At 49.4% G+C, this 57,458-nt stretch carries 56 protein-coding genes, 3 tRNA genes and 1 pseudogene (1 of these 60 cut by a window edge); 26 read left to right on the forward strand and 34 right to left on the reverse strand.

Translation table 11 applies throughout. The features are described from left to right. The 6 genes and pseudogenes from hfq to nnr form a co-directional block, all read right to left on the reverse strand. Positions 1 to 203, reverse strand: the 5' portion of a protein-coding gene (hfq, locus tag DSM2777_RS23140; protein WP_025798759.1) for an RNA chaperone Hfq. 103 nt of this gene lie to the left of the window's left edge; the window shows 203 of its 306 coding nt (coding positions 1-203); the start codon lies at positions 201 to 203; the stop codon falls past the left edge of the window. Positions 204 to 514: 311 nt separating this feature from the next. Beyond that, on the reverse strand, positions 515 to 1,462 hold the full coding sequence (gene miaA, locus DSM2777_RS23145) for a tRNA (adenosine(37)-N6)-dimethylallyltransferase MiaA (protein ID WP_061555246.1): 948 nt from the start codon (positions 1,460 to 1,462) through the stop codon (positions 515 to 517). 23 nt (positions 1,463 to 1,485) lie between these two features. Continuing rightward, complete coding sequence (gene mutL, locus DSM2777_RS23150) at positions 1,486 to 3,405, reverse strand: DNA mismatch repair endonuclease MutL (protein WP_061555247.1); 1,920 nt, start codon at positions 3,403 to 3,405, stop codon at positions 1,486 to 1,488. Between the two features lie 50 nt (positions 3,406 to 3,455). Beyond that, positions 3,456 to 5,237, reverse strand: a complete 1,782-nt coding sequence (amiB, locus tag DSM2777_RS23155) for an N-acetylmuramoyl-L-alanine amidase AmiB (RefSeq protein WP_061555248.1) — start codon at positions 5,235 to 5,237, stop codon at positions 3,456 to 3,458. A 3-nt stretch (positions 5,238 to 5,240) separates the two neighbouring features. Further along, on the reverse strand, positions 5,241 to 5,711 hold the full coding sequence (tsaE, locus tag DSM2777_RS23160) for a tRNA (adenosine(37)-N6)-threonylcarbamoyltransferase complex ATPase subunit type 1 TsaE (RefSeq protein ID WP_025798750.1): 471 nt from the start codon (positions 5,709 to 5,711) through the stop codon (positions 5,241 to 5,243). Between the two features lie 89 nt (positions 5,712 to 5,800). Then, positions 5,801 to 7,308 (reverse strand): annotated as a pseudogene (gene nnr, locus DSM2777_RS23165) (bifunctional ADP-dependent NAD(P)H-hydrate dehydratase/NAD(P)H-hydrate epimerase). On the opposite strand from nnr, the gene queG reads away from it, so the two are divergent. Next, positions 7,307 to 8,452 carry a tRNA epoxyqueuosine(34) reductase QueG gene (queG, locus tag DSM2777_RS23170; protein WP_061555249.1) on the forward strand — a complete coding sequence of 382 codons (1,146 nt, stop codon included), beginning with the start codon at positions 7,307 to 7,309 and terminating at the stop codon, positions 8,450 to 8,452. The pseudogene nnr and the gene queG sit on opposite strands and share 2 nt — an antisense overlap. 311 nt (positions 8,453 to 8,763) lie before the next feature. Here the strand turns inward: queG and DSM2777_RS23175 are convergent. From DSM2777_RS23175 to orn, 4 genes are all read right to left on the reverse strand, one after another. After that, positions 8,764 to 8,839, reverse strand: a tRNA-Gly gene (locus DSM2777_RS23175). Positions 8,840 to 8,897: 58 nt separating this feature from the next. Beyond that, positions 8,898 to 8,973 (reverse strand) — tRNA-Gly (locus tag DSM2777_RS23180). A 56-nt stretch (positions 8,974 to 9,029) separates the two neighbouring features. Next, positions 9,030 to 9,105: transfer RNA gene (locus DSM2777_RS23185), tRNA-Gly, on the reverse strand. A gap of 314 nt (positions 9,106 to 9,419) precedes the next feature. Then, positions 9,420 to 9,965 carry an oligoribonuclease gene (gene orn / locus DSM2777_RS23190; protein WP_040046327.1) on the reverse strand — a complete coding sequence of 182 codons (546 nt, stop codon included), beginning with the start codon at positions 9,963 to 9,965 and terminating at the stop codon, positions 9,420 to 9,422. Positions 9,966 to 10,136: 171 nt separating this feature from the next. Here orn and rsgA point away from each other — a divergent pair, with 171 nt between their 5' ends. From rsgA to mscM, 3 genes are all read left to right on the forward strand, one after another. Continuing rightward, the gene (gene rsgA, locus DSM2777_RS23195; protein WP_061555250.1) at positions 10,137 to 11,174 is read left to right on the forward strand and encodes a small ribosomal subunit biogenesis GTPase RsgA; all 1,038 of its coding nucleotides are present in this window, start codon (positions 10,137 to 10,139) and stop codon (positions 11,172 to 11,174) included. Positions 11,175 to 11,483: 309 nt separating this feature from the next. Further along, positions 11,484 to 12,419 (forward strand): archaetidylserine decarboxylase, encoded by a 936-nt coding sequence (asd, locus tag DSM2777_RS23200; RefSeq protein ID WP_061555468.1) that lies wholly within the window; start codon positions 11,484 to 11,486, stop codon positions 12,417 to 12,419. A 235-nt stretch (positions 12,420 to 12,654) separates the two neighbouring features. Then, the gene (gene mscM, locus DSM2777_RS23205; protein ID WP_046458197.1) at positions 12,655 to 15,972 is read left to right on the forward strand and encodes a miniconductance mechanosensitive channel MscM; all 3,318 of its coding nucleotides are present in this window, start codon (positions 12,655 to 12,657) and stop codon (positions 15,970 to 15,972) included. A gap of 573 nt (positions 15,973 to 16,545) precedes the next feature. On the opposite strand, the gene epmA is transcribed toward mscM, so the two are convergent. After that, complete coding sequence (epmA, locus tag DSM2777_RS23210) at positions 16,546 to 17,523, reverse strand: elongation factor P--(R)-beta-lysine ligase (RefSeq protein ID WP_025798737.1); 978 nt, start codon at positions 17,521 to 17,523, stop codon at positions 16,546 to 16,548. Positions 17,524 to 17,939: 416 nt separating this feature from the next. On the opposite strand from epmA, the gene frdA reads away from it, so the two are divergent. The 5 genes from frdA (at position 17,940) to blc (ending at position 21,908) form a co-directional block, all read left to right on the forward strand. Continuing rightward, positions 17,940 to 19,739 carry a fumarate reductase (quinol) flavoprotein subunit gene (gene frdA, locus DSM2777_RS23215; RefSeq protein ID WP_046458199.1) on the forward strand — a complete coding sequence of 600 codons (1,800 nt, stop codon included), beginning with the start codon at positions 17,940 to 17,942 and terminating at the stop codon, positions 19,737 to 19,739. Continuing rightward, complete coding sequence (locus tag DSM2777_RS23220) at positions 19,732 to 20,466, forward strand: succinate dehydrogenase/fumarate reductase iron-sulfur subunit (RefSeq protein WP_025798733.1); 735 nt, start codon at positions 19,732 to 19,734, stop codon at positions 20,464 to 20,466. The genes frdA and DSM2777_RS23220 overlap by 8 nt, the downstream gene beginning before the upstream one ends. A 14-nt stretch (positions 20,467 to 20,480) precedes the next feature. Beyond that, positions 20,481 to 20,879 carry a fumarate reductase subunit FrdC gene (gene frdC, locus DSM2777_RS23225; RefSeq protein WP_040046331.1) on the forward strand — a complete coding sequence of 133 codons (399 nt, stop codon included), beginning with the start codon at positions 20,481 to 20,483 and terminating at the stop codon, positions 20,877 to 20,879. Between the two features lie 17 nt (positions 20,880 to 20,896). Beyond that, entirely contained in the window at positions 20,897 to 21,253 is a 357-nt protein-coding gene (frdD, locus tag DSM2777_RS23230; RefSeq protein ID WP_046458201.1) for a fumarate reductase subunit FrdD, read from the forward strand. 106 nt (positions 21,254 to 21,359) lie between these two features. Next, positions 21,360 to 21,908 carry an outer membrane lipoprotein Blc gene (blc, locus tag DSM2777_RS23235; protein WP_061555251.1) on the forward strand — a complete coding sequence of 183 codons (549 nt, stop codon included), beginning with the start codon at positions 21,360 to 21,362 and terminating at the stop codon, positions 21,906 to 21,908. 30 nt (positions 21,909 to 21,938) lie between these two features. On the opposite strand, the gene sugE is transcribed toward blc, so the two are convergent. The 4 genes from sugE to efp form a co-directional block, all read right to left on the reverse strand. Continuing rightward, positions 21,939 to 22,256, reverse strand: a complete 318-nt coding sequence (gene sugE, locus DSM2777_RS23240; protein WP_025798724.1) for a quaternary ammonium compound efflux SMR transporter SugE — start codon at positions 22,254 to 22,256, stop codon at positions 21,939 to 21,941. A 179-nt stretch (positions 22,257 to 22,435) separates the two neighbouring features. Next, positions 22,436 to 22,567, reverse strand: a complete 132-nt coding sequence (locus tag DSM2777_RS23245) for an entericidin A/B family lipoprotein (protein ID WP_008814834.1) — start codon at positions 22,565 to 22,567, stop codon at positions 22,436 to 22,438. 95 nt (positions 22,568 to 22,662) lie between these two features. Continuing rightward, positions 22,663 to 22,764 carry an entericidin A/B family lipoprotein gene (locus DSM2777_RS23250; protein ID WP_372338158.1) on the reverse strand — a complete coding sequence of 34 codons (102 nt, stop codon included), beginning with the start codon at positions 22,762 to 22,764 and terminating at the stop codon, positions 22,663 to 22,665. A gap of 120 nt (positions 22,765 to 22,884) precedes the next feature. Next, positions 22,885 to 23,451, reverse strand: coding sequence for an elongation factor P (gene efp / locus DSM2777_RS23255; RefSeq protein ID WP_025798719.1), 567 nt, complete (start codon positions 23,449 to 23,451; stop codon positions 22,885 to 22,887). 44 nt (positions 23,452 to 23,495) lie between these two features. Between efp and epmB the strand changes: the two genes are divergently transcribed. The 3 genes from epmB to DSM2777_RS23270 all read left to right on the forward strand — a co-directional run bounded on the left by epmB (position 23,496) and on the right by DSM2777_RS23270 (position 26,157). Beyond that, positions 23,496 to 24,530: an EF-P beta-lysylation protein EpmB gene (epmB, locus tag DSM2777_RS23260; RefSeq protein ID WP_046458205.1), complete on the forward strand. Its 1,035-nt coding sequence runs from the start codon at positions 23,496 to 23,498 to the stop codon at positions 24,528 to 24,530. Positions 24,531 to 25,012: 482 nt separating this feature from the next. Further along, complete coding sequence (locus DSM2777_RS23265; protein ID WP_211271125.1) at positions 25,013 to 25,642, forward strand: fimbria/pilus periplasmic chaperone; 630 nt, start codon at positions 25,013 to 25,015, stop codon at positions 25,640 to 25,642. Positions 25,643 to 25,644: 2 nt separating this feature from the next. Further along, positions 25,645 to 26,157 carry a CS1 type fimbrial major subunit gene (locus tag DSM2777_RS23270; RefSeq protein WP_061555253.1) on the forward strand — a complete coding sequence of 171 codons (513 nt, stop codon included), beginning with the start codon at positions 25,645 to 25,647 and terminating at the stop codon, positions 26,155 to 26,157. Positions 26,158 to 26,216: 59 nt separating this feature from the next. On the opposite strand, the gene hemW is transcribed toward DSM2777_RS23270, so the two are convergent. The 5 genes from hemW to DSM2777_RS23295 all read right to left on the reverse strand — a co-directional run bounded on the left by hemW (position 26,217) and on the right by DSM2777_RS23295 (position 29,636). After that, positions 26,217 to 27,347, reverse strand: a complete 1,131-nt coding sequence (gene hemW, locus DSM2777_RS23275; protein ID WP_061555254.1) for a radical SAM family heme chaperone HemW — start codon at positions 27,345 to 27,347, stop codon at positions 26,217 to 26,219. Then, complete coding sequence (gene rdgB, locus DSM2777_RS23280) at positions 27,340 to 27,933, reverse strand: RdgB/HAM1 family non-canonical purine NTP pyrophosphatase (protein ID WP_061555255.1); 594 nt, start codon at positions 27,931 to 27,933, stop codon at positions 27,340 to 27,342. The genes hemW and rdgB overlap by 8 nt, the downstream gene beginning before the upstream one ends. Before the next feature lie 53 nt (positions 27,934 to 27,986). Beyond that, on the reverse strand, positions 27,987 to 28,289 hold the full coding sequence (gene yggU / locus DSM2777_RS23285) for a DUF167 family protein YggU (protein WP_046458209.1): 303 nt from the start codon (positions 28,287 to 28,289) through the stop codon (positions 27,987 to 27,989). A gap of 5 nt (positions 28,290 to 28,294) precedes the next feature. After that, positions 28,295 to 28,849: a YggT family protein gene (locus DSM2777_RS23290; protein ID WP_025798710.1), complete on the reverse strand. Its 555-nt coding sequence runs from the start codon at positions 28,847 to 28,849 to the stop codon at positions 28,295 to 28,297. A 73-nt stretch (positions 28,850 to 28,922) separates the two neighbouring features. Continuing rightward, entirely contained in the window at positions 28,923 to 29,636 is a 714-nt protein-coding gene (locus tag DSM2777_RS23295) for a YggS family pyridoxal phosphate-dependent enzyme (protein WP_061555256.1), read from the reverse strand. Positions 29,637 to 29,658: 22 nt separating this feature from the next. Here DSM2777_RS23295 and DSM2777_RS23300 point away from each other — a divergent pair, with 22 nt between their 5' ends. From DSM2777_RS23300 to DSM2777_RS23310, 3 genes are all read left to right on the forward strand, one after another. Then, positions 29,659 to 30,675, forward strand: coding sequence for a type IV pilus twitching motility protein PilT (locus tag DSM2777_RS23300; protein WP_061555257.1), 1,017 nt, complete (start codon positions 29,659 to 29,661; stop codon positions 30,673 to 30,675). Positions 30,676 to 30,739: 64 nt separating this feature from the next. Then, entirely contained in the window at positions 30,740 to 30,991 is a 252-nt protein-coding gene (locus tag DSM2777_RS23305) for a type II toxin-antitoxin system Phd/YefM family antitoxin (RefSeq protein ID WP_061555258.1), read from the forward strand. Continuing rightward, positions 30,984 to 31,238, forward strand: coding sequence for a Txe/YoeB family addiction module toxin (locus DSM2777_RS23310; protein ID WP_046458213.1), 255 nt, complete (start codon positions 30,984 to 30,986; stop codon positions 31,236 to 31,238). Before DSM2777_RS23305 ends, DSM2777_RS23310 begins: the two co-directional genes overlap by 8 nt. Positions 31,239 to 31,243: 5 nt before the next feature. Here DSM2777_RS23310 and ruvX read toward each other — a convergent pair whose 3' ends face one another. From ruvX to DSM2777_RS23340, 6 genes are all read right to left on the reverse strand, one after another. After that, complete coding sequence (gene ruvX / locus DSM2777_RS23315; RefSeq protein ID WP_046458214.1) at positions 31,244 to 31,666, reverse strand: Holliday junction resolvase RuvX; 423 nt, start codon at positions 31,664 to 31,666, stop codon at positions 31,244 to 31,246. Continuing rightward, positions 31,666 to 32,229, reverse strand: coding sequence for a YqgE/AlgH family protein (locus DSM2777_RS23320; protein WP_061555259.1), 564 nt, complete (start codon positions 32,227 to 32,229; stop codon positions 31,666 to 31,668). Before DSM2777_RS23320 ends, ruvX begins: the two co-directional genes overlap by 1 nt. A 205-nt stretch (positions 32,230 to 32,434) precedes the next feature. Continuing rightward, a complete protein-coding gene (gshB, locus tag DSM2777_RS23325) occupies positions 32,435 to 33,388 on the reverse strand; it encodes a glutathione synthase (protein ID WP_061555260.1) in 954 nt (317 codons plus the stop codon). A gap of 9 nt (positions 33,389 to 33,397) precedes the next feature. Beyond that, positions 33,398 to 34,129: a 16S rRNA (uracil(1498)-N(3))-methyltransferase gene (rsmE, locus tag DSM2777_RS23330; protein WP_061555261.1), complete on the reverse strand. Its 732-nt coding sequence runs from the start codon at positions 34,127 to 34,129 to the stop codon at positions 33,398 to 33,400. 108 nt (positions 34,130 to 34,237) lie between these two features. After that, positions 34,238 to 34,948 (reverse strand): deoxyribonuclease I, encoded by a 711-nt coding sequence (endA, locus tag DSM2777_RS23335; protein WP_061555262.1) that lies wholly within the window; start codon positions 34,946 to 34,948, stop codon positions 34,238 to 34,240. 129 nt (positions 34,949 to 35,077) lie between these two features. Further along, positions 35,078 to 35,611, reverse strand: coding sequence for a SprT family zinc-dependent metalloprotease (locus DSM2777_RS23340; RefSeq protein WP_061555263.1), 534 nt, complete (start codon positions 35,609 to 35,611; stop codon positions 35,078 to 35,080). A gap of 492 nt (positions 35,612 to 36,103) precedes the next feature. Between DSM2777_RS23340 and cadB the strand changes: the two genes are divergently transcribed. Together cadB and cadA are read left to right on the forward strand one after the other, a co-directional pair. Continuing rightward, positions 36,104 to 37,432, forward strand: coding sequence for a cadaverine/lysine antiporter (gene cadB, locus DSM2777_RS23345; RefSeq protein ID WP_061555264.1), 1,329 nt, complete (start codon positions 36,104 to 36,106; stop codon positions 37,430 to 37,432). Between the two features lie 105 nt (positions 37,433 to 37,537). Next, on the forward strand, positions 37,538 to 39,757 hold the full coding sequence (gene cadA, locus DSM2777_RS23350; RefSeq protein WP_025798687.1) for a lysine decarboxylase: 2,220 nt from the start codon (positions 37,538 to 37,540) through the stop codon (positions 39,755 to 39,757). Between the two features lie 160 nt (positions 39,758 to 39,917). Here cadA and DSM2777_RS24000 read toward each other — a convergent pair whose 3' ends face one another. The 3 genes from DSM2777_RS24000 to DSM2777_RS23360 all read right to left on the reverse strand — a co-directional run bounded on the left by DSM2777_RS24000 (position 39,918) and on the right by DSM2777_RS23360 (position 42,190). Next, entirely contained in the window at positions 39,918 to 40,076 is a 159-nt protein-coding gene (locus DSM2777_RS24000) for a Hok/Gef family protein (RefSeq protein WP_025798685.1), read from the reverse strand. Between the two features lie 267 nt (positions 40,077 to 40,343). Beyond that, positions 40,344 to 41,504, reverse strand: a complete 1,161-nt coding sequence (locus DSM2777_RS23355) for a glutathionylspermidine synthase family protein (protein ID WP_061555265.1) — start codon at positions 41,502 to 41,504, stop codon at positions 40,344 to 40,346. A gap of 2 nt (positions 41,505 to 41,506) precedes the next feature. Further along, positions 41,507 to 42,190 (reverse strand): DUF1190 family protein, encoded by a 684-nt coding sequence (locus DSM2777_RS23360; RefSeq protein WP_043490623.1) that lies wholly within the window; start codon positions 42,188 to 42,190, stop codon positions 41,507 to 41,509. Between the two features lie 505 nt (positions 42,191 to 42,695). Between DSM2777_RS23360 and DSM2777_RS23365 the strand changes: the two genes are divergently transcribed. The 4 genes from DSM2777_RS23365 (at position 42,696) to dhaM (ending at position 47,091) form a co-directional block, all read left to right on the forward strand. Next, positions 42,696 to 43,796 (forward strand): glycerol dehydrogenase, encoded by a 1,101-nt coding sequence (locus tag DSM2777_RS23365; protein WP_061555266.1) that lies wholly within the window; start codon positions 42,696 to 42,698, stop codon positions 43,794 to 43,796. A gap of 99 nt (positions 43,797 to 43,895) precedes the next feature. After that, entirely contained in the window at positions 43,896 to 44,966 is a 1,071-nt protein-coding gene (gene dhaK, locus DSM2777_RS23370) for a dihydroxyacetone kinase subunit DhaK (protein WP_061555267.1), read from the forward strand. A 1-nt stretch (position 44,967) separates the two neighbouring features. Then, positions 44,968 to 45,597 (forward strand): dihydroxyacetone kinase subunit DhaL, encoded by a 630-nt coding sequence (gene dhaL, locus DSM2777_RS23375; RefSeq protein WP_046458223.1) that lies wholly within the window; start codon positions 44,968 to 44,970, stop codon positions 45,595 to 45,597. A 33-nt stretch (positions 45,598 to 45,630) separates the two neighbouring features. Next, positions 45,631 to 47,091: a dihydroxyacetone kinase phosphoryl donor subunit DhaM gene (gene dhaM, locus DSM2777_RS23380; protein WP_061555268.1), complete on the forward strand. Its 1,461-nt coding sequence runs from the start codon at positions 45,631 to 45,633 to the stop codon at positions 47,089 to 47,091. A 69-nt stretch (positions 47,092 to 47,160) separates the two neighbouring features. On the opposite strand, the gene DSM2777_RS23385 is transcribed toward dhaM, so the two are convergent. The 4 genes from DSM2777_RS23385 to DSM2777_RS23400 all read right to left on the reverse strand — a co-directional run bounded on the left by DSM2777_RS23385 (position 47,161) and on the right by DSM2777_RS23400 (position 50,430). Beyond that, a complete protein-coding gene (locus tag DSM2777_RS23385) occupies positions 47,161 to 47,508 on the reverse strand; it encodes a DUF4156 domain-containing protein (protein ID WP_025798672.1) in 348 nt (115 codons plus the stop codon). 184 nt (positions 47,509 to 47,692) lie between these two features. Next, a complete protein-coding gene (gene groL, locus DSM2777_RS23390) occupies positions 47,693 to 49,336 on the reverse strand; it encodes a chaperonin GroEL (protein WP_025798670.1) in 1,644 nt (547 codons plus the stop codon). Between the two features lie 60 nt (positions 49,337 to 49,396). Beyond that, the gene (locus DSM2777_RS23395) at positions 49,397 to 49,690 is read right to left on the reverse strand and encodes a co-chaperone GroES (protein WP_008814807.1); all 294 of its coding nucleotides are present in this window, start codon (positions 49,688 to 49,690) and stop codon (positions 49,397 to 49,399) included. A gap of 233 nt (positions 49,691 to 49,923) precedes the next feature. Further along, entirely contained in the window at positions 49,924 to 50,430 is a 507-nt protein-coding gene (locus tag DSM2777_RS23400) for an FxsA family protein (protein WP_174521892.1), read from the reverse strand. 366 nt (positions 50,431 to 50,796) lie between these two features. Between DSM2777_RS23400 and aspA the strand changes: the two genes are divergently transcribed. The 5 genes from aspA (at position 50,797) to dicD (ending at position 56,566) form a co-directional block, all read left to right on the forward strand. Beyond that, complete coding sequence (aspA, locus tag DSM2777_RS23405; RefSeq protein ID WP_061555270.1) at positions 50,797 to 52,233, forward strand: aspartate ammonia-lyase; 1,437 nt, start codon at positions 50,797 to 50,799, stop codon at positions 52,231 to 52,233. Between the two features lie 234 nt (positions 52,234 to 52,467). Further along, entirely contained in the window at positions 52,468 to 53,769 is a 1,302-nt protein-coding gene (locus DSM2777_RS23410; protein ID WP_061555271.1) for an anaerobic C4-dicarboxylate transporter, read from the forward strand. 141 nt (positions 53,770 to 53,910) lie between these two features. After that, positions 53,911 to 54,261 carry a divalent cation tolerance protein CutA gene (cutA, locus tag DSM2777_RS23415; RefSeq protein ID WP_046458227.1) on the forward strand — a complete coding sequence of 117 codons (351 nt, stop codon included), beginning with the start codon at positions 53,911 to 53,913 and terminating at the stop codon, positions 54,259 to 54,261. Next, entirely contained in the window at positions 54,237 to 55,931 is a 1,695-nt protein-coding gene (locus DSM2777_RS23420) for a protein-disulfide reductase DsbD (RefSeq protein WP_061555272.1), read from the forward strand. The genes cutA and DSM2777_RS23420 overlap by 25 nt, the downstream gene beginning before the upstream one ends. A gap of 59 nt (positions 55,932 to 55,990) precedes the next feature. Further along, complete coding sequence (dicD, locus tag DSM2777_RS23425; RefSeq protein WP_046458229.1) at positions 55,991 to 56,566, forward strand: division control transcriptional repressor DicD; 576 nt, start codon at positions 55,991 to 55,993, stop codon at positions 56,564 to 56,566. A 96-nt stretch (positions 56,567 to 56,662) separates the two neighbouring features. Here the strand turns inward: dicD and DSM2777_RS23430 are convergent, their stop codons facing one another. Further along, a complete protein-coding gene (locus DSM2777_RS23430; RefSeq protein WP_061555273.1) occupies positions 56,663 to 57,307 on the reverse strand; it encodes a YfdX family protein in 645 nt (214 codons plus the stop codon). Positions 57,308 to 57,458: the final 151 nt, after the last annotated feature.

Raw genomic sequence — 57,458 nt, forward strand, 5'->3', positions numbered from 1 at the left:
ACCGGACGAGACGGAACAACGGTAGAAATTGCGTGCTTATAAACCATCTGGCTAACTGTGTTTTTCAACAGAATGACAAACTGATCGAAAGACTCAATCTGGCCTTGCAGCTTAATACCATTCACCAAATAGATCGAAACTGGGACTCGTTCGCGACGCAGTGCGTTCAGGAACGGGTCTTGTAAAGATTGCCCCTTAGCCATTCTATCTTTTCCTTATTTGCTAGTTGTTTGTTGTATGTTACTAAGAGTCCAACGACTCCAATCAAAATAAACTGCGTAAAAATTTGCGCACTGAGTACTTTACTCAAAACAATCCCAGAGACAGACCGTATATTTGTGAGTTCCCAGAAGCATAGATAATCCTGTTATACACAGGTCACTATGTGATTACGGCGAACAGACACAGACAACGCGTCTGCAACGTGAAACATAATGAGTATATGGTGCATGAATCTCCCTGATTCAAGTACCCATCGGCCTAATTACGGCCCAATCACCTCAATTGTACACAATCAATCAAGCGATGCACGAACAACCTGTGCCACACTTTCCAGAGCCTGCAACGGTTCATCACTATCTAACCAATGCACAGACTCCCAACCGCGCAACCAAGTCATCTGACGTTTTGCCAACTGACGTGTTGCACAAATTCCACGGTAAACCATTTCATCGTAGCCTATTTCGCCCTCCAGATATGACCACATCTGGCGGTAGCCCACGCAGCGCACAGAAGGTAAGTCTGTGTGCAAATCACCACGTTCGAACAAGGCTCTGGCTTCGGCTTCAAAGCCAGCGGCCATCATCTGCTCAAAACGCAGGGCAATTCGCTGGTGTAACTGTTCGCGTGTTGCAGGTGCAATCGCAAACTGTTGCACATTGTAGGGTAGCGTCTCGCCTGAAATTTTAGTCAGCTCAGTTAAAGTTTTACCCGAAATAAGAAAAACTTCCAGTGCGCGGCTCAGTCTCTGCGGATCATTTGGATGAATCCTAGCAGCAGAAACAGGATCAACCTGCTGTAACTGACGGTGTAACGCCTCCCAACCCAGCTCTTGTGCCTGTTTTTCTATCTGGGCTCTGACGTCTGGATCCGCAGGTGGCAAAGGCGAAAGACCTTCCAGCAATGCTTTAAAGTAAAGCATGGTTCCACCCACTAAGAGGGGAATTTTCCCTTCAGCGGTGATGGCCGCCATTTCACGCAGTGCATCGGCACGAAAATCTGCCGCCGAGTAACTTTCAGCAGGATCACGGATATCGATGAGACGATGTGGAGCCTGAGCAAGCTCTTCAGCCGTTGGCTTTGCGGTGCCAATATCCATTCCATGGTAGATTAGAGCAGAATCAACGCTAATAAGTTCAACGGGAAAGCGCTGACGCAACGACATAGCAAGAGCCGTTTTCCCAGACGCCGTCGGCCCCATAATAAAAATGGCAGGAGGAAGAGAATTATTGGCGTTAATCATAAAATATTTTATTCAGCTCTTTATCAATGGGACTGTAACGAAACCAGCGCTGGCGTTAAATCTACGGGCTGCAGTAGCGCAGCAGGCGGCGACTTTACCAGCACAGGGCAAAGCCGTTCAACCTCAGCTAACAATTGGATAGCTTGGGAAACGCTCCACTGCTCACGCTCGGTCACTAACTGACTGGCTAACCATTTGCTTATCACCGTTGATTCCGCCTCTGGCGCCGCTGCTAAGAAGGCAAGAAACGCAGGAATAAGCTGCGGTAGGTTCTGATGGCGTAACGGCAGCGGTACGGCCCGTAACGTGGCTCGCTGACGCTCCAAAATAAGATCAATACCTAGATTTTTTAACGTTTCCGCCCCGCTTTGTGCACCTTTGATTTCTTCTGCGCTTAGCGTGAGCTTAACCGGAATCAAAAGCGGCTGCGGGCGTAAGCCCTCGGCTCTTGGTAATAACTGCACCTGACGCAGTTCGATTTCAGCGACGTCTAAATTTAATAAGGCCACGCCGTGCTGGCGTTCTAGCAACGCATAATGGCGCTCACAGATTGTCAGAACGCGTCCAAAGCTACTCTCGCCGTGTTGCAACGGCGCTGAAGCAGGCTGCGGGAACATCTCTGGTTTACGGCTATTTTCCGCGGAAAGAGCATCTTGATGTTGCACCACCTGCGGCTGAGGCATCCGTTTTTCCGGCACCTGCATCAAACGCTGGTATAGCTGCCCTTCCTGTTTCTGATAGCCATCACCTGCGGAAAAATGACGATTTTCACTCGGCGCCCGCTTCTCGGAAGCAGAACCGTGCGAGGTTGGTTTTCCATATGCCGGTGAGGGTTCACGCATCGGGGTTTTACTGAACTGGTTAACACCTGCCGCGACGCGGTTTTCCGGCTCCCAACGCGGCGCTTCTTCTGTTTCAGCCACCACCTCGGGCAACGAAGGCTGTTCAGCCTGTTGCAGGACCGAGATCACCGCCTGATAGATAAAATCATGCACTAAACGCGCCTGATGAAAACGCACCTCATGCTTGGCTGGATGCACGTTGACGTCAACCTGATGCGGATCAACGGTCAAATAGAGAACATAGGCTGGCTGCTGGTCATCTTTCAGCTGATCTTGATAGGCTTGGCGGATAGCATGAGTAATCAATTTGTCACGCATCATACGGCCATTAACATAGCTGTACTGCATTTCGGTCAGCTGACGCGAACCCACCGGATCGGCAACCCAGCCATGAATAGCTAAATCACCGTGTTCCCATTTTATTTCCAGCGCATGCTGAATAAATGCGGTACCGCAGATCGATCCTAGACGGCGCTCTTTTTGTCCATCTTCTTTGACCGCACGGTATTGGCGCATCATTTTACCGTTGTGATGCAGTTGAATCGTCACGTCAAATCGAGCCAAAGCAATGCGGCGCACCACTTCGTCAATATGGCCAAACTCCGTCTTCTCGGTACGCATGAATTTGCGCCGTGCTGGTGTGTTGTAGAATAAATCCAAGACTTCAACGGTTGTGCCGATCGGATGAGCGGCGGGTTTCACCGTTACCGCCATATCACGCCCTTCCGCGTAGGCCTGCCATGCTTCGCTTTGCTCGGCGGTACGCGACGTCATGGTTAAACGCGAGACTGAACTGACGCTCGCCAGCGCTTCTCCACGAAACCCGAGACTCATGATGGCCTCGAGATCGTCAAGTGAGGTAATTTTACTCGTGGCATGGCGCGCTAACGCCAAGGCTAATTCGTCTTTGTTAATCCCGCAGCCGTTATCACGAATTCGGATCAGCTTGGCGCCGCCGCGTTCGATCTCAATATCGATCCGCGTGGCTCCTGCATCTAAACTGTTCTCCACCAGCTCTTTAACCACCGATGCAGGGCGTTCCACCACTTCGCCCGCGGCGATTTGGTTGGCAAGCTGCGGAGGTAAAACCTGAATCGGCATATGTTTTCCTTGGTTAGAGAACCTTAAATAACAAAGAGTGGAATCAACGCTTAAGCCTGTGGGATCACCAGCGTTTGTCCAATCTGGACTTCACCTGATTTCATCTTATTAGCCTGCTGGATTTTGCTCATGCTCACACCATAGCTGGCGGCGATTTTTGTCAACGTATCACCACGTTTTACTGTATGAGTCACACGCTTGGCCTTGGTGCTTGCCGTTTTGCTCACCTCGGTCTTGTTCGACGACGGGGATACTGCTGTAGCGGCTACGCGATTCCCCGCGGGGACTTTCAACTTTTGCCCAACCCAAACGCCTTCTTTCTTCAGACTATTTTGCTGCATCAGCTTGGTCATGGTCGTGCCGTAGCGATTGGCTATGCCTAGCAAGGTTTCACCACGCTTCACAACGTGAATCTGCGTTGCCCCAGAACTCACGCTGCTCGCTGAGAAACTGTTCTCACTCGCGCCACGACTTGCTGTTGGTGTTTTGCTAGAGCTACCGGCCGACACTAAGCTCTGCGGCCGGTTTTCGACCTTTGGGCCATTTTGCAACGGATGCGAAAGGAAATAACTCCGTACCCCCTTATAAATGGCCTGCGCGATTTTCTCTTGATAGGCAGCGCTGCCCAGCAAGCGTTCTTCGCCAGCATTACTAATAAAGCCCGTTTCTACCAGCAGAGACGGAATATCCGGCGAGCGTAGAACGCCTAGACTGGCGTGTTCTGGGCGACGTTTATGCAGATTGCCAATGGACTGCATTTGGCGAATCACCTGCACCGCAACGTCATAACCAACGCGCTGGGAATGGCCAAACTGCAAATCGAGAACCGCTTGGCTAAGGTATTTATCGTCGCCGCTATTGGCTAACACATCACCTGCACCACCCAGCAATTCTGACTGTTTCTCGTGTTGTTCCAGCCATCCCGCCATCTCACTGTTAGCACGACGGTTTGACAACACCCATACAGACGATCCAGTCGCACTGCGATTGGGCGCCGCATCCGCGTGAATTGAAATCAACAGGTTGGCCTGTTGCTTACGCGCCACATCGGAACGCCCCATGACAGAAATAAAGTAATCACCGGTGCGGGTTAATACCGGCTTAAACATCGGGTCGTCATCCATCAAATTCTGTAAACGCTTGGCAATCGCTAACGTTACGTTCTTCTCGCGCAGGCCATTGCCGCCTATCGCGCCGGGATCTTGCCCACCGTGTCCGGCATCGATCGCCACCACCACCTGCGAACCATCAGATCGCGAGCTACGGCGCGAAACAGGAACGGCTGGCGTTTCTGTCGTAGTAACCACCGTTGGCTTGGTCGGATTAAAGGGGTTTCCGCCATTTGATGGCGCAGTGGCTGGCGCTACGCTGCGCGACGAACCATGAGAAGTCGTACTGCGCGGCTGATTAAACACCGGTTTTGGTGCCGCCACAGGGGCATCATATTTCAGCGTAAAAACAACCATCTGCCCTTGATTAGAGGCACTCACCTTGGCTTTACGCGTCACATCAAAAATCAGTTGGACGTTATTATCGCCCGCAATATTACCCGCTCGGATTCGGCTCAGCATATTCTCACCGCTGAACGTCATGGGCAGGCCGCTGGTGATTTTTTTAGTTTCAGAAATATTAACCAGCACCCGATTTGAACTGGGCTGGGAAGAAAAAGTATAGTTGGGTGTTCCGTTAAAGCTCAGCGTCACACGCGCTTCGTTTTTACCGTTTGAAACCTGAATATTGGTCAGCTGCGCAGCGCTAATCGCGCCAGAAAACAGCAGCCCTAACAATCCTAACCACGTTACCGTACAGATTCGCTTCCACATGCGCATCATCGACTACCCTTGTTGCCCGTTCAATCGTGCCAAAATCGACTGGCCATGTGGCGTGTGAGCGTCAATCGACGCTTCTCGGCCCTCGCCCTGATAAGCCATATGCAGGCTCAGGTCTGGATTTGGTAAAAAGCCTTCGCCCTGCTGCGGCCACTCCACCAAACAGATGGCATTCTCATCAAAATAGTCGCGGATCCCCATAAACTCGAGCTCTTCAGGATCGGCCAAGCGGTATAAATCGAAGTGATAGACGTTCATCGGCGTTAACGCATAGGGTTCAACCAAGGTATAGGTTGGGCTCTTCACGTTGCCCTTATGGCCCAACGCCTGTAAAAAACCACGGCTAAAGGTGGTTTTGCCCGCACCTAAATCACCATATAAGTAAATAACGGTCGCACTATCACAGGCGTTCGCCAGTGAAGTACCCAATGCGATGGTTGCCGTTTCATCCGGCAAAGAAAGTACGATGTTTTTCATAATAGTTATTTCTTACTGGTTCTTTATTAAGGTTTTTCTTTAGGATCAGCGTGTTCGATAACAGTTTGCTATGGCAATACGTCAGACTCTTAAGCCATCTTAGGGTTCACATAATGACGAATAACGGCAAAAAGATCTGTCGCTAACATGCCGCGCTCACCAAACTCTTCCGCAATTTCATCAGCAGCCGCACCGTGTACCACGCATCCTGAACAGGCAGCATCATACAGCGGAAGCTTTTGTGCCAGCAAACCGCCGATAATACCAGACAAAACGTCCCCCATCCCGCCGGTTCCCATTCCGGGATTCCCCACGTCCGCAACGGACACTTTTTTTCGCTGGCGATCAGCGTTCCGGCACCCTTTAGCACCGCCACGCCGCCATATTTTTGCTGAAGTTTTTTTACCGCCTTTATTCTATCTAGTTCAATCTCAGCCACACTGCAATTTAGTAGCCTTGCCGCCTCGCCAGGATGCGGTGTCAAAATGCGGTGCTGATTCACGCTTGGTGACTGCGCTAATAAATTCAGCGCATCGGCATCCCACAGCATGGGTTTGTCGAAACGCTGAAGTTGCTGCACGGCTTGGCGCGCCCACTCCGTTTGACCTAAGCCGGGGCCAATCACAATCACGTCAGCCCAATCAAGCGCGGCTTCAAGCGAGGCTTTGGTTAACGCCTGCACCATCATCTCAGGACAAGACGTCAACAATGGCGAAATATGCTCGATGTGAGTAAGTACTCGCACCATCCCAGCACCGCTACGCAGAGCAGCCTCACCCGCCATTCGGATAGCGCCAGCCATACCGTAATCGCCACCAATAAGCACGAGACGACCATTATCGCCTTTATGCGAACAAGGGCGTCGAGGATGCAGCCACGTATTCAGCAGGCTGGCATCAAGTCGCGCAATCGGCGCATTCTGCTTTTTGAGCCAGTGAGATAGCCCCAACTCGTCACAATGTAATGTGCCAATCACCTCACGGGCATATCCGGTGAGTTGCCCTGGTTTACAGGCAATAAACGCTTGAGTGTGCTGAGCCTGAATCACAGCGCCATCGGCATGGCCGGTATCGGCGTTCAGACCAGAGGGAATATCAAGAGAGAGTATCGGGGCAGGATGCTGATTTGCCGTTTGAATCAATGACGCATACGGTTCACGCGGTGCTGCCCGCAAACCAATGCCTAGCAGCCCATCAATAATCAGCTCAATATCATCAGCGAATTCAGCGCTGGCGCCCTGAATCTTGCCACCGGCGCGTATCCATGCATCCTGAGCCTGCTGCGCTTCCGGCGGTAGCGGTCCATTATGCTCAACCGCAACCAACGTGACCTGTATGCCTAATTGCCGCGCTAGACGCGCCACGACATAGCCATCACCGCCGTTATTGCCATGACCGCACAACACTAACCAGCGGCGAGTAGTGGGATAAAATTGCCGCGCACGATGAAAAGCCGCCTGTCCCGCACGTTCCATTAGCTGATACAAAGACAATCCCAACTCAGATACCGCTCGCTGCTCAAGCTCACGGACGTTATCCGCAGGATAAACAGAATATGGTAAACTGGAGTTGAAATGTTTCTGAAAATGGCCCGTCATGACACACCCCCTCGATCTCAATCAGTTAGCCCAACATATCAAGCAATGGGGGCAATCGCTAGGATTCCAGCAGGTTGGAATATGTGATACCGACCTATCGGTTGAAGAGCCGCGCCTGCAGGCATGGCTGGATAAGCAATATCACGGTGAGATGGAGTGGATGGCGCGCCACGGCATGATGCGGGCCAGACCGCACGAATTACATCCCGGCACTCTGCGGGTTATCAGCGTGCGCATGAACTACCTTCCTGCAAATGCGTCTTTCGCTAAAACGCTCAAAAATCCACAGCTAGGCTATGTGAGCCGCTACGCCCTTGGGCGGGATTATCACAAACTACTGCGTAATCGGCTTAAACGTTTAGGCGATATGATCCAAGAGTATTGCGTGGATATAGACGTTAACTCTCGCCCATTCGTGGATTCCGCTCCTATTTTAGAACGCCCTTTAGCCGCTAAAGCCGGAATTGGCTGGGTTGGTAAACACTCACTTATTTTAAACAAAGAGGCCGGTTCCTGGTTCTTTTTAGGTGAGCTATTACTCGATCTACCACTCCCAGTTGATAAGCCCCAAGATGAGCAATGCGGCCGCTGCGTGGCCTGCATCACCACCTGCCCAACCGGTGCGATTGTTGAACCTTATGTCGTGGATGCCCGCCGCTGCATTTCCTATCTCACCATAGAGCTAGAAAGTGCCATACCGGAAGAGTTCCGCCCGCTGATGGGCAACAGAATCTATGGATGTGATGATTGCCAGATGATCTGTCCGTGGAATCGCTTCTCTCAGCTAACCGAAGAAGGCGATTTTAGCCCGCGCCAAAAGCTGCACACGCCAGAATTGATCGAACTATTTCAATGGGATGAAAAAACCTTCCTAAAAATCACCGAGGGGTCAGCCATTCGTCGGATTGGGCATCTGCGCTGGCTGCGTAATATTAGCGTCGCTTTGGGCAATGCTCCCTACGACGCACAGATTATTCCTCTGCTGCAATCAAGAATGGGATTGTCTGAGGTTTTAGATGAACATATCGAATGGGCGGTTAAACAGCAGCAAGAAAAACGCAGCGAAAACGTAATAGAAATTCAGACCAGCCAACAGAAACGGCTTATTAGAGCGATTGAGAAAGGCCTACCGAGAGACGCATGACCCACTGGGAATATCATGTTTATCAGCGTTAAATTTTGTTGCCCTTCGCCTGTGTATAAAAATAAATTTAGTTTGTGATTCAACAGCAAGACAAAGTGCAAGTGATCCGTATGTCATTTTTAACATTAAATTAGTTTATTTAAATCAAAAGGTTAATTTAATGGTCTTGTGCTGGTTCTAGGAAGGTATGAGAAAGATATGCTGGCTAGCCTGTGGATAACTCTGTTCATGAAAATCATACTGATTATGACAAATAGAGAAACTGCCCACATGAGGCATCGCTAAATTGAGAAGAATTTTAAGAAGAAAATTGGAGCGGGAAACGAGACTCGAACTCGCGACCCCGACCTTGGCAAGGTCGTGCTCTACCAACTGAGCTATTCCCGCATTTGACGCTTTAGCATCGACACCTTACTACTGGGTCAGTAATAACGGCGTTAGAAATTGGAGCGGGAAACGAGACTCGAACTCGCGACCCCGACCTTGGCAAGGTCGTGCTCTACCAACTGAGCTATTCCCGCAACTTGGTATAGGTACTGCTTTTTTACTTTCAGCCGCCTAAGCGACCTTCTAAATTTGGAGCGGGAAACGAGACTCGAACTCGCGACCCCGACCTTGGCAAGGTCGTGCTCTACCAACTGAGCTATTCCCGCATTGTCGTGCATTTCGTATCAAACATGGATTAAAACGATATCCGAAGAACTCGTAATTCCGTGTCGGTACGGGGAGCGCATTATACGAGAATTTCTTTCCCCTGCAAGCCCCTAACAAGAAATTTTTTAAAATTTCGTTCGTTTGCCGATAAAAACGACAACAAGGGCGAATTATCGACAACATCCGGATAAAAAACAACTATTACGTTAAATATCGGTGGTTCGCAGCGTAAATACCGCGATGAAGATCGACTAAAAACCCCCATCGCAGCGTGTTAACGCTTCATCGTGCTAACGTTCCAAAGTGCTAACGCTTAAAGCTTGATAAAGTTTTCACGGTAATAGGCGAGTTCAGCCACGGATTCGCGAATATCATCCAAGGCTTGATGCGTACCCTGCTTTTTGAAACCAGGCAAAATCTCTGGTTTCCAGCGGCGCGCCAACTCTTTTAGCGTACTCACGTCCAGATAGCGATAGTGGAAATACTGTTCCAACTCAGGCATATACTTGAACAGGAAGCGGCGATCCTGTCCAACGCTGTTACCACAGATCGGAGAAACGCCCGCAGGCACCCACTGCTGTAAGAACTCAATGGTTTTCTGCGCTGCGGTTGCGTCATCGATAGTGCTGGCTTTGACACGATCAACTAAGCCACTACCGGTATGGGTGCGCACGTTCCACTCATCCATCAGCGCCAGCTGTTCATCCGATTGGTGTACCGCAATCACCGGCCCTTCCGCCAGAATATTTAAATTGGCGTCGGTCACCAACGTCGCAATCTCAATGATGCGATCGACTTCGGGATCGAGCCCCGTCATTTCTAAATCGATCCAGATTAAATTCGTTTCACTTCCACTCATTGCGGCCTCGGCTCTTCTTCTTCATCAATAGCGTGTATCATAGTCTTTTTGGCGACAACGAGCGATGGTCGTCAATTTCAGATTCGTTTTTGATATGGGTTTGTATGCCCGCCGAGCCTGGCGCTGCATCAAACTAACGTCGAGTTCGTTCAAACAAATGAGTGAGGCGCAGTGAGTAAGAACAAACTATCGAAAGGCCAACAACGCCGTGTTCAGGCAAACCATCAGCGTCGCCTGACCAAAACTGATAATAGACCAGAACTGGATGACTCCCTGTTTGGCGAGCCACAAGAAGGGATTGTTGTCAGCCGTTTCGGCAAACATGCCGACGTTGAAGCCGCCGATGGCACTCAGCATCGCTGTAATATCCGTCGAACCATTCGTTCACTGGTTACCGGCGATCGCGTGGTGTGGCGTTCTGGCGCACAGCCGGGCGTAAAGGGCATTGTGGAAGCCGTGCATGAACGCACCTCAATGCTAACTCGCCCCGATTTCTACGACGGCCTAAAACCGATTGCCGCCAACATCGACCAAATAGTTATTGTGTCGGCCATTTTACCTGAGCTGTCGCTGAATATTATCGACCGCTATCTGGTTGCCTGTGAAACGTTAGAGATTGAGCCATTGATTGTGCTCAACAAAATCGATTTGCTGGATGAAGAAGGCCGTAAATTTGTCGAAGAAGCGATGGATATCTATCGCCATATTGGCTATCGCGTACTGATGGTATCGAGCCACTCGCAGGAAGGTATCGCTGAACTACAGAATGCGCTCACCGATCGCATCAGTATTTTTGCAGGCCAGTCCGGCGTGGGGAAATCCAGCCTACTCAATGCTCTGCTGCCAGAACTCAACCCTATCTTAGTCGGTGCAGTTTCTGATAACTCAGGTTTAGGTCAGCACACCACCACGGCGGCGCGTCTTTATCACTTCCCACAGGGCGGCGATATTATCGATTCCCCCGGGATCCGTGAGTTTGGCCTATGGCATCTCGATCCAGAACAGGTTACGTTAGGCTTCATTGAATTCCGCAAATACCTCGGTGGCTGCAAATTCCGCGACTGTAAGCACGACAACGATCCGGGTTGTGCCCTGCGAGAAGCCGCAGAAAACGGCGAGATTGCCGAAGAACGCTTTGATAACTATCACCGCATTTTAGAAAGTATGTCGCAGGTAAAAACGCGTAAAAATTTCTTTAATGAAGATTAGAATTTTCTGATTATTGAATGATTTATCAAATAATTGTGGCTGCACCACGTGAGTACCTCTCTCGCGATGCGGCCTCAAATATTGATAATATATACGGGCGTGCCTATCTGGTGCGGCCTCAATGTGACCTAAGTCACCGCAAAAGCATCACGGTTTTGCTTTAGTGGCATGTTATCCACCACGCTTTGGAAGGTGGAAAATCAGCATGCGAAGTGTTAAAAAGCAGACCAATTTATTGAGAATTTATTCCGACGACGCAGATTTTTATTCCAGCGTCCCTCGGAAACTGACCCATTGGAAGAGGCTAACGTGCTCGATAGCATTAAAATTAAACTTCAATATTTACTGCCTAAACAAGGCCTGACTCGTCTTGCTGGTTGGGGCGCGAACAAAAAGGCTGGCTGGCTGACCCAAGCGGTTATCAAAGCTTTCGTCGGCTATTACAAAGTAAATATGAAAGAAGCGCTCTATCCAAACCCAGAGCACTACAAAACATTTAATGAATTCTTTGTTCGTCCACTGCGCAGCGGTGTACGCCCGGTCGCCGATCACGCCGACGGTCTGGTTTTACCGGCCGACGGTGCAATCAGCCAATTAGGCAAAATCGAACAAGGTAAAATCTTGCAGGCCAAAGGCCATGACTACTCTTTAGAGGCCCTGTTAGCGGGCAACTATTTGTTAGCCGAAGAGTTCAAAGATGGTCATTTTGCCACGACCTACCTGTCGCCACGTGATTACCACCGTGTACATATGCCTTGTAACGGCGTATTGCGTGAAATGATCTACGTTCCTGGCGACCTGTTCTCGGTGAACCCGCTTACCGCCGCTAACGTCCCTAACTTGTTCGCACGTAACGAGCGTCTCATCTGCATTTTTGACACAGATTTTGGCCCAATGGCACAGATTTTAGTCGGTGCAACCATTGTTGGCAGCATCGAGACTGTTTGGTCTGGTACGGTTAACGTGACCCGTGAAGGCATTATTCAGCGGTGGACTTACCCAACTGCGGGCAATGAAGGCGCGGTTGTGTTGAAAAAAGGCGAAGAAATGGGCCGCTTCAAACTCGGCTCTACGGTTATCAACCTGTTTGCTGCCAACCGTATCGAATTTAACGCCACCCTAGCCAGCGGAGCCAAAACGCTCATGGGGGCTGAATTTGCTCACAGCGTTAATGCCGCGGCACCGGTAGAAACCGTGACCGCAGAAGACACCATAGAGCAGACCGAAACACCTGCCGCAGAGTAAAACGCGTAGTGGCAAGCCACAATTGATGTGGGCTTGCCATCTTTCCCGCCTTTATTCTTTAGTTTATATACCCAAAATAATTCAAGTCGCATTGAGGCGGCGACGCAGTGAATCCTAGGAGTTTACATAAGTAAATGACTGGGGTGAGCGAGGAAAGCCAACAAAGATGCCACTTGAAGTATGACGGGTATAAAGAATTAATCCGAGAAACGTTCGTAAAAAGAAAGGAAGAGTTATGCGCCTGATTACCAAATTGTTGATAACCGGGTTACTGATGTTATCCCTTCCACTTAGTGCGAACGCCGCACTGAATGAGCAACAACTCGCCCAAGAACTCAAACAAGCCGAATCCAATAAAAACACCCCCAATCAGGCTGAACTGGTTGAGGCGCTTCAGAGCGCACTTAACTGGATCAATGAGAGTAAAGAGTCTGCTCAACGTACTCAGCAATATCAGAAATCCATCAGTGATTTTCCCAAACTCACGCGCGAACTCCGCCAACAGCTCAGCGATGAAAGCACCCCACCGCTGCCCGCGGCATCCATACCCGCTAGCGAAGCAGAACAACAAATTCTGCAAATTAGCAGCCAACTGTTGGAAGTTTCACGCCAGTTACAGCAAGAACTCGACCGCTCACGTGTCATCAGTGATTCGTTAAGTCAGGTTCCGCTCAAACAGGCTACCGCCCGCAAGGACTTAACCGAGGCCGAACGCCGTTTGCAAAATCTGGTCGTCACCAGTACCCCGTTGGCACAGGCCCAATCAAGCCAGCTACAGGCTGAGGTCGCGGCACGTAAAGCGTTGGTCGACGAATTAGAGTTGGAGCAGCTTTCTGCCAATAACCGTCAGGAATTGGCACGTTTACAGGCAGATGTACTCCGCAAACGCCATGAGCGCCTCGATCTTCAGTTACAGGATTTACGTAACTCGCTGAATACTCAACGACAACGTGAAGCCGAACAGGCCTTAGAACGAACGCAGCAATTAGTTGAACAAAGCGGGGATTTGCCCAAATCAATTTCCGATCAGCTGAAAATCAATCAGGAACTGTCTCGCGCATTGAATGAGCAAGCGGCGCGCATGGATGATATTGCCAACCAACAGCGAACCGCCGCGGCGCAAACTATTCAGGTGCGTCAGGCTCTCAGCACCATTCGTGAACAGGCCCAGTGGCTAGGGGTTTCCACCGCGTTGGGGGAAACGCTACGTGCGCAGGTTGCGCGCTTGCCTGATATGCCTAAACCGCAGCAGCTCGATGGCGATATGGCCAAACTGCGCGTGCAGCGTTTGTACTTTGAAAACCTACTCAACAAAATTGAACCAGCCGCCGACTATAAGCAAAACGATGGTAAGCCCTTAACGATTTCACAGCAGCGTTTGTTACAGCCACAGCTTAAAACACAGCGCGAGTTACTGAATTCACTGCTTTCCGGCTGTGATTCGCAAATCCTAGAATTAACCAAACTTAAAGTCGCCAACACCCAGCTTATTGATGCGCTGACCGAGATTAAAGACGCCACCCACCGTTATCTTTTCTGGGCGGCGGACGTTGATCCTCTAGGCGTTAGCGCACCGTTAGACGTGATTCAGAGCCTCAACCGTCTGCTGTCGCTGGATACGCTTTCTCAGCTTAGCCAAGCGTTTCTCATGATGCTCACAACCAAAGAAACGCTGTTGCCGCTGTTTGGTGCCCTATTGCTGGTTGGCTTTAGTTTTTATTCTCGCCGCCATTATCAGGCCTTTATGGAGCGCGCCAGCAGCAAGGTCGGTAAGGTGACCCAAGATCATATTTCGCTCACGCTGCGCACGGTGTTCTGGTCAATTCTCGTGGCGTTGCCGCTGCCGGTGCTGTGGGCGGCGTTAGGCTACGGATTACAAAATGCATGGCCCTATCCCATGGCCGTTGCCATTGGTGATGGCGTAACAGCCGCGCTGCCGGTGCTGTGGGCATTTATGATCAGCGCCGCATTTGCTCATCCAAACGGGTTATTCATTGCGCATTTCCGTTGGGAAGAACAACAGGTTAAGCGCGCAATGCGCTACTACCTCATGTCAATTTGGTTAATCGTGCCGCTGCTGATGGCGCTTGTTACCTTCGATAATCTAGACGACCGCGCCTTTGCGGGCTCGCTGGGACGCGCCTGTTTCATCATGCTGTGTGTGGCGCTCAGCTTGCTAACCACCAGCCTGAAGCGCGCAGGTATTCCGCTTTACCTCAACAAACAGGGCGACGGCGAAAACCTGATCAACCACGCGCTATGGTGGATTTTGCTGTGTGCACCGCTGGTGGCCGCTTTCGCTTCCCTGCTGGGCTACTTCAACACGGCGCAAATTTTATTAGCGCGTTTAGAGAGCTCGGTGGCCATCTGGTTCATCTTGTTGGTGGTGTATTACATCATCCGCCGTTGGATGTTGATTCAGCGCCGTCGTATCGCCTTCGAGCGAGCCAAACAGCGCCGCGCAGAACGCTTAGAAAAGCGTACCAAGGGTGAAGAGGATTCGACTCCGCACAGCGTTGAAGGGAGTCAGGACATTGAAGAGCCAGTGGTCGATCTCGACGCCATCAGTGCTCAATCGCTTCGTTTGGTTCGTTCGATTCTTACCATGATTGCGCTGGTATCGCTTATCTGGCTGTGGTCTGAATTGCATTCAGCCTTCGCGTTTTTGGAAAACATTCGTCTGTGGGATGTCACCAGCTCATCACAGGGAGTTGAAAGCCTCCAGCCTATTACGCTCGGGGCGGTGCTGATCGCGATATTAGTCATGATCGTCACGGTGCAGCTGGTCAAGAATCTGCCCGCTCTGCTGGAGCTTGGGTTGCTGCAACATCTTGATTTAACGCCAGGCACCGGATATGCCATTACCACCATCACCAAATACCTGTTGTTGCTGATTGGCGGCCTGATTGGTTTCTCGATGTTGGGCATTGAGTGGGCGAAATTACAATGGTTGGTCGCCGCGCTGACCCTCGGTTTGGGCTTCGGCTTACAGGAGATCGTTGCTAACTTTGCCTCCGGCTTGATCATTCTGTTTGAAAAACCGATCCGCATCGGCGATACCGTGACAATCCGCGATCTCACCGGCTCCGTGACCAAAATCAATACGCGCGCTACCACGATTTCAGACTGGGACCGCAAAGAGATCATCGTGCCCAACAAGGCCTTTATCACCGAGCAGTTTATCAACTGGTCGTTAAGCGATGCCGTCACCCGTGTTGTGCTTACCGTGCCTGCCGAGGCAACAGCCAGTAGCCAAGAGGTCACAGACGTTCTGCTTGAAGCGGCATCAAAATGCTCGCTGGTGCTCGATACGCCTGCGCCAGAGGCTTATCTGGTGGATATACAGCAAGGGATCCAGATTTTCGAACTGCGTATTTATGCCGCTGAAATGGCGCACCGTATGCCGCTGCGTCATGAGATCCATCAATTGATCTTGGCGGGCTTCCAGCAGCACGATCTGAAACTGCCGTTCCCACCGTTCCAAGTCAGCACCGATACGTTGCGACAGGCGCGGGGAAGTATGAGAAGGACGTTTACGACTGGAGGGTTATAACCTCAGTTATTAAATAACGATGAGAAACTCTGCCTGCCATAAATGCCATGGCGGTGTAAGGTTTCGTTCGCCTATCCGCTACGGTATTCACATACAAACTGCGTAGCAGGCGACCGATGAGGGGCGCCAGCGCGCGCCCCTTCAATCCTCGCGCTTTTATCCGAAATGCCATCTCCGCTCCGGTTTGGTATCGCCCATCCCGGGCGCCCCAAACTCCGCCGGAACATCCCTGTACCGGCGGCTCTCTCTACCAAGACTTAAACGATTAAAAGATAAGAAAGAAGAGATAATAAAATCTTTGTCTTTTTTATGTTGAAAGAATGCATTTTAGAGCCGCCAGCAGGGATGCTGGTGGCAGGTTGAGGGCGCACAGGACGTGCGCTCCGAGACCGGTCGGACAAACGACTCGGTTAAAAGCGCGAGAGTGAAGAGGTTGCGCGCTGGCAACCTCTTCTCGGACGCCTACGTCTGCGGTTTCATGGAAACACAAATGCTCACAGGCGGACGAAATCTTTCACCGCTCTTACATAAAAGATTCTAAATGCAAGGCGGCGTTGCTTAGCCAAAAATTACCTACGCCCTATCCACCGGAAACGCAATCACTTCACTTAACCGTTCTGCCTTGAGCGCCAGCATAATCAATCGATCAACGCCAAGTGCGACACCCGAGCAATCCGGCAATCCGTGCTCTAATGCCGCCAGCAGATTTTCATCCAGTGGATGCTCAGGCAAGCCCATTGCCGCGCGTTTGCGGTTATCTTGCTCAAAGCGCATGCGCTGCTCGCGAGCATCCGTTAACTCATGGAAACCATTCGCCAGCTCGATGCCTTTGTAATAGACCTCAAAGCGCTCCGCCACACGGTGATCTTCGGTGCTGATTTGCGCTAAAGAGGCCTGCGAGGCAGGGAAATGGTATACAAACGTTGGCTTATCACGGCCAATATTCGGCTCAACGCCAAAGGTAAACAGCAGCTGTAACAGCGTATCGCGATCTTCTTCTTGATCGGCCACGTTGCTCAGATCGAGCTTCGCCGCCACTTCGCGCAACTGTACTTTGTCGGCAGAAAGCGGGTCCATATCCAAATGACGAATAAACGCCTGCTGGTAGGAAAGCGTTTCGGCGCTGTCGCATTCCAATACCTGTTGCAGAAGATCGTCGACCTCATTCATTAAACGGTACATGTCGTAGTGTGGGCGATACCACTCCAGCATGCTGAATTCAGGATTATGATGTCGGCCTGACTCTTCATTGCGGAAGCTTTTGCCGAGCTGATAAATCGGCCCGCTGCCCGCTGCTAACAGGCGCTTCATGTGATATTCCGGGCTGGTCATCATGTATAGCGTCATGCCCTGCGCCGCACCGGGGCCCACAAAATGGGTTTGGAATGGCACAAGATGAATGTCCGTTACCGTTGCCTGGCTCATTGCCGGCGTGTCGACTTCAAGAACACCGCGGTCCGAGAAGAATCGACGAATGGTGGACACGATTGTCGCGCGCTTCAACAAATTGGCGATAGGGGCACTTGGCTGCCAGCTTGCCGTTTCGCTCATGATAATTACTCCGCTATAAAACAGGATGTGCAGTCTACCCGCATCATCGCAGGCAGACAAACCATTGGCGCTCACTGAGTGAGCTAATAACCACACAGCAAAACTATTGGCTGCTCTATATTCTATAAAAAGAACATAAAATACATAAAAACCACGAGAACAGGCAAAAATAGCGCTGATATCACATTTTTGTACTACGGTTAGTAGGGAAAACAGCAAAACAATCGATCACATCAAGTTTCTACTACTTCGTTTTAGGTATAATTTTATCACTTGAACTTATAAATCTTAGCCATTCCCGATGCGCACTAAAGAGAGCAACTGTTTGAATATCTGCTACTACTTCTCTTAGTGCGACATTTGGAATGGTTATTCATTTTAATTGATATTGACAATTGATCACCCGGAGGAATGCAGTGCAAACCTTTAACGCAGACCTTGCCATCGTCGGGGCAGGGGGTGCTGGTTTACGTGCAGCAATTGCAGCAGCGGAAGCCAACCCTCAACTGAAGATCGCGCTTATCTCTAAAGTATATCCAATGCGTAGCCACACCGTGGCCGCAGAAGGCGGATCAGCAGCCGTTACTCAGGCTCACGACTCATACGACTACCATTTCAACGATACCGTTGCTGGTGGTGACTGGCTTTGTGAACAGGATGTGGTCGATCATTTCGTCCATAACTGTCCTCGCGAAATGGCTCAGCTTGAGCAATGGGGTTGCCCTTGGAGCCGTAAACCTGACGGTTCCGTTAACGTTCGCCGTTTTGGCGGGATGAAGATTGAGCGTACATGGTTCGCCGCGGATAAAACCGGCTTCCATATGCTGCACACTCTTTTCCAAACTTCTTTAAAATATCCACAGATTCAGCGCTTTGATGAGCACTTCGTTCTCGACATTTTGGTCGACGAAGGCAAAGCACGCGGCCTTGTTGCCATGAATATGATGGAAGGTAATCTGGTTCAGATCCGTGCAAACGCCGTAGTTATGGCAACAGGCGGCGCAGGCCGTGTGTATCGCTACAACACCAATGGCGGCATCGTTACCGGCGACGGTATGGGCATGGCGTTAGATCACGGTATTCCTTTACGTGATATGGAATTTGTTCAGTATCACCCAACCGGCCTGCCGGGTTCAGGGATCCTGATGACTGAAGGCTGTCGTGGTGAAGGTGGTATTCTGGTCAACAAAGATGGCTATCGCTATCTGCAAGACTACGGAATGGGCCCTGAAACCCCACTCGGCGAACCAAAAAACAAATACATGGAACTGGGTCCACGCGACAAAGTTTCTCAGGCATTCTGGCACGAATGGCGCGCTGGCCGCACCATCTCTACTCCGCGCGGCGATGTGGTCTATCTGGATCTGCGTCATCTGGGCGAGAAAAAACTGCTGGAGCGTCTGCCGTTCATCTGTGAGCTGTCTAAAGCTTACGTGGGCGTCGATCCGGTTAAAGAGCCGATCCCAGTTCGTCCAACCGCGCACTACACCATGGGTGGTATTGAAACCAACCAGAACTGCGAAACCCGTATTCAGGGTCTGTTCGCCGTGGGTGAATGTTCTTCTGTTGGTCTGCACGGTGCAAACCGTCTGGGCTCTAACTCTCTGGCAGAGCTGGTGGTATTTGGCCGCGTTGCGGGCGAACACGCTGTTCAGCGCTCACAGGAAGCCACTCCGGCTAACGGCAGCGCGCTAGATGCACAGGCAAAAGACGTTGAAGCACGTCTGCACGCACTGGCTAATCAGGAAGGTACTGAAAGCTGGGCGAAAATCCGTGACGAGATGGGCATGTCAATGGAAGAAGGCTGTGGTATCTACCGTACTACTGACCTGATGCAGAAAACCGTTGATAAATTGGCCGAACTGAAAGAACGTTTCAAACGCGTCAAAATCACCGATAACTCTAGCGTCTTCAACACCGACCTGCTGTACACCATCGAATTGGGTCACGGCCTGAACGTGGCTGAATGTATGGCTCATGCGGCAATCAACCGTAAAGAATCCCGTGGCGCACATCAGCGTCTGGATGAAGGTTGCACCGAGCGTGATGACGTTAACTTCCTGAAGCACACCCTGACATTCAAAAATGCCGACGGCCTCGCCCCACGCATTGAATACAGCGACGTGAAAATTACCAAACTGCAACCAGCAAAACGTGTATACGGTGCTGAAGCAGAAGCTCAGGATGCAAAGAATAAGGAGCAAGCGAATGGCTGAGATGAAAATCTTGAAAATGGAAGTCATGCGCTATAACCCAGAACAGGATGCCGAGCCGCATTTCGTGACGTATGACGTCCCGTATGACGAAACGACTTCCCTGCTGGATGCGTTAGGCTACATCAAAGATAATCTGGCTGCCGACCTGTCTTACCGCTGGTCTTGCCGTATGGCAATCTGTGGTTCTTGCGGCATGATGGTTGACCGCGTGCCTAAACTGGCGTGTAAAACCTTCCTGCGTGACTACCCAACCGGTATGCGCGTTGAAGCGTTAGGCAACTTCCCAGTAGAACGCGATCTAGTGGTCGATATGACTCACTTTATCGAAAGTCTGGAAGCCATTAAGCCATACATCATCGGTAACAACCGTAAACCAGAAGACGGCACCAACCTGCAGACCCCAGCACAGATGGAAAAATACCATCAGTTCTCCGGCTGCATTAACTGTGGTCTGTGCTACGCAGCCTGCCCACAGTTTGGTCTGAACCCTGAGTTCATCGGCCCAGCCGCTATCACTCTGGCACACCGTTACAATCTGGATACCCGCGACCACGGGAAGAAAGAGCGTATGCCTGTTCTGAACTCCGATAACGGCGTTTGGACTTGTACCTTCGTCGGTTATTGCTCAGAAGTTTGTCCAAAACACGTCGACCCAGCCGCTGCTATCCAGCAGGGCAAAGTTGAAAGTGCGAAAGACTTCATGATCGCGATGCTGAAACCGCAATAAGGGAGGATGAATCAATGACGACTTCAACTAAACGCAAACCTTATGTGCGTGGCATGCAGGCTAACTGGTGGCAGAAACTCGGTTTCTACAAGTTCTATATGCTGCGCGAGAGCTCTGCTCTGGGCAACGTATGGTTCAGCATCGTGCTAATTTATGGAATTTTCTCCATGAAAGACGGCGCTGCTGGCTGGGAAAGCTTTGTGGCTTTCTTGCAGAACCCACTGGTGCTGATCCTGAACATCATCTCATTGCTTCTGGCTGCACTTCATACCAAAACCTGGTTTGAACTTGCTCCAAAAGCGGCCAATATCGTGGTTGGTGACACGAAAATGGGCCCTGGTCCGGTGATCAAAGCCCTTTGGGTAGTGACCATCATTGCGACCGTGGTCATTTTGGCCGTTACCCTGCTGTAACCGTAAAGGAGAACATTGTGAATAATAAAGTATACAAACGTTCTGACGAGCCGGTTTTCTGGGGGCTATTTGGTGCAGGCGGCATGTGGGGTGCAATCATTGCGCCCGTCGTAATTCTGATCGTTGGCATCATGCTGCCTCTGGGTTGGTTCCCAGATGCACTGACTTTCGAACGTGCGCTGAGCTTCAGCCAGAGCTTCATTGGCCGTATTTTCTGGTTGCTGATGATCATTCTGCCGCTGTGGTGTGGTTTGCACCGTATGCATCACATGATGCATGACCTGAAAATCCACGTACCTGCGGGTAAATGGGTGTTCTACGGTTTAGCTGCGATTCTAAGCGTAGTTGCGCTGATCGGCGTATTCACGCTGTAATGAGTCACTTCGCTGTATGAAAGCCTCCTCCGGGAGGCTTTTTTATTGGTTAGATTCCCGCTATCAGGTCTACACTTTAACGGTATTCGTTTGAAAAGGAGCCGTTATGCCTGTTTGGTCTCGCATTGCCGCTGTTTGTACAGCACTGCTCTCCGTTGGCTGTAGCACTAAGCCGCCGCCTGACGTCACTGTCGTCAGCGACTTTCAACTGCCCCGCTATCTTGGCAACTGGTACGAAATTGCTCGCCTCAATCATCCTTTTGAACAGGGATTAGACCACGTCACAGCCCACTACAGCATGCGGGAAGACGGTGGTGTAAAGGTCGTTAATCGTGGATTTAACACTGAAAAGCACCAATGGAAGGAGAGCATCGGCAAAGCTTATTTCGTTCAGTCACCGAACGTTGCTTCGCTCAAAGTGTCTTTCTTCGGCCCATTCTATGGCGGTTACAACGTGATTGAGTTGGATAGCGAGTATCGCTACGCGCTGATTTGCGGACCCAATAAGAACTACCTATGGATACTGGCGCGTACACCGACGTTGGATAACGACGTGAAGCAAAAGCTGCTGGCAACCGCCCAGCGCTATGGATTTAAAACTCAGGATTTAATTTGGGTGAACCAATCACCTATCGATATGAGCCCGCCTCATTAGAGGCGAGCTGTAACGCGAGCGAGGCTAAGATTATTGGCTACTGAATTTCAAACCCAGTATCCCGATAACGATCAGACACAGGCTGATAATTCTTGGCAGGCTCGCAGATTCCCCTAGCAGTACAATCCCCATAATGGCCGCCCCTACGGCGCCAATTCCCGTCCACACGGCATAAGCGGTGCCTGCCGGTAAAGTTTTCATCGCGTGCGCCAGCAGCACCATGCTAACCACCATGGCAGCAATAGTAATAATGCTCGGCGTTAAGCGAGAAAAACCATGGGTATATTTTAGGCCTATGGCCCAAACAACTTCCAAGAGACCAGCGACCATCAGAATGATCCAAGACATGCGATTTATCCACAACGATGGGGTCGTCCCCGAATTAAGATACGTACACAGGTCGTCCTGCGTAGTTTTTTTGAATGGTAAAGCGTCGTTAGGATACGATGATTTTGAGAAAAAGTTAAGAAGAGGAAATATCAGGGCGTAGGCAACAAGACAACGCCCTTGCGTATGGCAAATAAAAGCTACTGTGCGGCGCGCTGAATCGCCTGACCACCGGCTTCTACGTCTTCACCCGCACCGCGAGTCGTATTACAGCCAGCCAAAGCGGCAAGAACTAACAGAGAACATACTAATGCGATGCTTTTCTTAATCATTGCTATCTTCCTTATCTGCAGTTTTAAAAGTAATGCCTTTTAAGCGTAGACAAGAAATCAGCAGTAAGCGAAAAAACATCACCGCTCTTAATTAATTAGCTCGCTACCCGTGAAATCGCGCCACCGAGATGCTGTACATCCTCGCCGAATCCGCGGGCGGTGTTACAACCGCTCAAAGCCGCTAACGCACTCACCATCAATGCCAACACAACGATTTTCTTTATCATATTTATCCGCGTTCCTCATGCGAGCCTTTTGGGTAAAAAAAAACCGCGTTATACGCGGCTTTTTTTAAAACAAATTAGCTTTCTTCGCAATTACTTAACGCGAGAAACATATTCGCCAGAACGGGTGTCAACTTTGATCACTTCGCCGATCTGTACGAACAATGGAACTTTAACCACTGCGCCAGTGCTCAGGGTTGCAGGTTTACCGCCGGTACCCGCGGTATCACCTTTCAGACCTGGATCGGTATCAACGATTTCCAGCTCTACGAAGTTTGGAGGAGTAACCTGAATTGGACGGCCGTTCCACAGAGTTACGATACACTCTGCCTGATCCAGCATCCATTTAGCGTTATCGCCGATAGCTTTCTCATCAGCAGCCAGCTGCTCGAAGGTTTCGTTGTTCATGAAATGATAGAACTCACCGTCGTTGTACAGGTAAGTCAGGTTCAAGTCGACAACGTCCGCGCCTTCTGCGGAGTCAGTAGATTTAAAGGTTTTTTCAACACGGGTGCCGGTCAGCAGGCGACGCATTTTAACGCGAGCAAAGGCTTGGCCTTTACCTGGTTTAACGAACTCGCTGCTTTCTACTGCATAAGGCTCGCCCTCGAACATGATTTTAAGACCGGGACGGAAATCGTTGCTAGAATAAGTCGCCATAAAGGCCCTCTGAATTATTTATAACTGGTAGCTTAGCCAAAAAAATGGCACATATTGTAACTCAAAATACGCAGTCTAGAGAAGATTGGCTGCAACAACTTGCCGATGTTATTACTGAACCGGCAGAATTGCTTGAATATTTAGCACTTTCTGACAGCCCTGAATGGCAAAAAGGCCACGATGCGCGGCGTCTTTTCGCCCTGCGCGTTCCTTACGCCTTCGCTCGGCGCATGAAAAAGGGCGACCCGAACGATCCGCTCCTCCTTCAGGTCATGACGTCCGCCAGCGAATTTATCGCCACGCCGGGCTATTCAACCGATCCGTTGGAAGAACAAGACGACGCCATCGCCGTGCCAGGACTGCTGCATAAATATATTAACCGAGCGCTGCTGTTGGTCAAAGGCGGCTGTGCGGTTAACTGTCGTTATTGCTTCCGCCGTCACTTTCCCTATCAGGAAAATCAGGGAAACAAAGCCAACTGGCGTCACGCCCTAGATTATATTCGCCAACAGCCGGAACTGGATGAAATCATTTTCTCCGGCGGCGATCCGTTGATGGCGAAAGATCACGAACTGGCATGGTTGCTCGACGAGATAGAAACTATTCCGCATATTAAACGGCTACGCATCCATAGCCGCTTGCCGGTGGTTATCCCTGCCCGAATCACCGAAGCGCTGACCCAACGTTTTTCTCAGTCACGCTTGCAGATTCTACTGGTGACTCACATTAACCATGCCAATGAAATTGACCCAGAGCTTTGTGATGCCATGACACGCCTCAAACGCGCCAACGTCACGCTTCTCAACCAAGGCGTTTTACTGCGCGGGGTGAATGATAACGCAGATACATTGGCTAAGCTCAGCAATGCACTGTTTGATGCGGGAATTATGCCTTATTACCTGCATGTCCTCGATCGAGTACAAGGCGCGGCGCATTTTATGGTGCCAGATGATGAAGCACGGCTGATCATGCGTGAACTGATGACGAAAGTCTCAGGCTATATGGTACCGAAGCTTACCCGTGAAATCGGCGGGGAGCCAAGTAAAACGACCATTGATTTAGGCTTGCGCCAGCGCTGATATCATCCCCCATCCCTCCCTTTCGGGGGAGGGAACTTAGTTACGATAATTCCAATACTGCCCTTCCCTCAATTCAGTTAAAGCCATTACGAAACACCTCGCAGACTGACGTTAACTTAATTATTTTCATCTTTTATCCATACCTATAATAAGGGTAAGGCAACCACATCAATTTACTATCGACCACTGAGCATGAAAAAAAATAGTCTATTCAGATGATCGTCAAAAAAACATCAACTATCATTAATTAACAGGGAAATCTTTATATACAAAATAATTATGGATCCATCATGAAAGTGAAATTTTGAGAGGCTATTGTGTATCAATATCTAATAAATTTTAAAATACACTTATCTAGTGAAAGGTCTATTAATAGCGGAGATACAATTATTTATCTTAAAGTCATATTTTATCTCCTGTTAGTTAGCTTTATACCTAATAGCTGCTACGCGAATATATCTGTCTACCCGATGGTCATGAATATGAATGGCGGTACTGAAGACACATCGCTTCAGGTCAGCTCTAAGGAGAACAAAACGCAATATATACGGGTCACTGTAAAACGAATTGTGCATCCAGCCACGCCAGAAGAACGAGAAGAAAGTGTGACTGCTGATGAACGCGGTTTGATTGTTTCGCCCCCAAAATTTATTTTACCTGCTAACACCCACTATAAAGTCAGGCTTATGAGGCTAAATCCTTCTGAACAAGAGGAAACATGGCGGGTTTATTTTGAATCCATTCCTGCGCCTTCTGAAACGCAGGGAGAATTGCCGGATAAAACACAGGTAAATATTAATTTCATATGGGGTGCGCTCGTGAGGATTATACCTACGCAAACAGATGCGAAATTGGGATTGAACCACAATGGGCGACAATTATTTAACGCGGGAAATATTCATTTGAATATTTTACGGGTAGCACAGTGCACCTCCGTGTGTTCTTGGCAGCCTATCAACAAAAGAATATATCCAAATGAAGCACTTCCACTCCCACCTGAATTATCGACACATCTTATTCGGGTTGAATATAGCTATGATGATACCCCTCCCCAGTTAATTAATTTACCCGCGGGCACAACACCTGTATCTTTGAATCAAATCCGGAGCTAACCATGAATGAAAAATACCCATTCTATATAATTTTCATCATCTCGATACTTTCCGTTGCCAGCTCCGCTCAAGCATTACAGAGCAATATTACAATTAACGTAAACGTTGCTCCATCATTGGTTGTCACGAATCATAATGGCACGATATTACCTACTGCATTGACGATGGACTTTATCCCGTCAACCAATAAGTTTGGCACTGTGGTTCAACCCGCAATCATTTCCAGCAACGATGTAGCTCAAGGAGTTAAAGTTAAGCTGCTTGACGAACCTAAACTGGTGTCCACTCAGGACCCAAGCAAGCAGGTGAAACTGAAAGTTAAACTAGACGATAATAATGTAACGACCACCGATACGCTTATATCTAAAGCAGACTTCATCTCCAGTCAGCACATGGCGACTCGTCATTCCCCCGTGGCCAGCAAATTGACTATTTCGCAAGATCCTAGCAGCACCATAAGCAAGCCAGAGATCTATCAGGGTACCGTTAATTTAGTATTAACAATGGCTCCCTAATTTCATCGCTAAATAATATAAATACGGCCTGCTAAATCGGGAGCAGCAGGCCGCTATAATTACAAAAACAGCTCTAGCAACGAATTCAAAAACAGTTTTCCGTGCTCGGTAATCTGCCAATACTCATCGGTTTCTACGATATAATTCTGTGCCAGCGCTTCATCTAACTGGGCACGAATCACCTCTTCGCCAAGACCGGTGTACAGTTGGAATTCTGCACGCGGCGTAGGCTCGAGCAATCTAAAGCGGTTCATAAAGAATTCGAACGGACGATCGTCGCTCTCTACTTCATGCTGTTTATCGAGATAGCGTCCTTGCATATATCCGCGTGGATGGCGTGTTTTCGCCGTGCGTAAAATACGGCCGTCTTCAAACGTCACTTTACCGTGCGCTCCACAACCAATCCCCAGATAGTCACCAAAGCGCCAGTAATTCAAATTATGCTGGCACTGATAGCCCGGCTTGGCATAGGCCGAAGTTTCGTATTGCTGATACCCAGCTGCGCGTAGCAGTTCATCACCGCGCTGGAAAATGTCCCATAGCGCATCGTCATCAGGTAATTTCGGCGGACGCGAACCAAACAGCGTGTTCGGCTCAATAGTGAGTTGATACCACGACAAATGCGGCGGATTCAGCTCAATCGCCTGACGTAAATCATCAAGCGCCTCTTCCAATGACTGGTCTGGCAAACCATGCATTAAATCGAGATTAAAGCTGCGTAATCCTAAGCCTTGCGCCAAATGTGCAGCGCGTTTGGCCTCTTCTGGCCCGTGGATGCGCCCTAAACGCGTTAACTTCTCTGCGCTAAAGCTCTGCACACCAATCGAAATACGATTGATACCGGCTCGCTGATAGGCGCTAAAGCGATCGGCCTCAACGGTGCCGGGATTCGCCTCCATGGTCACTTCTGCATTGGCCGCAACCGGTAAACGCACTCGAACACCATCCATCAACCGCTGCATACCCTCGGCGCTTAGCAGGCTCGGCGTTCCACCACCAATAAAAATGGTGCCGATTTCACGCCCTGAGGTAAGCGCCACATCAGCATCTAAATCAGCCAACAAATGGTCGACATACTCCGTTGAAGGAATATCACCTTTTTGAGCGTGAGAATTGAAATCGCAGTATGGGCATTTCTGCACACACCACGGGATATGAATATAGAGGCTAAGCGGAGGCAACTTAAGCATTGCGCATCGCTTCCAGCAGCAGCTTCAACGCTTTACCACGATGCGAAACCGCAATTTTCTGCTCTTTGCTGAGCTGTGCCGCAGAACAACCTAACTCAGGAACGTTGAAAATAGGGTCATAGCCGAAGCCGCCGTCGCCTGATGGTGCGAAACTGATTTCACCCGCCCAACTGCCGTGACATACCAGCGGCGTAGGATCTTCAGCATGGCGCAAATAAACTAATACGCAGTGGAATCGTGCCTGACGTTGGCCTTCGGGAACGTCTTTCAGCGCCACCAGCAATTTCTCGAGATTCTGACGGTCGCTAGCATCCTCGCCCGCATAACGTGCGGAATAGATCCCTGGAGCCCCGCCCAAAATATCCACGGCTAAACCGGAATCGTCGGCAATCGCAGGTAACCCCGTGATCTGCGCAGCATGGCGGGCTTTAAGAATCGCGTTCTCAATAAATGTCAGGCCCGTTTCTTCCGCAGAGTCCACACCCAATTCAGTCTGTGCCACAACGTCTAAGCCAAAGTCTGCTAGCAAGCTTGCCAACTCGCGAACTTTGCCCGCATTTCCCGTCGCCAATACCACTTTTTGCATGATAAATCCTATATATAGCACCGGCAGGCTAATGCCTGCCGGTAGAAAAACAATTATTCAGGGGAGCACAATGCTGAGATCACATCAGGGATTTGTTGAGGTTGGTTAATGCGAACCTGCTTATGCCGGCCCAACTCCCCTTTCTCAATAACCACCTGACTTTTAGCGACTCGAAACTGTTTGGCGATAAATTTTTGCAGATGAGCATTAGCCTGACCATCCACCGGCGGTGCGGTAATGGCGACTTTTAACTCTTCACCATGCAGCCCAACAATCTGGTCACGGCTGGCTTTCGGCTGAATATAAAGGCGTAAAACCAGCGCATCACTCTCAAACTTTACTGCGTCTGTACTTATTCCACTCACAGCAAGAACCAGAGCTGCCCCAGAAGATCCATGCCGAGATAATTCAGCATGTACAGCACCAAGATCACGACCATGGCTGAAAAATCTAGACCGCCCATCGCAGGAAGAAAACGACGTATCGGCGACATCAACGGCTCAGTCAGCTGCATCAACACATAATCCATTGGGCTGCGGCCTTGGCTGATCCAGCTCATGATAGAACGGATGATAATCACCCAGAACACCAGATAACCTGCAGATTTGATAACGGAAATCAGGCCAAATAGCAGGTTGTACGGGCTAAGCGAGATCTCTCCGCTTTGGATCAGCAGCAACAGCGGATATTTAATCGTCATCAGCAAAAATGCCACCAGCAGCGAAGACGAATCAATCGGCCCCAGTGAAGGGATTACGCGACGCAGCGGTCCCACAATCGGCTGAGTCACTTTCACAATAAACTGCGACAGCGGATTATAAAAATCAGTGCGTGCCCATTGCATCCAGATCCGCAGCAATAAAATCATGACGTAAAGGTCAATGACAGTTTTGACCAAGAAAGTCAGTGTTAGCATGAAAAACCCTTTATCCGTTAAATGGTAAGGTAAGTAAGAAAATTAAAATAATCAGTCTATTAACTGATAATTATTATGAAGTTGTACCGTAATCACGGGCGCCAAAAATCGCTGTACCGATACGCACGAGCGTACTGCCTGCGGTAATCGCAGCCGCCATATCATGAGTCATCCCCATCGATAACGTATCAATATGCAGATACTGCGCTTTAAGAGCCAAAAACGCCTGTTCCATTTGCTCAAACACTGCTTTTTGCTTCGCAGGATCTTCTTCTGGCGCAGGAATGGCCATCAAGCCACGCAAACGAAGATTAGGCATTTCAGCGACCTGCGCAGCTAACGCATCAAGCTCGCTCAGTTCAATACCTGATTTGCTGCTTTCATCGCTAATATTAATTTGGATCAGCACGTTCAGCGGCGCACATTCCGCGGGGCGTTGTTCACTCAAACGCTGAGCAATTTTCACACGATCGATGGTATGAATCCAATCGAAATGCTCCGCCACTAAGCGGCTTTTATTAGATTGCAATGGGCCAATGAAGTGCCACTCCAATTCCGAACCGTGGGGTGTCTGTGCAAAATGCTGGATCTTGCTCACCCCTTCCTGCACGTAGTTTTCACCAAAGGCTCGTTGCCCTGCGGCAATCGCTTCTTCGATGGCGCTCACAGGCTTAGTTTTACTGACTGCAAGTAACGTAACTTCTTCTGGAGACCTGCCGCAATCCTGAGCCGCAGCGCTGATACGGCTCCTGACGGCCTCTAAATTTTGTTGGATAGTGCTATTCATAATTTTTGGCTCAGGAGGTTAAATGGATTTTTGTGATTTATTGGCTCGTAGTGTAAAGCAAAACGCATCAGATCTGCATCTTTGCACTGGATATCCACCCGTTCTTCGTATCGACGGCGCATTGCAGACGGTCGAAGCAGAGCCGCTAACGTCCCGCCAGATTGACTCTTGGCTGGCGATGCACCTGCCTACCGAAGCCGATACGCTATGGCGACAGCAGCATCAGGTAGATTTCGCCTTAAACCTACATGGGGGCATCCGGCTCAGAGTCAATGCTTTCCAGCAATTACATGGCCCCTCTCTGGCCCTGCGCATTATTCCAAACACGATCCCGACGCTGCATGATTTATCTGCGCCAACGGCACTGCCTAATCTTCTTGAGGCGGGCTCTGGGCTCATTTTGGTCTGTGGTGCAACCGGCAGCGGAAAATCCACAACGCTTGCCGCCATGCTGAACCATATAAACCACCATCAGCCATGGCACATTATTACGCTGGAGGACCCTTTGGAATTTATCCATATCCCGCAGCAATCGCTTATCCAACAGCGTGAAATTGGCGCTCATGTTCCCAGCTTTAACCAAGCGCTACGCGCCGCGCTGCGAGAGGATCCCGATGTCATTTTACTGGGTGAATTACGTGATGCGGAATCCATTCGTTTAGCCCTCACGGCAGCAGAGACGGGCCATCTCGTATTAGCGACGCTACACACGCGAGGTGCCGCGCAAGCGGTAGAACGGCTGATTGATGTCTTTCCTGCCGAAGAGAAAAATTTTGTACGTACACAAATCGCAGGCAGCCTGCGGGCGGTGCTGGCACAGCAGCTTTTGCCCAAACAGGGCGGAGGAAGAGTCGCCGCGTTTGAGTTTCTGCTCAATACACCTGCCGTCAGTAACTTAATCCGTGAAGAAAAAGCGCACCAGATAGCTACCGTACTGCAAACGGGGCAACGACAAGGAATGCTAAGTTTTGAGCAGGATATTGCTCGATTAAACGCACAAGGAATACTTGGGAGGATAAAAAATGACCATAACCACTAACCTGCTCACTAAGGTCAATGTACAATATCGTTGTACATTGTCACTTTCCGGTCAGGAGATTTTTATGCGCAACATCACCTACTCAGCGGCTCGAGCCACGTTAGCCTCAGTCATGGATCAAACGATTCAGGACTGCACGCCCATACTTATCACCCGTCAAAATGGTGAAGACTGCGTTTTGATGTCTAGCAAAGAATATTCCAGCCTCATGGAAACCGCTTATTTAATGCGCTCACCCGCGAATGCTGAACACCTGCTTAAATCATTGGCACAAGCTAGCGCCAAGGCTCTAGAACAGAAGGTGCTGGATGAATAAATTCTTCACGGATGAGTCTTGGGCCGATTACGTCTTCTGGCAGGAAAATGACAAACGTTTTATTAAACGTATCAATGAATTGATTAAAGAAATTGAAAGGACCCCGTTCACAGGGATTGGTAAACCAGAGCCTTTAAAACATCATCTATCGGGCTATTGGTCACGCAGAATTAATGAAGAACACCGGATCATATACCGGGTAGAAGAAGACAGGATGATCATCCTGTCTTGCCGCTATCATTATTAGTCAGCTCATCCTGCCTGCTGATCAAACCAGCTTTCCAGAATAATCACCGCAGAGGCGGCGTCTACGCTACCTTTATCCAATGCACGATAGCCGCCACCGGCAAAAAGATGCGATCGCGCTTCGACGGTACTCAAGCGTTCATCGTGCAGAGCAATTTGCACACCAAAACGACCATGAATGCGATTAGCAAACTTTCGCGCCTGAGCGGTAACCGGTTGTTCGGTGCCGTCCATATTGAGAGGTAGCCCAACCACCACGAGATCGGGCTGCCACTCCTTTAAAATTTTTTCAATTTTTGTCCAGTCGGGTGAACCTTCATTTGCCTTAAATGAAGCCAGTGGCCGCGCCGTACCTGTAATCTCTTGCCCAATCGCAGCACCGATACTTTTGGTACCAAAATCGAAAGCGATAATTGTTCTGTTACCCATTACGCGTGTCCTGCTGAAGTGGCCATATTGCGAATATCGACGCCCAGTTTTTTAGCCGCGCTGACCCAGCGTTCTGAAATTGGCGTATGGAATAGGATGTGCGCATCGGCTTCAACGGTGAGCCACGCATTATCGAGCAGTTCTTGCTCCAACTGTCCTGCCTCCCAGCTGCAATAACCCAATGAAACCAAAATATCTTTTGGCTGTGCTTGAGTCCCTAACGTTTCAAGCACGTCGCGAGAGGTTGTCATCATGCATTCAGCGGAAATCGCGACGCTGGAGCCAAAATTTGACTGTGGCGTATGCAGCACAAAACCACGATCTTCAGCCAACGGACCGCCGTACATGACCGGTTTATCCAACCGAATTTTCTCGTCTCTTGGCTCTGGCGTGATTTTTAGCTTTTCCAATAGGGATCCCAGAGTGAGCTGTTCTAGTGGTTTATTGATGACTAAACCCATCGCACCGTCTTTATTGTGCTCGCACACATAGATAACGGTACGCTTGAATCGGCTGTCCTGCATAGAAGGCATGGCTATGAGAAAATGATGCGCTAAATTCATCGTCGTGGCTTCAACTCGCTGTATTTGTTTATGTGTTCACTAAAGTGTAATCAGTGAATATACCCGTCGCTTTTGAGATGCAGAGGTATAGTGATTTCATCCTGAAATTTTAGTATGCGAATTTTTGGGCTGGATGTCACGGGAGATAACCCCTACCTGCAAGCACGATCAAACATATCTCGCGCAAGCAGGTTGGGGGCAAAAATTACTTCTTACCGATACGTTTTTCAATCGAATCCATCAACATGCCGGTCACAGACACATCAGGGAATGCGGCTTCAATCTCACGCGCACAGGTAGGACTCGTGACGTTAATCTCAGTCAGGCGATCGCCAATAATGTCCAAGCCAACAAAGATGAGGCCTTTCTCTTTCAGCACTGGCGCCACTTTACGCGCAATCGCCCAGTCACTTTCGGTCAATGGACGCGCTTCACCGCGCCCACCGGCGGCCAAGTTGCCACGGGTTTCGCCGCTTTTTGGAATACGCGCCAAGCAGTAAGGAACCGGCTCGCCGTCCACCACCAGCACACGCTTGTCACCGTCTTTGATCGCAGGAAGGAAATTCTGCGCCATGCAGAAACGGCTGCTGTGTTCGGTCAGCGTTTCGATAATCACAGACAAATTCGGATCTTCCGCTTTTACGCGGAAAATCGATGCACCGCCCATGCCGTCGAGCGGTTTCAAAATAATGTCACCGTGCTTGGCATAGAATTCACGAATGTGTTCCGCTTTACGCGTGACCAAGGTATCCGGCGTTAAATCGGCAAACCATGCGGTAAACAGCTTTTCGTTACAGTCGCGCAGGCTCTGCGGCTTGTTAACGATCAAGGTGCCTTTATCTTCCGCGCGCTCAAGGATATAAGTGGCATAAATAAACTCGGTATCAAACGGAGGATCTTTACGCATCAAAATGACGTCGAGATCGGACAGCGCAATATCCTGTTCGCCGTGGAACTCATACCAGCCCGCTTTATCTTCTTTCACACTCAGCAATTGAGTGCGCGCACGCCCTTCACCCACATACATGTAAAGATCGTTCATTTCCATGTAGTGCAGTTCGTAGCCACGGCGCTGTGCTTCGAGCAGCATCGCAAAGCTGGTGTCTTTTTTGATATTGATGGAAGAAATCGGGTCCATCACAATGCCAAGCTTAATCATTCTTTTCTCCTAGCCTAAATCGCCAAAGCGAACCTGAAGTGCGGTTATGGCTGTCAGCGCGGTGGTCTCTGTGCGTAATACACGAGGTCCCAACAGAATATCAGTAAATTGGTAGCCTGCGGTCATGGCAATTTCATCGGCGGATAATCCACCTTCTGGGCCAATCAGCAAACGTACACGTTCAACGGGCAGCGGTAATGTGTTGATACTCGCATTGGCGCGCGGATGCAAATTCAGCTTCAAAGAATCATCCTCTTCGGCGCACCACTGTTCTAACAACATCGTTGGGCGAATTTCAGGGATCACATTCCGCCCACACTGCTCGCAGGCCGCAATCGCAATTTTTTGCCATTGCCCCAGTTTTTTAGCCATACGTTCAGCATCCAGCTTAACGCCACAGCGTTCAGAAATCAGCGGAGTAATGATACTGGCACCCAGCTCAATGGATTTTTGTATGGTGAATTCCATCTTTTCACCACGTGAAATCACCTGCCCTAAATGCAAATGCAGCGGTGATTCACGATCGTCTATCACGCCAGCCTGTACGCTCACCCGAACGTTCTTCTTGCTGGCCGCAATAATATGTGCGGTAAAAATCTGGTTACTACCATCAAATAGCTGGATCTCATGCCCTTCGCTCATGCGCAGAACTCGCCCAACGTGATTCGCAGCATCTTCGCTAAGATCAATTTCGCAAGGCGCATCAAGGCGTTCAGGGTGATAAATACGAGGAATACGCATGAAGTAGATCATCCTTATGAATGATGAGATAAGCGCCGCAGTGCGGCGCTGTAAAAAATATAGGGGGGATTATAAGGGTTGGAGGGAGAACCGACAAACGCCTAACACTCAGCCTTTGGAAGCCTCACAGGCCTGCTGAACATAAGGATTATGATTGCCCTGCATGTTGGCAATCCGCCGATCGCGCGTGCACTCCCACTCGGTGACCGGATATTGACGGTTCCAGACGTCAAATAGCTGAGTTTGCTGTTTAGACAAACGAATGCTGTAACGATCGCGCATATAGAAATAGGTTCTGGCAATGGCTCCACGGGCACGAGCCGGTGGCTCCGCCTGTTTGTTTTTGAAATCAACTTTCATCGGGCATTGCCCATACTGCCCTTCGCCACCGCGCCACTGGCTATACATGAAGTTATTACGGTCGCCGTTCACCTCGCCCACTGCGGGCTGCAAGTTATGCAGATCGGTTTCAATCTTCACATATTGCGGTATTTTGGCGCAGTTTTTACGTCCACCATCCTGCCAGCACTGCATTTGGTGGCCAAACTGCCACGCAGGCATTACGTGTTCCCACTCAATACGTGAAGCGCGATTCTGATTTTTACGCGCCTGATAGCCGCAACTTTCCAGATTGGGGATACCCTTCTTTCCCTGCCACTCAATTTGGCAGCCGCAGTAGAAGGAGCCAGGGGCATCCTGATTCACTTTAACCGCCGCCGCTTTGGCCTGAGTAAAATTATTGATTTTTTGCGCCTGTCCTAAAAGAGGAAAAGCCAGAAGTGCTGAAAACGTCAGCGCGTATGAAATTTTGCGAAGCATATTCCAAAAACAACATTGATATGGAAAAGGCCGCAGGGTAGACAATCCGCCTTAGCCACGCAAACATTGATGGAAATAAATTGTTAATAAATGAGGATTTGAGTGCTTATTAAACACTTTGAGAAATTTTTAATGTTCCGAAATTGCGCCGGGGCTAAAGCTTAATACCTGCCCACACTGGCGGCAGCGATATTCCGACTCTTTACGCATCACTTTATTATGACGACGCACGGTCAGTTGATGGAGCTGGCAGCCGCAGCGATAGGGATACGTTTTTCCACTCACTGTCTCTACGCCAAATTTATGTGTCCGACGCGGTTCAATACCTAGAACATGTCCCATCATCCACTGCCATTCACGGCCATGAGGGGCAACTTTACCAAACTGCTTATAGACCAAGAGATGTGCCAGTTCATGTGGCACCACTTCATCAATGAATTCCTGCCCGTTCTCAAGTAACAACACAGGATTTAGGCGGATCTCCCAATCTTGCAGCCATGCAGTTCCCGCTGTGGTACCACGCTGTTGATAGCTGATTTTTGGCTCAGGATATTGTGTTTTTAGCTGTGCGTTAGCCTGCGCTAAAGCATTGCGCAAACACTGCATAACGGCCTGTTGCTGAGCAATCGGGATTCGTCGAGAGATAGGGGAACGTTGTGTCATGTCGATAGGATAATCAGAGAAAGCGTCGCTCGCAACTGCAATTCAATATTGGGCAAAACTCATTATTTATAACAATATTCCTAATGATATTAATAAATAATTACCATTTAATTTATTTCCAACCTTTAGTTAGATTAAATCAGCTTAATTGATAAGGTTAATTTACGAGTTTATATAAATTGACATTCATCAGTTAGTTTATTGTTTTTCATAAATTAATCATTTTCATTTACACGGAGTATTTTCACACCCTACTGATAAATAACATTATTTATCTACCCATAGTCACATTGAATTATTCCACACTTATGCTAGTGATATATATCGCATTGAATTTTATTAATAAAAAATAAGTACGCTTAAGGATTTACACCCCTGCAAAATATGAATTATTACCTATACTTATTTTCGTGGTGAGTATTGCTAAGCAATTGACGCAATAAGATTACGTCTATTGGTCGAGCTTAATAATTATTATGGGAGTGGCAGTTTATGGCATCTGCAAAGAAAATTGGCCTCATTGCCTGTACCGGTGTTGTTGCCGGTAATATGATGGGAAGCGGGATCGCATTACTCCCCGCTAACCTTGCAAGCTTAGGTTCTATCGCAATTATTGGTTGGATTGTCGCGTTGATCGGTGCAATTTCATTGGCTTACGTTTATGCCCGACTCGCAACAAAAAACCCACAGGAAGGTGGTCCTATCGCCTACGCGGGTGAAATCGGGCCAGCCTTCGGTTTCCAGACTGGGGTGCTTTATTACCATGCTAACTGGATTGGTAACCTCGCTATCGGCATCACCGCCGTTTCTTACCTTTCTACCTTTTTCCCGATGTTTAACAATCCGATCCCAGCGGGAATCGCCTGTATTGCCATTGTCTGGATCTTTACCTTCGTCAATATGCTAGGCGGCGCTTGGGTCAGCCGCTTAACAACTATTGGCTTAGTGTTAGTGCTTATTCCCGTTATCGGTACCGGTGTTGCAGGTTGGTATTGGTTTGATATGGGAACCTATCAGGCGAACTGGAATACTTCGGGAGGCACCGATTATCATGCCGTCATTAAAAGTATTCTGTTATGTCTGTGGGCCTTTATCGGCGTTGAATCTGCCGCGGTAAGTACCGGTATGGTGGAAAATCCAAAACGTAACGCGCCTATCGCGACCATGTTAGGGACGTTCCTTGCCGGTATCGTTTATATCGCCGCGACTCAGGTTATTGCCGGTATGTACCCAGCCTCGCAGATGGCGGCATCAGGCGCTCCGTTTGCGATCAGTGCTTCCACCATGGTGGGTAGCTGGGCAGGGCCGGTGGTATCTGCATTTACCGCATTCGCCTGTTTAACGTCTTTAGGCTCATGGATGATGCTGGTCGGCCAAGCCGGTGCTCGCGCCGCACATGACGGCAACTTCCCGAAAGTTTACGGTGAAATGGATAAAGACGGCATTCCAAGAAAAGGCCTGTTCTTAGCCGCGATTAAAATGACGGTATTGATGGTGCTGATTACGGTAATGAACGCCAGCGGCGGTAAAGCATCGGATCTGTTCGGTGAGCTGACAGGGATTGCCGTGCTGCTAACCATGTTGCCGTACTTCTACTCTTGTATCGACCTGATCCGTTTTGACGGTGCAAACCTGAAAAATATCCTCAGCTTGATCGCTTCCGTACTGGGCTGCGTATTCTGCTTTATCGCCCTGATGGGTGCCAACTCCTTCGAATTGGCAGGGACCTTCATTATCAGCCTGATCATCCTGATGTTCTACTCTCGTAAGATGGGTAGAAACCAAGAGAAATTAACCACGCCGACGGATAGTCAGTCTTAATCCACTAAACCATTAACTCGCAAGTGGTTAACAGCACACAGCACAGAGGATGAATTTCCGCCTCTGTGCTAATAACCCAGCCCACAGAAGTCTGGAGAGTTTTGCATGAATATCATTGCCATCATGAACGATTTAAGCGCTTATTTTAAGGAAGAACCCCTGCGCGAGCTGCATCAAGAGTTAGAGAAGGAAGGCTTCCGCATTGCTTATCCCAAAGACCGCAACGATCTGCTGAAGCTGATTGAAAACAACTCCCGTCTGTGTGGCGTCATTTTCGACTGGGATAAATATAACCTTGAGCTCAGCGCTGAAATCAGTGAGCTCAACAAACTGCTGCCGATTTATGCCTTCGCCAACACCTATTCAACGCTAGACGTCAACATGAGCGACCTGCGTCTCAATGTTCGCTTCTTTGAATATGCATTGGGTAGCGCACAAGACATCGCCACCAAGATCCGCCAAAGCACCGATCAGTATATTGATACTATTCTTCCACCGCTGACCAAGGCGCTGTTCAAATACGTCAAAGAAGAGAAATACACGTTCTGTACGCCGGGGCATATGGGCGGAACAGCGTTCGATAAAAGCCCAGTCGGTAGCCTGTTCTATGATTTCTTTGGTGAAAACACCATGCGTTCGGATATCTCGATTTCCGTATCTGAACTCGGCTCGTTGCTCGATCATAGCGGCCCACACCGTGACGCTGAAGAGTATATTGCACGCACGTTTAACGCCGATCGCAGCTATATCGTAACCAACGGAACATCTACGGCGAATAAAATTGTCGGCATGTATTCATCTCCTGCCGGTGCCACTATCCTGATAGACCGAAACTGCCATAAATCATTGACCCATTTGATGATGATGAGCAACGTTGTCCCCGTCTATCTGCGCCCAACCCGTAACGCCTACGGTATTTTGGGCGGGATACCGCAAAGCGAATTCACCCGCGCTAGCATCGAAGAGAAAGTGAAAAATACGCCCAATGCCACATGGCCCGTACATGCGGTAGTCACTAACTCCACCTATGACGGTCTGTTCTACAACACCGAATACATTAAAAACACGCTCGATGTTAAGTCGATTCACTTCGATTCGGCATGGGTGCCTTACACCAACTTCCATCCGATTTATCAAGGCAAAGCAGGGATGAGCGGTGAACGTGTGCCGGGTAAAATCATCTACGAAACCCAGTCCACCCACAAACTGCTGGCCGCATTCTCACAGGCATCGATGATCCACGTGAAGGGTGAGATCAATGAAGAAACCTTCAACGAAGCCTATATGATGCATACCTCGACATCGCCACATTATGGGATTGTGGCGTCGACGGAAACCGCGGCGGCCATGATGAAGGGCAACGCCGGTAAACGTTTAATTAATGGTTCAATTGAACGAGCGATCCGCTTCCGTAAAGAGATCCGCCGCTTACGCACAGAATCCGATGGCTGGTTCTTTGACGTATGGCAGCCGGATAACATTGATGAGGTTGCTTGCTGGCCGCTCAATCCACGTAATGAATGGCATGGATTCCCGAACATCGACAACGATCATATGTATCTTGATCCGATCAAAGTGACTTTGCTGACCCCAGGTTTAAGTCCAAATGGCACGCTGGAAGAGGAAGGGATACCGGCGTCGATCGTGTCGAAATATCTGGATGAGCACGGCATCATCGTGGAAAAAACCGGGCCCTATAACCTGCTATTCCTGTTTAGTATCGGGATCGATAAAACCAAGGCGCTGAGCTTGTTGCGAGCGTTAACCGATTTCAAACGCGTGTATGACCTCAACCTGCGCGTGAAAAACGTGTTGCCATCGCTCTATAACGAGGCCCCTGATTTCTATAAAGAGATGCGAATTCAGGAGTTAGCTCAGGGTATTCATGCTCTGGTGAAACACCACAATCTGCCAGACCTGATGTATCGTGCATTCGAGGTGTTACCAAAGCTGGTGATGACGCCGCATGATGCGTTCCAAGAAGAAGTGCGTGGCAACATTGAGCCATGTGCCTTGGATGATATGTTAGGAAAAGTCAGCGCCAACATGATCCTGCCGTATCCTCCGGGTGTTCCGGTGGTTATGCCGGGGGAAATGCTCACCAAGGAGAGCCGCCCAGTTCTGAGCTTCTTGCAGATGCTATGTGAAATTGGCGCACACTATCCGGGCTTTGAAACGGATATTCACGGCGTTCATCGTGATGGTGCAACGGGTAAATACATGGTCGTGGTGCTGAAACAAGGCGCAGATGAACCGGGTGATAAACCGAGCGATACGGTGAAGAAAGCGCCGGGTAAAAAACCATCAGCGGCGAAGAAGTCATAACGGCGAGAAGTTACAGGTAACGCTTATCCCCTGAGTGATGGGTTCTTGTCATGATGGGGATAAAGCGGGTGCCTGAGAGCCAACCATGCATGAAAACAATTTGAGAAGACTGGGAAGGTTAGGCACCATCCCAGTCTGATTTTGCCGTTACATATTGCCGTTACAACGCGTGCTTATCTTCGTAGTTTAAGAACGCGGCAACCTCTGTTTTTCCCTGCTTAATTCGTAGCTCGCACAGCGAACCACGTACCATCCAGGTAAAGATCAATAGCGTAAAACACATCACTATTAATCCATAAAGCAACAGCTTACGCGACATCAAAGCCTCCAATTGCATTGCTGCATTGAAGAGGCTATCCTCACATTGTTTGGATGTGGTTAGGATTGCCTCAGGTTAATGAAAATTGACCTGGGGCTTTTACTTTCTACCTCACCACACATTTCATGCTTCAGGCAAAAAGCCTCAAGCACCCGCCGTGATTCTATCCAAACAATGCTTATCTATCGCGCGTATATTACCGTTACATCAGAGTTGCGCGAATAACTGCAAAACGCTTCGCAGATATCACACAGCACATAGTTAAACTCAGTCCACAATCACATGCGGATAGTAACGCGACAGATCTTGCGTGATCAGGCTACGATCTTCACGAATGCCCATCCCCGCTGGCTGATCGTTCACCAGCCAACTGCCGATCAGCACATAGCTGTCGCCAAATTTTGGTAACGGGTGGAACTGCTGAATGATCATACCTTCTTCACCGTAAGGACCATCAACGCTTGCCACTTCTTGACCGTTTTCTACGATGCGGATATTCGCGCCTTCGCGAGAAAACAGCGGTTTAACCACGTAGTGATCGAGCTCTGGCTGGTTACCATCGGCAAAGTAGGCTGGCAGCAAGTTCGGATGATTAGGGAACATCTCCCACAGCATCGGCAGCAACGCTTTGTTAGAAATGATGCTTTTCCATGCGGGTTCTAACCAACGCACACCGGCATCTTCCAACTTGGTGGAGAAAATCTCACGCAGCATGAATTCCCACGGATACAGTTTGAACAGGTTGCTAATCACCTGATCCTGCGTATCCGTGAACTGGCCGCGCTCACCTAAGCCAATGTCTTCAATAAACACAAACTCGGTGGCTAAACCTGCTTCATGAGCACAATCTTGCAGATACTGAACAGTACCGCGATCTTCTTCGGTATCCTGACAGCACGCCATATGCAGCAAACCGAAACCGTGCGCTTCTCTCAGCTCGGTAAAGCGTTCGATAAGCTTTTCTTGCAGGCTATTAAACTGGTCTGCATCCTGCGGAAGTTTTCCAGCAGCGATCTGATCTTCAAGCCAAATCCATTGGAAGAACGCCGATTCGTACAGCGACGTTGGCGTATCTGCATTGTTTTCCAACAGCTTAGCTGGATTCACGCCGTCATAGGCCAAATCTAAACGAGAATACAGAGAAGGCTGCTGGGTGCGCCAAGAGCTACGAACAAATTCCCAAACGTGTTTAGGAATTTGGAATTTCGTCATCAGCTCATCGCTGGCGATAACCTTCTCAACCACCTTCAAACACATCTGATGCAGTTCGGCCGTGGTTTCTTCTAGCTCTTCAACCTGTGCCAAGCTGAACTGATAAAAAGCATCTTCACACCAGTAGGGCTCGCCATACATGGTATGAAATTGGAAACCGTATTCGGTGGCTTTTTCGCGCCAGTCCGGGCGCTCACTAATAGGTACACGTTTCATGCTTAGCCACCCATGCTGCGGGTGCCGGATTTGCTTCCGGTCGCGGCATTGCTACGCTGCATAGTGCTCTGTTTAGCCACGCTCTCACCAAAGCCACCACGGGTTACGGTAGAGGTCGTTGCTGGTTTTGGAGCCATCGCCGTTTTCGGTACATTCATGGTACGGCCACCGGCGGTTGCAGGGCCGTAGCTTTTACCGGTCGCATCCACAAATTTACCATTAGCAGGGCTTGCGGCTGATTTAGAGCTAAACAGCGGCTGTTGGTTGTATGCACCACCGCCCATCATTCGGCCCATCATGTAGCCAGCCATCAAAGGCATCCAGAAACTGCCGCTCTGCTGAGGCTGAGCCTGTGCTTCGCCGTTAGTGCCCGGAGCCATACCGGCCTGAGCTGGAGCCTGAGTACATTGGCCTTCACCAAACTCGGCAATACAGTCTTCACGCGACGCATATTTCGGCGCGGTTTTTTCCGCTTCTTTCAGCGCATTTTGATATGACTCTTTGCACTGAGCGCTCATTGAAGGATTCGCGTTGCTACAGTCGTCTGCGTTTTGATACAGAGATACGGTTTCGTCCGTTTTCTCACAGCCTGCCAGCATGAACACGGCGCTTACGGCAATAGCCACTGGCGCAAAACGCCAGCTCTTGCGGAAAGCATCGCGATTAATATTCTTGGTCCGTTTCATTGGTAAATTTCCTCTTATTTCACAGGCTTGCTTAGGTTATAACCCAATTAGTTGGAGCAGCGTCAAGGCGGCAAATCCCGACAAACTTACACCGGTAAGTGACTCGGATTTGCGAAAGCAACCAACGCAGAAGCAGCTTCAAATAAGAAGGGTATACAAAAATTGTGCCTATGTGTCCCAGATACCCGTTAGCATAGGTTAAAGCTGCTTAAATTTAAAGCGTAACAGCCTATTCATACGGTGATTTACACAGCCAGAAATAGGAATGTGCGATAGGTCTCTCTTTCACCTCTTCATGCTCTTTTCACGTTTCGCTTTGAAACAAACAGACTGCCACTTAGTTTCAAAATGGAACGTAAACCCGCTTTGTTTTTTGTCCTTTTTTTCGCCGTATAGTCATTTGCAGAGAAATAACAGCACCAATAAATGTCCCGCTTCCGAAGTTTGGAAGTTATGCGCTTAGGTCTTAATCCAATTGCTTAGTGATTTATTGAGGAGCTTTATTATGTTGAAAGTCATCCAGTCTCCATCCAAATACATTCAAGGTGCAAACGCACTGCAATCTATCGGCCAGTACGCAAAAATGTTAGCCAATAATTATTTTATTATCGCTGATGATTTCGTGATGAAACTTGCGGGCGATACCGTCGGCAGCAGCTTAAAACAGCACGATGTTGAAGGTCACTTCGCCCTGTTTGGCGGCGAATGTAGCCATAAAGAGATCAATCGCCTGATTGAAGAACTGAAAAAACACGGCTGTAAAGGCGTGATTGGTATTGGCGGCGGGAAAACGCTGGATACCGCCAAAGCCATCGCCTTCTATCAAAAACTCCCTGTTCTGGTCGTGCCAACCATCGCCTCTACCGATGCGCCAACCAGCGCCCTTTCTGTCATCTATAGTGAAGAGGGTGAGTTTGAAGAGTATCTGATGTATCCAACCAACCCAGATATGGTTGTGATGGACACCGCCATCATTGCCAAAGCGCCGGTGCGCTTACTGGTTGCGGGTATGGGTGACGCACTCTCTACCTATTTCGAAGCTCAAGCCTGTTACGACGCCCACGCGGTCAGCATGGCTGGCGGTGAATCCACGCTCGCGGCCGTGACATTGGCGCGCCTGTGCTACGAAACTCTGCTTGAAGAAGGCTACAAAGCGAAGCTAGCCGTTGAAGCTGGAGTGGCTACCACCGCAGTAGAACGCATCGTTGAAGCCAACACTTACCTGAGCGGCATCGGCTTTGAAAGCTCCGGTTTGGCAGCAGCCCATGCAATCCATAACGGCTTCACCGTTTTGGAAGAGTGCCACCACCTGTATCACGGTGAAAAAGTCGCTTTCGGTACTTTGACTCAGCTCGTACTGCAAAACAGCAGCAGCGAGCAAATTGAAACCGTGCTCGATTTCTGTTTACAGGTAGGTCTGCCTGTCACGCTCAAAGAAATGGGCGTTAAGGCCGACGATAAGTTAGAAGAAAAAATCATGGCGGTAGCCAAAGCCAGCTGCGCCGAAGGTGAAACTATTCACAACATGCCGTTCAAAGTCACTCCAGAACAGGTGTTCGCTGCCATCTTGGCCGCCGACCGTTTGGGTCAGGCGTGGTTGAAATAAACCGTAGATACTTTTAGTCGCCCCCAACCTCCTGTTTCTTAAAAACGAGGGAGGTTGGGATAAGGCACATCAAACACGGATCTCACCGGAGCCTTTTTAATGAAAAAGCTAATCAACCAAGTCGAAACCGTATTACACGAACAAATTCTCGGATTAGTTGAAGCCCACCCCGAATTAACGCTTCACCAAGAACCCGTCTTCGTCACCCGCGTCGACGCCCCCGTGGCTGGCAAAGTCGGTATCCTTTCCGGCGGTGGTAGCGGCCATGAACCCATGCACTGCGGCTTTATCGGCGAAGGTATGCTCGACGGTGCGTGTCCGGGTGAGATTTTCACATCGCCAACGCCGGATCAGATGTATGAATGCGGCCAAGCTATCGATGGTGGCAAAGGCGTGCTGATGATCATCAAAAACTACACCGGTGACGTTTTAAATTTTGAAACCGCAGCAGAATTGCTGCATGACAGCGGCACTCAGGTCGGCACGATTTTGGTCGATGACGATGTGGCAGTAAAAGACAGTTTGTATACCGCCGGTCGCCGCGGTGTTGCCAATACGGTGCTGATTGAAAAGCTGCTTGGCGCAGCCGCTGCCCGCGGTGACTCTCTCGATCAGCTCGTCGAGCTAGGGCATAAGCTCAACAACGAAGGTCATTCGATTGGGATCGCGCTTCAAGCCTGTACCGTTCCTGCGGCAGGAAAACCGTCCTTTACCCTGCCCGATAACGTGATGGAATTTGGTGTGGGTATCCACGGCGAACCCGGCATTGAGCGCCGTGAATTTACCACGCTCAATCAAACCGTCGATGAGATGTTTGCCACGCTGCTCGCTCATGGAAAATATCAGCGCACCCTGCGTTCTTGGGATCGCAATGCGGGTGAATGGAAAGAACAAACGCAATCCAAACAGCCGCTGCAAAAAGGCGATCGCGTCATCGCTTTGGTCAATAATCTAGGCGCAACGCCGCTTTCAGAACTGTACGGCGTTTATCATCGTCTTCAGCATTGCTGCGCAGAATTAGGCATCACCATCGAGCGTAAGTTAATCGGCTCTTACTGCACCTCACTCGATATGCAGGGCATCTCAATCACGCTGCTGAAAGTTGACCAAGAAACTCTGTCTCTTTGGGATGCACCCGTCAATACACCGGCTTTACGTTGGGGAATGTAATATGTCACTGACTAAACAACAGATCGTTAACTGGCTCATGCGCTGCGGCGAAGTGTTTGCCGAACAAAAAGATTTTCTCACCCAGCTCGATACCGAAATCGGCGACGCCGACCACGGTTTAAACATGAACCGAGGCTTTAATAAAGTCGTCGAAAAACTGCCTTCATTCGCCGATAAAGACATTGGTTTCATCCTGAAAAACACCGGCATGACGCTGCTTTCCAGCGTAGGTGGAGCCAGCGGCCCGCTCTTTGGCACCTTCTTTATTCGGGCATCGCAAAGTACCGCCGCCAAACAAAGCCTGTCGCTTGTCGAACTCACTCAAATGCTGAAAGAAGGCGTGGAAGGGGTGGTTAGCCGCGGCAAAGCAGAACCGAATGACAAAACCATGTGTGACGTTTGGTGGCCTGTGGTGGCATCACTCGAAGCCTCAAGCCAAAAAGATCTGCCGGTACCACAGGCGCTAGATTTGGCAGTCGAAGCGGCTCGTCAAGGATTGGAAAGCACCATCACCATGCAGGCTCGTAAAGGCCGTGCCAGCTATTTGGGCGAGCGCAGTATTGGCCATCAAGATCCGGGCGCAACCTCTGCGTGGTTGATGATGCAAACCTTAGCAGCCGTCACCCACTAGTTGGCGTTTCGTTCAATGCACTAGGAATAAATTATGGTCAACATCGTTGTAGTATCTCACAGCGCAAAACTGGCTGATGGCGTAGCAGAACTCGCCGCCCAAATGATCCAGAACGGCTGCCGCTTAGCTGTTGCCGCTGGGGTGGACGATCCCGATCATCCGATAGGCACTGACGCGATTAAAGTCATGCAGGCGATCGAGGAAGTATTCGATCCTTCTGGCGTGTTGATCATGATGGATCTCGGTAGCGCGTTACTCAGCGCTGAAACGGCGCTGGAACTGCTTGATCCTGAAATGAGCTCGCGCGTTAAAGCCTGTTCCGCCCCTCTCGTCGAAGGCACATTAGCCGCGGTCGTTGCCGCGTCGGCTGGCGCTTCGCTGGAAGCTGTCGAACGCGAAGCCCAATCGGCGCTTCAGGCCAAAAAAGCCCAGCTCGGTGAACAAGAGCCTACTCATGCTCCAGCACCTAATCAGGCTGCTCCGCTATCTTGCGACGAGCAGGGCGTCAATTGGAACGTGTTAAATCCAAATGGATTACACGTTCGCCCCGCCGCTAAGCTCGCTAACGCCTTAGCGTCTTTTGATGCCGAACTGGTGCTGTATAAGATCGATGAGGTAAAAGGAAATCGCCATGCCGATCCGCGCAGCCTTAACCAGCTGGCGTTATTACAGGTGCGGAAAGGTGATGAGATCCGCCTAGTCGCCAAGGGTACGCAGGCAAAAGAAGCCTTGGCCGCGTTTAAACAACTGGCACAGACAAACTTCGGTGAAATTATTACATCCGATATCAGCGGTGGCTTGACGCTGCAAGGCAAATCAGTGATGGATACGCAGGTTAGCGCACCCGCGTTTGTCCTGCCCACGCAGGATATCGATGTGCCCAATCGCACAATTTTGTCGGATCGCGTGGAGATCGAACAGCAGCGGTTACGTCAGGCCATTGCTAAAACTTTGCAGGATCTCAACCGTCTTGCGGATCGCACTAACCAGCTGCTCGGCAAACAGCACGCGGGGATCTTCGGCGCGCACAGTATGCTCATCGACGATCCCGACTTGCAACACTCCGCCTTTGATCGCATTGCGAGCCAGCTATGCAGTGCCGAAACGGCTTGGCAGGCTGAGTTAACTGAGATGGCGGATGCATACCGAGAATTAGATGACGAATACCTGCAAGCGCGTGAATTAGACATTCGGGATATTTTGCAGCGCACGTTGCTCCATCTGGCGGGCGAAACTCAGGAAATACAGAACCCGAGCGTACCGTCCATTATATTAGCGCGTGAACTGATGCCTTCAGATGCCATTATGCTCGACCGCCGTTTGGTTCTTGGCATCGTGCTCACCCAAGGCAACGCCCTGTCCCATGCCGCTATTTTAGCGAATGCCATGGGTATCCCGATGATTGTTGGCGTGGGTGATAGTTTGAAACAGGCGCAGGAAGGACAAAAAATAACCCTGAACGCGGCGCGCGGGGAAGTGATTTTAGGTTGCTAGTTTTATTTTTCAGCCAATAAAAAACCGAAGTATTTATCTTCGGTTTTTTTGTGTTTCAACACCCATCGATCAGTTAGGGCATTTATACACTTGTCCGCTCATCTTACTGTCGAGCGGTGCAAAGCTAGACCAGAAGTTCTCGCTTGGGCTCACTGCGCCGTAGATAACGTTGCCACCCATCGCTGCGGCTTTATTACGTAAATCATTTGCTGCGCCGCGCATTGAGCTAGACTCGCCGCCCTGACCAGACATCCAGTTGCTTTGAGAACCCGTTACTTCGCCCAACAGCTGGCATTCAGTGCCTGGCTTGGTATCGGTGAATTTAATTTGCTGACCTGCGGTGTCCAGCTGCGTCGTCGAGCTACAGCCAGCCAACAGCATCACTGCCGTCAGGCCCAATAAACCTTTAATCCGCATCTTCTTCCCCATTGATGTGTAGAAAGTCACGTCCGAATATTACCAGAATCAGGAAATTACGCTTATAAAAAAACAAAACCCCCGCCGAAGCGAGGGTTTTATTTAGAACGTTAGGATGGCTATGCCATAACCCGTGTCACTGATTGCCAATTCAAAAACTCAACGGCTTCAGCGACAAAGGAAATTACATCATGCCGCCCATGCCGCCCATTCCGCCCATACCACCAGCGGCCCCCATATCTGCTTTATCATCACGCAGATCGGTAACCATACATTCGGTAGTAATCATCAGGCCAGCGATAGACGCTGCGTACTGCAGAGCAGAACGAGTAACTTTGGTTGGATCCAAGATACCCATTTCGATCATATCGCCGTACTCTTCAGAGTAAGCGTTATAACCGTAGCTGCCTTCGCCCGCTTTCACGTTGTTGGCGATAACAGAGGCTTCTTCACCAGCGTTGATAACGATCTGACGCAGAGGAGCTTCCATTGCGCGCAGCGCAACTTTGATACCCACGTTCTGGTCTTCGTTAGCGCCTTTCAGGCCAGCGATTTTGCCAGCAACACGGATCAGGGCAACACCACCACCAGCAACCACGCCTTCTTCTACCGCTGCGCGAGTTGCGTGCAGGGCGTCTTCTACGCGTGCTTTCTTCTCTTTCATTTCAACTTCGGTAGCAGCACCGACTTTGATAACTGCAACGCCGCCAGCCAGTTTAGCTACGCGCTCTTGCAGTTTTTCACGGTCGTAGTCAGAAGTTGCATCTTCGATCTGCTTACGGATCTGACCAACACGGCCCTGAATCGCAGCTTCGTCACCGATACCATCGATGATGATAGTGGTGTCTTTGTTGATAACGATACGTTTAGCCTGACCCAGATCTTCCAGAGTTGCTTTTTCCAGCTCCATACCGATTTCTTCAGAAATTACGGTACCGCCAGTCAGCGTTGCGATGTCTTGCAGCATAGCTTTACGACGGTCGCCGAAGCCTGGAGCTTTAACCGCAGCCACTTTCACGATGCCACGCATGGTGTTAACCACCAACGTTGCCAACGCTTCGCCTTCAACGTCTTCAGCGATAATCAGCAGTGGTTTGCCTGCTTTAGCAACGGCTTCCAGCACTGGCAGCATTTCGCGGATGTTGGAGATTTTTTTGTCAGCCAGCAGGATGAACGGGCTTTCCAGTTCGATAGAACCAGTTTCTGGCTTGTTGATGAAGTATGGAGACAGGTAGCCACGATCGAACTGCATACCTTCAACCACGTCCAGCTCGTCTTGCAGGCCGGTGCCTTCTTCAACGGTGATAACGCCTTCTTTGCCAACTTTTTCCATCGCTTCAGCGATCAGTTTACCCACGGTTTCGTCGGAGTTAGCAGAGATAGTACCTACCTGAGCGATTGCAGTGGAATCAGAGCAAGGCACAGACAGTTTTTTCAGTTCTTCAACCGCAGCAATGACAGCTTTGTCGATACCGCGTTTCAGATCCATTGGGTTCATGCCAGCAGCAACGGCTTTCAGACCTTCGTTAACGATAGCCTGAGCCAGTACGGTTGCGGTGGTAGTACCGTCACCTGCAGCGTCGTTCGCTTTAGAGGCAACTTCTTTAACCATCTGCGCACCCATGTTTTCGAACTTGTCTTCCAGTTCGATTTCACGAGCAACAGACACGCCATCTTTAGTGATGGTCGGCGCACCGAAAGATTTATCCAGAACGACGTTACGGCCTTTAGGGCCCAGGGTCACTTTCACTGCGTCTGCCAGTACGTTCACGCCGCGAAGCATTTTCACACGTGCGTCGCTACCAAATTTTACGTCTTTAGCTGCCATTGTTCTTTCCTTTAAACTTATTCAGTTAAGAAGATTATGCGTTGTCAAAAGAAGCGATTATTACGCTTCGACTACAGCCAGGATGTCGCTTTCGGACATGATCAACACTTCTTCATTGTCGATCTTCTCTGCTTTCACGCCGTAACCATCGTTGAAAATAACGATGTCGCCAACTTTAACGTCCAGCGGCTTCACTTCGCCATTTTCCAAAATGCGACCTTTACCGACAGCGACGATTTCGCCACGGGTAGATTTACCTGCAGCGGAGCCGGTCAGAACGATGCCGCCAGCTGATTTGGACTCGACTTCTTTACGCTTGACGATTACACGGTCATGCAATGGGCGAATATTCATTGATAGCTCTCCTTTGAGAAGGTCCATATCGTTTAGGGTTGAACGCCGAAGCGAGAGGAACACCCTCCGCTCTCGGACTCGTGGTTACCAGATTGGGGCAACCAACAACCCCTTCAAGGGGGGATAAGTAAAAAATTTGTGTTTTTCTTCAACCTCTGCGAGGCAGAGCCAATAAAAGAAAAGGCGCGGCCGAAATGTGCCACGCCTTTGCTAAGAATGAAATACTAATACTCTTATTTGTCGTCTTTGTATCTATCGTCTTTATGATCGAGACGATTATCCAACGGCGGACGGTTCTCATCTTTACGTTCAAACTCACCGTCAAAGGTGTTCCCACCTTGGGATCCACCAAAATCACCGCTAGCGAAACCACCGCCAGATCGAGAAAATCTGAAATATGGCAATAGCTTGAGCGTTAGATGTTTTTGCACCGGAGGCAAAATAAGCAGCAGACCTAAAAAGTCAGTGAAAAAGCCGGGCAAGATGAGCAAAAAGCCCGCCATAACCAACGAAACGCTTTTTACCATTTCTGCCGCTGGGCTTTCCCCCATCGCCATCTTCTGCTGCATCTGCATCAGCGTTTTCATTCCCTGATGACGAACAAGCGAAGCCCCGAGACAAGAAGTCAGGACCACGAGCAACAATGTTAGGGCGACCCCAAGCACTGCGGCGACCTTAATAAAAATAGATATTTCTATATAAACAAACAGAAATACCAACATGAGCGGTAACCAGCGCAACATACTTCTCCTAAATTGCAGTGCTTTCTAATGATAAGTATTGCATTAAAGAACAACTGAGATAGTTAAAATTTAACAGCATATATGTCTAAAAACAGTCTATATATGACAAGTGGTGGCATTTTATACGTTTTCAACCCTATAACTCTTGTGGGTTATTTTCTTTATCTGTGAGAGTAATCACAGATATGTAAACACCTGAAACTTGAAGCGCCATATAGTGATCTGGGTTCATGCTTTTCCACGCCAGCAGCATATGATCAGCCACAGAACAGAGAGGACGGATGATCCTTTCGAATTTGAAAATCTAAACGATATAAATCCATTAGCAAGTTTACTATTCGGCATCAATTAAAGAAGGTTCTTATGTCAAACAACATTCGTATTGAAGAAGACCTGTTAGGCACCCGTGAAGTTCCAGCAGACGCTTATTATGGTGTTCACACTCTGCGAGCAATTGAAAACTTTTATATCAGCAACAACAAAATCAGCGATATCCCTGAATTTGTTCGTGGCATGGTTATGGTTAAAAAAGCTGCTGCGCTCGCAAATAAAGAGTTACAGACCATTCCGCGTAAAATTGCCGATACCATTATTCTTGCTTGTGACGAAGTATTGAACAACGGCAAATGCATGGATCAATTCCCTGTAGACGTATATCAGGGTGGTGCAGGTACTTCCGTTAATATGAACACCAACGAAGTTCTGGCAAACATCGGTCTGGAACTGATGGGTCACCAGAAAGGTGAATATCAATACCTGAATCCAAACGATCACCTGAACAAATGCCAGTCTACCAACGATGCCTACCCTACCGGTTTCCGTATCGCTGTGTACTCTTCCATCATGAAGCTGCTGGATGCAATCAACCAGCTGCGCGAAGGCTTCGATCGTAAAGCAAAAGAATTCGAAAACATTCTGAAAATGGGTCGTACTCAGTTGCAGGATGCGGTACCTATGACTCTGGGTCAGGAATTCAAAGCATACAGCGTATTGCTGAAAGAAGAAGTTAAGAACCTGCAACGTACCTCTGAGCTGCTGCTGGAAGTTAACTTGGGCGCGACCGCTATCGGTACTGGTCTGAATACGCCAGAAGGTTACTCTCAGTTAGCTGTGCAGAAACTGTCTGAAGTTAGCGGCCTGCAACACTCTGTCGCAGAAGACCTGATCGAAGCGACCTCTGACTGCGGCGCATACGTGATGGTTCACGGTGCTCTGAAACGTCTGGCGGTTAAACTGTCTAAAATCTGTAACGACCTGCGTTTGCTGTCTTCTGGTCCACGTACCGGTTTGAACGAAATCAACCTGCCAGAACTGCAGGCTGGTTCTTCAATCATGCCAGCTAAAGTAAACCCAGTGGTTCCTGAAGTGGTTAACCAACTGTGCTTCAAAGTCATCGGTAACGACACCACCGTCACCATGGCTGCTGAAGCAGGCCAATTGCAGTTGAACGTAATGGAGCCAGTCATTGGTCAGGCGATGTTTGAATCCATCTCTATCCTGACTAACGGTTGCTACAACCTGCTGGAAAAATGCATCAACGGCATTACCGCAAACAAAGAAGTTTGTGAAAGCTATGTATTTAACTCTATCGGTATCGTAACTTACCTGAATCCATTTATCGGCCACCACAACGGTGATATCGTTGGTAAAATCTGTGCCGAAACAGGTAAAAACGTGCGTGAAGTTGTTCTAGAACGCGGTCTGCTGACCGAAGCGGAACTGGACGACATCTTCTCTGTAGAGAACCTGATGCACCCTGCTTATAAAGCAAAACGTTATACTGACGAAAGCGAACAATAATAAAGTTCGCTAGTTGATATCAGGCACGTCTGTCCCTTGGTCAGCCGTGCCTTTTTATTGCGACCAACATACTTAAAAAAAGAATTACACCCGATGTCATTGTGTTGCAGTGAATGATGAGTAAAGAAACTCTGAGTCTCCTACGAGAGTATGAACCTCAGAATATATGCTTAATCCACGCGGCAGCTTCAAAGACAAAAGGAATATTATCGTTACATCTTGAGGAGAAACACTATGTTAGTTTTGGAGCTGGTGATCGTACTGCTCGCCATATTCTTAGGTGCCAGACTGGGGGGCATCGGAATAGGATTCGCCGGTGGTTTAGGGGTTTTAGTCCTTGCCATGATCGGTGTTAAACCAGGCAATATTCCATTCGACGTTATTTCAATTATCATGGCCGTTATCGCCGCAATCTCTGCAATGCAGGTTGCCGGTGGTATGGATTATTTAGTTCATCAAACTGAAAAACTTCTGCGTAAGAATCCAAAATACATCACGATCCTTGCACCGATTGTGACCTATTTTCTGACCATCTTTGCAGGTACCGGTAATATTTCCCTGTCTGCACTGCCAGTTATCGCTGAAGTGGCGAAAGAGCAAGGTATCAAGCCATGCCGCCCACTTTCTACCGCCGTTGTTTCTGCTCAGATTGCCATTACCGCGTCTCCAATTTCAGCCGCAGTGGTTTATATGTCTTCTGTGATGGAAGGCCACGGCATCAGCTATATCCATCTGCTGATGGTTGTGATTCCATCAACGTTCTTGGCTGTATTAGTTATGTCACTCATCGTATCTTGGTGCTTTGACTCCAAACTGTCTGACGATCCTGTTTATCAGAAACGTTTGGCTGAAGGCCTGATTGAACTGCGTGGCAACAAGCAAGTGGTTATCAAACCTCGTGCAAAAAGCTCTGTATGGTTGTTCCTGCTGGGCGTTGTGTGCGTCGTTTGCTATGCAATCATCAACAGCCCAAGCCTCGGTTTAGTTGAAAAACCACTGATGAACACCACCAACGCGATTCTGATCATCATGCTGAGCGTTGCAACGCTGACCACTATCCTGTGCCGCGTTGAAACTGACAGTATTCTGAACTCCAGCACCTTCAAAGCAGGTATGAGCGCATGTATCTGTATTCTGGGTGTGGCTTGGTTGGGCGATACTTTCGTTCAAGCAAACCTTGATTGGATCAAAGAAACTGCGGGCACCGTCATTCAGTCTCACCCTTGGCTGTTAGCGGTTATCTTCTTCTTCGCTTCTGCCCTGCTGTACTCTCAGGCTGCAACGGCTAAAGCTCTGATGCCAATGGCACTGGCGCTGAACGTTTCTCCTCTGACCGCAGTCGCATCTTTCGCCGCGGTGTCTGGCCTGTTCATTCTGCCTACCTACCCAACTCTGGTTGCGGCGGTACAGATGGATGACACCGGTACAACTCGTATCGGTAAACTGGTCTTTAACCATCCGTTCTTCATCCCAGGTACTATCGGCGTAGCACTGTCTGTTATCTTCGGCTTCGTGCTGGGAAGCATTATGCTCTAAGCCTTCCTCGCTCTAAGTACAAAAAGGACGCTTCGGCGTCCTTTTCTTATTCTGAGCTCGCGATTTCTGCGTTGCTGACAATTTTCACTCACACAAGGTATAGTGTTGATTCAAAATCATCCACGGAGAGGTTTAGATCAGATGTCAGAGACTGAAAAGCCACTACCCGATAACGTTACCGATGCCATCGTCGTGCTCTGTACTGCGCCCGACGAAGCCTGTGCTCAGCAGTTAGCTTCGCTAGCATTGAGTGAAAAACTCGCGGCCTGCGTCACCCTGCTGCCCGGCGCATCTTCCATGTACTATTGGGAAGGAAAGCTGGAGCAGGAATACGAAGTTCAAATGATTTTGAAAAGCGAACGTTCACATCAGGAAGCCCTACTCCGCTTTCTGAAACAACATCATCCATACCAAACCCCTGAACTTTTAGTCTTACCGGTTCACGCGGGAGATAAAGATTACCTGTCATGGCTCAACGCTTCTTTACGCTAGTTTTTCTGTTTATCTGTACTCTGCTTCCGGCACAGGCATCGCTATTTTCTAGCAAAACGCAGTTTGTGCCGGTCGATCAGGCCTTCACGTTCGATTTCAAGCAGCAAGAGCATAAGCTCGACCTAAACTGGCAAATCAAGCCGGGGTACTACCTCTATCGCCAGCAGATAAAAATAGAGCCTCATCAGGCCAAAATCGCGCCGTTTACGCTGCCTGAAGGTCTAGATCACCATGATGAGTTTTACGGCAAAACCGCTATTTTTAAAAACGACCTAACGCTCAATCTGCGCCTACAAAACGCCGATCAAAATGCCACGCTGGTTGTAACCTATCAGGGCTGCGCCGAAGCGGGTTTCTGCTATCCGCCTGAAACCAAAACCATCCCCTTAGATTCAGTTACCGCGCAGGCAACTAGCGAGGCGGTTCAAGATATAGCGCCTAACACGGAGTCTGCCCCCGCGCTGCCGTTCTCGCCGCTGTGGGCGCTTCTCATTGGGATCGGCATTGCCTTTACGCCCTGCATCTTGCCGATGTATCCGCTGATATCTGCCATTATTCTTGGACAGGATCGCCAGCAAAGCTATCGCCGAATTTTTGTATTGTCGCTCGTTTATGTACAAGGCATGGCGGTGACTTATACGCTGCTAGGGATGGTGGTCGCCGCCGCGGGATTGCAGTTCCAAGCCGCGTTCCAACACCCCTATGTATTGATTGGGCTATCGATTTTATTCGTGTTGCTAGCGCTGTCGATGTTTGGTCTGTTTACGTTACAGCTACCTTCTTCGGTTCAGACGCGCCTCACGCTCTGGAGCAACCAGCAACGCAGCGGTTCACTGATTGGCGTATTCGTCATGGGCGCACTCGCAGGGCTGATATGCTCCCCCTGCACCACCGCGCCGCTCAGCGCGATTCTGTTGTACATTGCACAAAGCGGTAATATGGCCGCTGGCGGCGGCACGCTATACCTTTATGCGCTCGGAATGGGCATTCCGCTGATCTTGGTAACCACTTTCGGCAATCGCCTGCTACCGCGAAGTGGGCCATGGATGCAGTACGTCAAAGAGGCGTTTGGATTCGTAATCCTCGCGCTGCCGGTATTCTTACTGGAGCGCATTCTGGGTGATGAGTGGGGATTACGGCTCTGGTCGCTACTGGGCGTTGCCTTCTTCGGATGGGCATTCGCACTGAGCTTGAAGTCTTCTCATCGCCTCGCGCGCATCATGCAAATTGTGATGCTAGGTTTGGCGCTGGTTTGTTCACGTCCACTGCAAGATTGGGCATTTGGAAATACATCACAAGCAACCATTGCTCATCTACCGTTCCAAAAAGTGAATACTATTGCAGAGCTGGATCACGCCCTACTACAGGCGAAAGCAGAGAAAAAACCTGTCATGTTAGACCTGTATGCTGACTGGTGTGTGGCCTGCAAAGAGTTTGAAAAATACACCTTCAGCGATCCAATGGTACGCCAGCAGCTTGCGGATACCGTGCTCTTACAGGCAGACGTTACGGCGAACAGCGCAGAGCATGCCGCTCTGCTCAAGCATTTAAACGTATTAGGGCTGCCAACCATTTTGTTCTACAACGCGCAGGCACAAGAGCAACCACAGCTGCGCGTCACCGGTTTTATGAACGCAAAGGAATTCACAGCGCATTTGCACAATCGCTAACCATCAACGACACTGAGGATCCGATCGTGAAAGATCCGCACATAAGACAGGAGGATCACGTGCAACGAGAACTCGTGCTCAGCCAGGTACTTGGCCTGCTGGAACAACAAGGACTAGCAACCACGACCTTGGATAAGCTGGCTCCCCAGCTCGATATTTCAAAGGAAGAGCTAATTCGTTTTTGGCCGGATCGTGAAGCCCTGCTTTATGACAGTCTGCGCTACCATGCACAGCAGATAGACACATGGCGCCGCCAGCTGCTGTTAGACGAAACCCTTTCAGCTCGGGATAAAATCTTGGCGCGTTACCACGTGCTGGCCGAATATGTGCAGCAACAGCGCTATCCCGGCTGCCTGTTTATCGCCGCCTGCAGTTTTTTCCCTGAAGACGATCATCCAATCCACCTGCTCGCCGAGCAACAGAAAGCGGCCTCTTACGCGTTCACGCTTGCGCTGCTGCAAGATATTGATATGGACGATCCTGAAATGGTCGCTCATCAGATGGAGCTGGTATTGGAAGGCTGTTTAAGTCGTTTGCTGGTAAAACGCCAACTGCACGATGTGGAAACCGCACGCCGCTTAGCCGAAGATATTCTGCAAATTGCGCGCTGCCGCCGAAATGGTGCTTTAGGTTAAGGCGCAGTATTTATTACAATATCAATGAATAAACCACCCCAAAGGGTGGTTTATCGAAGGTAGGAAATAGAACTTATCAATTAACTCATAGAGAGATTAATTAGCATCAACTAAAGAAACGCTATCGGTAATAATCCCCTCTTCAGCGCCTTTCAGAGCCAAGTTCGCTTCATAGTATTTACCCTCTTTCAGCAACTGCTGCGCTTTCTTAACAGCCTGCTGGGTTTGTTTCAGCGGCATCAGATATTGAGTTTCCGTTACACCAACGCCTGCCAAGCGCAGTTCTTCCATTGCGCCTTTGTGGTCGCCTTTCTTGAATTTGGCATTAGCACTATCAATCGCTTTTTGTTTTTCAGGCGTTGCCACAAAATCCTCAGCCAAAGAAATAGAGGCATTAATAACTACGTAGTTATCACCAGCCAGCGGAGTTTTCTTATCGGTTTTAATAAAATCTTTCCAGTTGGTGCTGTCATCAGATAATAGGGTTTGCGCCTGATCGACTAATTTTTGCGCCACATCTGGATATCCGCGGAATAATGAAACGCGAGCATATTGTACATCACGCATGGCGTTAAAGCCTTGTTGAGCGACCTTAGCGACTTCTTTGGCCTGCTGAGCAGTGAGCACATTAGCGCTCACGGTGGTCGTTGCCGCTGGCGCTGTGGTTGCGCCATCAGCAGCCCAAGTAAAAGTAGACATCATGGCAAGAGAAAGTGCGGTTGCTGTAAGAATACGTTTCATAATTAATATACCTGCTTTAATTTATATTATTCGGCTATGAGGCTAACCCATTAAATTGGACAACCTCTCAATCACAGTGCTTAAGTTATATATTCAGCATGAATAATGTCAATACACAGAAATTAAACGCACTCGCTGTAAAACACGAATG

The organism is Obesumbacterium proteus, assembly GCF_001586165.1.
Lineage (GTDB): Bacteria > Pseudomonadota > Gammaproteobacteria > Enterobacterales > Enterobacteriaceae > Hafnia > Hafnia protea.

Coding starts and splice junctions, on each gene's coding strand:
- ruvX (WP_046458214.1), bottom strand. CDS start 31,666: ATGGGTAACAGAACAATTATCGCTTTCGATTTTGGTACCAAAAGTATC.
- DSM2777_RS23365 (WP_061555266.1), top strand. CDS start 42,696: ATGTTGAAAGTCATCCAGTCTCCATCCAAATACATTCAAGGTGCAAAC.
- cadA (WP_025798687.1), top strand. CDS start 37,538: ATGAATATCATTGCCATCATGAACGATTTAAGCGCTTATTTTAAGGAA.
- gshB (WP_061555260.1), bottom strand. CDS start 33,388: ATGATTAAGCTTGGCATTGTGATGGACCCGATTTCTTCCATCAATATC.
- hemW (WP_061555254.1), bottom strand. CDS start 27,347: ATGCTTAAGTTGCCTCCGCTTAGCCTCTATATTCATATCCCGTGGTGT.
- DSM2777_RS23295 (WP_061555256.1), bottom strand. CDS start 29,636: ATGAATAGCACTATCCAACAAAATTTAGAGGCCGTCAGGAGCCGTATC.
- mscM (WP_046458197.1), top strand. CDS start 12,655: ATGCGCCTGATTACCAAATTGTTGATAACCGGGTTACTGATGTTATCC.
- DSM2777_RS23265 (WP_211271125.1), top strand. CDS start 25,013: ATGAATGGCGGTACTGAAGACACATCGCTTCAGGTCAGCTCTAAGGAG.
- rsmE (WP_061555261.1), bottom strand. CDS start 34,129: ATGCGTATTCCTCGTATTTATCACCCTGAACGCCTTGATGCGCCTTGC.
- orn (WP_040046327.1), bottom strand. CDS start 9,965: ATGAGTGGAAGTGAAACGAATTTAATCTGGATCGATTTAGAAATGACG.
- DSM2777_RS23385 (WP_025798672.1), bottom strand. CDS start 47,508: ATGCGGATTAAAGGTTTATTGGGCCTGACGGCAGTGATGCTGTTGGCT.
- sugE (WP_025798724.1), bottom strand. CDS start 22,256: ATGTCTTGGATCATTCTGATGGTCGCTGGTCTCTTGGAAGTTGTTTGG.
- dhaK (WP_061555267.1), top strand. CDS start 43,896: ATGAAAAAGCTAATCAACCAAGTCGAAACCGTATTACACGAACAAATT.
- DSM2777_RS23310 (WP_046458213.1), top strand. CDS start 30,984: ATGAATAAATTCTTCACGGATGAGTCTTGGGCCGATTACGTCTTCTGG.
- DSM2777_RS23305 (WP_061555258.1), top strand. CDS start 30,740: ATGCGCAACATCACCTACTCAGCGGCTCGAGCCACGTTAGCCTCAGTC.
- DSM2777_RS23340 (WP_061555263.1), bottom strand. CDS start 35,611: ATGACACAACGTTCCCCTATCTCTCGACGAATCCCGATTGCTCAGCAA.
- frdC (WP_040046331.1), top strand. CDS start 20,481: ATGACGACTTCAACTAAACGCAAACCTTATGTGCGTGGCATGCAGGCT.
- DSM2777_RS23410 (WP_061555271.1), top strand. CDS start 52,468: ATGTTAGTTTTGGAGCTGGTGATCGTACTGCTCGCCATATTCTTAGGT.
- cutA (WP_046458227.1), top strand. CDS start 53,911: ATGTCAGAGACTGAAAAGCCACTACCCGATAACGTTACCGATGCCATC.
- efp (WP_025798719.1), bottom strand. CDS start 23,451: ATGGCGACTTATTCTAGCAACGATTTCCGTCCCGGTCTTAAAATCATG.
- DSM2777_RS23300 (WP_061555257.1), top strand. CDS start 29,659: ATGGATTTTTGTGATTTATTGGCTCGTAGTGTAAAGCAAAACGCATCA.
- DSM2777_RS23420 (WP_061555272.1), top strand. CDS start 54,237: ATGGCTCAACGCTTCTTTACGCTAGTTTTTCTGTTTATCTGTACTCTG.
- DSM2777_RS23250 (WP_372338158.1), bottom strand. CDS start 22,764: ATGGTGAGTGCGTTAGCGGCTTTGAGCGGTTGTAACACCGCCCGCGGA.
- aspA (WP_061555270.1), top strand. CDS start 50,797: ATGTCAAACAACATTCGTATTGAAGAAGACCTGTTAGGCACCCGTGAA.
- blc (WP_061555251.1), top strand. CDS start 21,360: ATGCCTGTTTGGTCTCGCATTGCCGCTGTTTGTACAGCACTGCTCTCC.
- mutL (WP_061555247.1), bottom strand. CDS start 3,405: ATGCCGATTCAGGTTTTACCTCCGCAGCTTGCCAACCAAATCGCCGCG.
- endA (WP_061555262.1), bottom strand. CDS start 34,948: ATGCTTCGCAAAATTTCATACGCGCTGACGTTTTCAGCACTTCTGGCT.
- queG (WP_061555249.1), top strand. CDS start 7,307: ATGACACACCCCCTCGATCTCAATCAGTTAGCCCAACATATCAAGCAA.
- dhaM (WP_061555268.1), top strand. CDS start 45,631: ATGGTCAACATCGTTGTAGTATCTCACAGCGCAAAACTGGCTGATGGC.
- DSM2777_RS23245 (WP_008814834.1), bottom strand. CDS start 22,567: ATGATTAAGAAAAGCATCGCATTAGTATGTTCTCTGTTAGTTCTTGCC.
- DSM2777_RS23220 (WP_025798733.1), top strand. CDS start 19,732: ATGGCTGAGATGAAAATCTTGAAAATGGAAGTCATGCGCTATAACCCA.
- amiB (WP_061555248.1), bottom strand. CDS start 5,237: ATGATGCGCATGTGGAAGCGAATCTGTACGGTAACGTGGTTAGGATTG.
- DSM2777_RS23395 (WP_008814807.1), bottom strand. CDS start 49,690: ATGAATATTCGCCCATTGCATGACCGTGTAATCGTCAAGCGTAAAGAA.
- rdgB (WP_061555255.1), bottom strand. CDS start 27,933: ATGCAAAAAGTGGTATTGGCGACGGGAAATGCGGGCAAAGTTCGCGAG.
- tsaE (WP_025798750.1), bottom strand. CDS start 5,711: ATGAAAAACATCGTACTTTCTTTGCCGGATGAAACGGCAACCATCGCA.
- DSM2777_RS23270 (WP_061555253.1), top strand. CDS start 25,645: ATGAATGAAAAATACCCATTCTATATAATTTTCATCATCTCGATACTT.
- DSM2777_RS23430 (WP_061555273.1), bottom strand. CDS start 57,307: ATGAAACGTATTCTTACAGCAACCGCACTTTCTCTTGCCATGATGTCT.
- DSM2777_RS23360 (WP_043490623.1), bottom strand. CDS start 42,190: ATGAAACGGACCAAGAATATTAATCGCGATGCTTTCCGCAAGAGCTGG.
- DSM2777_RS23355 (WP_061555265.1), bottom strand. CDS start 41,504: ATGAAACGTGTACCTATTAGTGAGCGCCCGGACTGGCGCGAAAAAGCC.
- epmA (WP_025798737.1), bottom strand. CDS start 17,523: ATGAGCGAAACGGCAAGCTGGCAGCCAAGTGCCCCTATCGCCAATTTG.
- DSM2777_RS24000 (WP_025798685.1), bottom strand. CDS start 40,076: ATGTCGCGTAAGCTGTTGCTTTATGGATTAATAGTGATGTGTTTTACG.
- miaA (WP_061555246.1), bottom strand. CDS start 1,462: ATGATTAACGCCAATAATTCTCTTCCTCCTGCCATTTTTATTATGGGG.
- DSM2777_RS23290 (WP_025798710.1), bottom strand. CDS start 28,849: ATGCTAACACTGACTTTCTTGGTCAAAACTGTCATTGACCTTTACGTC.
- DSM2777_RS23320 (WP_061555259.1), bottom strand. CDS start 32,229: ATGAATTTAGCGCATCATTTTCTCATAGCCATGCCTTCTATGCAGGAC.
- cadB (WP_061555264.1), top strand. CDS start 36,104: ATGGCATCTGCAAAGAAAATTGGCCTCATTGCCTGTACCGGTGTTGTT.
- dhaL (WP_046458223.1), top strand. CDS start 44,968: ATGTCACTGACTAAACAACAGATCGTTAACTGGCTCATGCGCTGCGGC.
- epmB (WP_046458205.1), top strand. CDS start 23,496: ATGGCACATATTGTAACTCAAAATACGCAGTCTAGAGAAGATTGGCTG.
- groL (WP_025798670.1), bottom strand. CDS start 49,336: ATGGCAGCTAAAGACGTAAAATTTGGTAGCGACGCACGTGTGAAAATG.